This window comes from Enterococcus sp., from assembly GCF_032555305.1.
Lineage (GTDB): Bacteria > Bacillota > Bacilli > Lactobacillales > Enterococcaceae > Enterococcus_A.
Window position 1 is genome coordinate 115,344 of record NZ_JAWGOQ010000005.1, and the last position, 57,671, is coordinate 173,014.

The window sequence follows — 57,671 nt, forward strand, 5'->3', positions numbered from 1 at the left end:
GTTTGGCGGCGGGAGCGTCTGCGGTTCATGTGACTGTCAACGGAATAGGCGAAAGAGCTGGATCAGCACAATTAGAACAGGTTGCTCTTTCATTAGAGGCTTTGTATGGGCAAGATACAGGCATTGATTTACCCAAGTTGAAGGATTTGTCAGATACTGTCGCACGTTTAGCTCGGGAACCAATCAATCCTACGGCGCCTGTTGTTGGTGATGCAATCTTTGGTTGGGAAACCGGAATGCCTTCCAGCTTGTGGGAAAATGCCCGTAAATCTGATCCGTTAGTTATGCTGCCATATCGTTGGGATTTAGTTGGAAATCGCGAACCAATTTTAGACTTAGGGAAAAAATCTGGGAAAGACAACCTACGTGTTTGGCTTGAACGCTACGATCTTTCTGTCGAGGAAGACAAGAAGATGGACCTATTGATGGCGGTGAAATCAAAAGGAATCGAATTGCATCGCACGTTAAATGAGGACGAGTTCAGAGAATTGGTTGCGAAATTTCAATAAGTAGAGAAAGTAGGTTGCTGGAAGTGAAAGCATTGGTTTTGAATTTAGGAGGAACTTCTACAAAGGTCGCTTTGTGTGAAAATGAAAAAATAGTCTTAAGAGAAACTATTCGACATTCGTCTGAAGAAATTGAACAATTCAAAAAAATCTGGGATCAATATGATTACCGAAGAGAGAGTATTCTCGATTTTTTAAAAAGTAATCAGCTTACGGTCAGTGATTTGGATTTATTCATTTCTCGCGGCCCTTCTGTAAAACCTTTAGAATCAGGTGTCTATGAGATCAATGAGACGATGGTAGCTGATGCGAAATCCGGTAAATATGGCCAACATGTCTGTAATTTAGGTTGTTCGATTGCATTGTCCTTCGCACAGAAAAGCGGAAAAAAAGCATTGATTGCTGATCCTCCTTGTGTGGATGAAATGATTGCTATTGCGAGATATACCGGGCTTCCACAAATAACCAGACACAGCTATTTCCAAGCGCTGAGTCACAAAGCCTTCGGCAGATTTATCGCTGAAAATTTAGGCAAGCCCTATGAAGAAAGTGCGATCGTTATCACTCACTTAGGGTCAGGGATCTCGTGCGGAACGCATAAGAATGGAAAAGTAATCGATATTACGAATGGCTTAGACGGTGATGCGCCATTTGGGATGGATCGCAGCGGCACGCTTCCAGCAGCTGATTGGAAAAAGCTGATTCAGTCAGGCGACTATTCTAATGAAGAATTAGATTATATGTTGAATGGCGGTGGTGGTTTGATGGCCCACCTAGGCACAAATAATGGCGAAGAAATCGAAAGACGGATAGCAGAGGGGGATCAAAAAGCTTCAGAGATCTTTAACGCGATGGCCTTTCAAGTGAGCAAAGCAATTGGTGCAGCTGCAGGCGCGATGGGTGGCAAACTTGACGCAATTGGCATCACAGGCGGATTGGCTCACTCAAAACATTTTGTCGATTTTATTAAGCAGCATGTTTGGTGGATCGCTCCGATTTATGTCAAACCTGATATTGATGAGCTGGAGGCCTTGAGTTCAATTTGCATTTCGGCTTATAAAGGAAAAGTCGAAATAAAAGACTATTAATGAAGCGAGAAAAATTATGCAAACTACAAACTTTCAAGATTTGCGTGAAAAGGTAAAGAAGGGACCTAATACCAAGATTGTCATTGCGATGGCGGATGAAGAAGAGGTTTTGTTGGCTGATAAGGCTGCAAAGGAGGGGCTTGCCGAGTTTATTTTAATAGGAGACAAGCAGCGAATTCGAGAACTATGCACAAAACACAGTTTATTATTCGATGACCTTGAAGTGATTCATGAGACAAATCACCAAAAGGCTGCTGCGGCTGCGATGAAGATGATCAAAAATCAGCAGGCGGATATTCCAATGAAGGGATTGCTTCATACTTCCGAATTCATGAGGGCTGTTTTGGATAAGGAAGATGGCTTTGAACGAATCAGCAGAATCAGTCAAGTGACGATTTTTCAGGACCACTCAAATCGGTTGAGATTCTTGACTGATTGCGCGATCAATATCGATCAGCCGCTTGCTGTTAAAAAAGACATTGTTGAGAATGCTGTGTTACTGAGTCATTTATTGGGAAATCCTTGTCCTAAAGTTGCTTTGCTTAGCGCAGTGGAGACGGTCAATGAGAAGATGCCGGATACAACACTTGGAGCAATCATGACCCAAATGAATCAGCGTGGGCAAATAAAGGATTGTATCGTTGATGGACCGCTTTCTTTAGACAATGCGATTTCAAAAGAAGCAGCAGATATCAAAGGAATTCGCAGTTCAGTGGCTGGGGCGGCGGATATCCTAGTTGGTTCCTCGTTGCAGGAAGCAAATACTCTCAGCAAGTCATTGAATTTCTATGCGAATTTTGAGACGGCATCGGTCCTTTTAGGAACGAAAAGACCATTTATTATGACGTCAAGAACCGATACGCTTCAGAATAAGGTGAATTCAATCGCAGCAACCTGCTGGATTTTTAATCAGCAAACCGATTTTTTATAGATAAACCAATTCTATGTTTAGGCGATAATCAACTGTCCGGTTTGATTGTCGTCTTTTCTATTAAATTGGCAAAAACTGAGGAATAAGAATAAAGTAAAGGTGTAATTTATTCTAACAGGAGCTAAAATAGATCATAGAGACATAAAGATCATATAGTGGAGGATAGAGATGAAAACAATTACTTACAGTGAACATGAGCAGTGCTTTATTAAGGTTGTTGAACCCGATCAGATTACACAAAACGTTGTAGTGATCTTGATTCATGGCGGATACTGGCGGATGGAAAAAACGTTGGAAACAGTGGCGGATGCTCAATCCTTTTTTGTCGAGGCTGGCTATATCGTTTGTAATGTGGAATATCGTAGAGGGCCGGAAAATCCATGGCCGATTCCCTCAAATGATGTAAAAGAGGCAATCAAAAAAATAAAAGTCTGCTTTCCAAACTATCACTATGCCCTCATAGGCCATTCTGTCGGTGGCCAATTAGCTCTTCTAAACGCTGAATCATCTGATTATGTGATTGCTTTAGCACCAGTAACTGATTTGATTTATACCAGAGACATGCGGTTAGGAGACGAAGCAGTTCAGGAATATTTTGCAGAAGAAATTAATGACTCAGTGTTAGTATCCGCATCGCCAATTAGCCAGCTACCCTTGAAGGCTGATGCTGCCCTGATTATTCACGGAGCCAATGATGTCAGAGTCGATATCAAAACGACCATTGATTATTTTCAAGAAAATTTGAAGAATAAAAACAATATTGAGCTGTTGATCCTGCCTGAAATGGCTCATCAAGATATTATTCATCCTGATGAGACTCATTTTTCTTATCTTTTAAATTGGCTTGACACAATCGTCTAAGGGAATGGTAAAATCCGCTAAATGCGAGCACCTAAGCTGGCTTTAGCGGATTTTTTCGATTGAATAGTTAGCCACCCAAAAGCTAAGTTTATTTATACAACTATGTCAACAGCCAAAACCTGCAATCGATTTTTTTTGAGTAGTGTGCTTGTCAGTGATCTGTCCGTTTAGCCTTCAGTCCTCGATTTAACAAGATATAAAAGCTAATAAGTCCCAGTATCAAGCTTATTACAACGGCGATCTTACCGACATTACTAGTTAAAAAAGTTTGAGAAAAGGGGATTCTATAGAGAATACCAATCACTGCACTAATTAGTAAGATTGGAACAAAGGGGAAAAGCTCTTGTTTTTCTTTTTGTCGCAGAAAGAAAATCCCACAAATAAGGACGAGCACACCGATCATCGTGATTCCAACGATTCCCTCTGTATGGATGATGAGGTTAGTATCAATCACCACTGATAGAACGATTCCAAAAATTGCCATGAGCAGGGTTAACGCGATCGCCAGATATTTTTTGAAGTTTTGTTTCGTAGTATAGGCATCGTTTCCGATTTGCCACACAACAAGTACTGCGAGTGCTGTCCAGTAAAGACCGCCAATCAGCAGCTTTCCTACATCGAAGAAGGCATTGGGAGAGGCAAGCGCCGGGAGCATAGATATAAGTGAATAGACAAACAAAACTGCTGCGACCAGTTTAAGACTATCCAGAAAATTGGTAGGCGTTTCTTTGAGCAGTTCATCGGCGATTTCCTTCGGTTGTTTGCCAAAATACTCTTCGGCGGTTTCGCCATTTTCTTGTGCATCAAGGATATCCTGCAGAATCTCGAAAAGCGCTCCTTCCAATGATTTTTCATCCTTGAAAAAGGACTTTCCTCGAATATAAACTAACAAACTGCCGTAATATTCCTCATTGATCGGATTCAAAAACTCCTGTAATTTCGCGTTTTCTTTCGTAAAAGATGGACTTTTCATTTTTTATTCACTCTCCTTCAATAGTTTTTCAACATTACCAGATAAGAACAACCACTGTTTGATAAAGCTTTCCTTTTCGTTCAGACCACTTTCTGTTAATTGATAGTATTTTCGCTGCGGCCCTTCATCAGAAGCGCGCATCTCACCAATGATCAATCCCTTTTTATCCATGTTCATCAGTAGGGGATAGATCGTTCCTTTAGGGATACTGTCGAAGCCGAAGTGCTGCAGCTCTTCACTGATTTTATACCCGTACAATTCTTTTTTTGACAAAATAATCAAGATACAGCCCATCAAAATCCCTTTAAGCATCTGAGATGAAACTTGTTGATTCACGAGCAAGTCTCCTTTCTACTAGTTTGCTTAACAATATAGTAAAGCATTACCAACTATATTGCAATGCAAACTAGTAGAAAAATTTAATCGCTCGTAACTATTTCTTAAAAAAATTACGACTTTCAGGACAGAAAAATGATCGTTTGGGATAGATTTCACCTATAGAGAGCAAAATAATTTATAGTTTTAGATAGAGGAGTATGTGGATTTTGACGGATAACGAAGGAAAGGATGGGATCTTTTTGGAAAAGAATACAGGTGGAAGATCTCCGCGTGGCATGGTATCGTATCGATCATCAAAACGTATGATAAGGCGTATCCTCCTTTGTCTAATGATCCTTTGTGCATTCTGGTTGTTTAACTTTATCAATGCTTATGCGGTCAACAATCCGACTTGGCTAGAGGGAACCTGGTCTTATCGAACTGAGCAGTATTCAATCGAGGCGAAAAATGAAGACCTTAAAAAATGGGACATCAAACAAAACGGGTTTATTTTAATGGAAAACGCGAAGATTGCAGCGAACTCTTCAAAAGGAAATATCATTTTGACTAGGGAAGGCAGCCAAACGGAGTATCACATCAACAAAATTGATAAGGAACATATGAGACTACATATTTATAACAACAAAAAGAAAATCAAAACAATGAATTTACAACGCGTGAAATAATTTTACAAGGTTAATTCATTTTTTTAATACCCTGTTAGGAACCTGGGATGAAAACTATTTTTTTATATCTTTCCTTTACCTTATTTTTGATTACAATTAAGAATGTAAGAAATAAAACTGCCAAGTAACATCTAGTCTCTCTTTCTAACACGTAGCGGTAGTTTTATTTGATACTCATTTTTATGGGGGATATGAGAAAAGTGATGGAAAAGCTGATTCTCATTTGTGCTTTGCTTGTACAACAAAATTGCTGATTATTAAAAGCACGCCCCCAAACAAAATGATTTGAATACTAATATAGACACCTGCGTTCATATGATCGCAGGTGTCTTTTTGTCGTCAAGCTTAGACAAAGAAATTTGGGTATTCCTCTTTCAAATAGCTGCTTAGCTGTTGGAAAGTGATTCCCAAAAGTAAAAGTAGGTACTTAAAACAAGTGAAATCTCTTAAGTTTTGATTGAAATCGGAAATAGAAGCGCTTTCTTTTCGATGGTAGACTATGCATGTAAACAAGGAGGCGGAATTGGTTGATAAAAAAGAATCAGATATTTAAGGCGGAATTTGCAGAGGATGGGCATCTATCGGAGTTAAAAATGATCAATGATGTGCATCAGATGAATTGGGTCATTAGTCAGGCATATTTGGACGAATTGGGCTATCCGGGAAAAGAAAAGTTGTTTGGACACTTTGCTCTTCGAGTAGGAAAAAAAGAATTTAAAAGCTGTGAGGTGCTGCCAAGAATTGTTGAAAGCGCAGACACTGCAAGGGTGATCTATGATTTTGAGCAATTCCAAGTGGCGGTGTGCTACGATTTCGGCGAAGGTGATCAACTGGATTGGGGAATCGAGCTGTTCAATCATTCAGAGGAGGCGTTGGTGGTTGACGATTTTGGGGTGTGGCTCTCTTTGGCTTATGTGATGTTTCGCGACAAGAATGTGTTGCGTAATATCCATGAATCAGCGGCGATCTTCTCTTCTATTTCAACGAATTACACCAAGCTAAACGCTGTTCGGCGAGACAATCAAGGCAGCAACTTGGGGCTCTATCAGACAAGCGGCGAAACTTTGTCAATCGGGACTTATTGCGAATATGAAAATCTCTTTTTTGAAAATGTCTCGCCTTCACTGGATGGCGTATTGTTTCATAAATTGATTTTAGCTGGCGGATATCCAGAGGGCTATGAAAATCGCGACTGGATTTATTCAAAGAAGCAGCTGATTTTGCCGGCCCATAGTCGGAAAAAATGGCGCTATGTATTCAAAACTAACGCAGATCAGACGGAGTTTTATCAGCAAGCTTTTGATTTAGGGCATCCAATTATTCAGTTTGAGCCACTGAATATTTTAGGACAAAAAAGCCATGTGACGATAAAGAATCCAGCAAATAAGCAAATCAAGAATGTTTCAATCCTGTATAAGGATCAGGAAGTACGAGCTTCGGACCAGACGGCTTCTCTGAAGCAAACAGCGGCAGGATGGCAATTGAGCTTTACGCCGCAGCATCTAGGAGAGCATAAACTGGTGGTTCAGTTCATGGATGGCAGTGAAGATTTTGTAGTTTTAAATGTGATGGATGGTTTGGCGCAGGTTATTGAAGAACGGGCAGATTATATTTGTTCGAGCCTTTATAATGGAGCTGAAGGTAGTACACCTTATGCATTTGAACCGATCTCCAATCAGGGGGAATCACTAGGCAAGCTGAATTTAGTTTTGAAGAAGAATCTATTAGGCGCGCTAGTTACGAGCCAAGTTCAAAAGGTTGAGGAGAGTGCAGTGCGATACGTTCGTCAGAAATGGTTTATTGATGGTGATTTCACGCGACCACGTAAATTATATGGAGAGTTTTATCGACCGATGGATTTTGAATATATTGGACATTTATTCTTCCTGCTATCAGAGTTTGATGATGAAGTGTTAAGTCTGAATGACGCCACGACGTATTTAAAATGGGCGGCGGATGTATTTAATCTTAGAGTAAATCCGGCGCTTCACGAAGACGAACGTGGGAAAGAAGAGGCCCAGATGCTGGGAGTATATTTCTTATATATCCAAGACTTGTTAGCAAAATTAAAAGAGTCAGAATTACAGGACACCTATCAAACAATCAAAGCTTTATGGGAACAAGTGACAGAACGAGTTAATCAGACAAGTGAGACGTATGCTTCGGCGATCACGGAACACTTCTATGATAATGCGGGCTTTGGCCCAACAGCCGGTGCATTGAGTGAGATGGGGATGGTTGAAGGAGCGCAGCGCTATGGACAGCTTCTGCTAGCAAATATCGGCTATTCCAATGACTTCCGGGCACAAAATCCTGATCGCTGGTGGGAGGCCCTGACATATATGATTCATTCACTATGGGGCGGCGTCACGGCCGCATCCGCCTACAAAGTCTATGAGTATCTTAAAGATCCAGCTTATTTGGAAGCAAGCTATCGGGCGACTGCTGGTATTTTATATTGTTATGATACGCATTCCACAACGACATTACCGTTAGAAAAGGGAATGGCTGCTTCAACCTATGCGGTAGCTGGTCCGCACCTCAATCGCTGTGATCTGTCGAGAGAGCGTTTTGGTCAGGCGACATTTTTTAAAGACGGCGGGATCTTTGCTCGGCTGTTTGAAAATGATACGCAGACACCAGACTGGGATATGGGCGAAGAATTAGTCGCTTATTTAGACAGTTTTGGGCAAAAAACCTTCATTTTAAAAGAAGGAGCACAGTATCGTGTGATCAACGGCAGCTTGGAAGAGGCTGAGGATCAGATACATGTAACAAGTTTTGCGCCGTATTGTAAGGAATTCGTCCTTATTGAAGGTGATCAACAAACGATATTGAAAGCAGAAGGCCAGCGTACAATCACCGTAAGCAAAAGTGCTTGTCTAGTATAGAAAAGTAACTATTCGCAAAACAGTTTTGAAATGAAAGGAGCAAGGCGACGATGACTGATCAAGTAATTTCTATCTCTGTACCGCCATTTCCTGACTTTATCGAAGGAAATGTCCGTGTTTTTAAGAAAAACCACAATCACCCTGACCGGACCAATTTAGGTTATTTTGATTTGATTTTTGTTAAAAGCGGTCATTTATTCTTAGCTGAAGAGGAGGAGCAGTATGAAGTAGGACCCAATGAAATGTTTATTCTATTACCGGATAAGCATCATTATTCCTGGAAGCCCTGCGAAGAGGAGACCGAGTTTTACTGGATTCACTTCTATACAACGGCACCATGGAAGCAAAGTGATCGTCCAAGCCGTTTTACTTCATTGTTACCGATTCCAGATTTGCACTACCATCAACGGTCTTACACACTGCACTTGCGGAAAAAGGCCACAATCAAAGAACCGGAGATGCTCTTCATGCTGATCCAAGAAATTTTGGACAGTACAACCAATGAGCTTGTAGAGGATATCTGGCGAACGGAAGAACTGTTTTTGCGCTTTTTAAAATTTATTGAGAATCAAGGGGTCTTTAAGGATCGTTTAGCAGTGATTGCAGAACAAGTTCAGCTTTTTCTGGAGAACAGCTACGGGAAAAAAATCACGAATCAAGGATTAGAGGAACGCTTCCATCTTCATAGTAACTATTTATCCAAAGCGACCAAGTCGGTTTATGGAAAAACGCCGCTTGAGATGCTGGAGGAGATTCGAGTGGATCATGCCAAGAAGTATTTGCTGACGACTGATTTAGCTATCACTGAGATCGCACAGCTCGTCGGCTTCAATACAGAGATTTATTTTTCTAGTCGTTTTCGTAAAAGTGAAGGTGTTCCCCCGCAGAAATACCGCAAACAGCACAAAAATGTTTAAATCAGCAACTAACAAAGGAGAATCAGATAATGGATATGGATCAGACAAAGGCAGAGCACGTTCCGAATGTTCAAAAAAAGGAATTAACGTTGAAAAATCGTTTAGCCTATGCGGGAACAGATGCTGCTGGGAATTTACTATATTGTACATTGACGAGCTTTATCAACTTTTTTCACACAGATGTTTTTGGTTTGTCGATCGGAGTTGCGGCAACGATTGCTTTGACAGTACGGATTATTAATACGTTGACAGTGCCGCTTTGGGGCTTGGCCATCGATAAAACCAAGTCCAAGTACGGAAAAGCACGTCCATGGTTTGCGCGGCTGGCCATCCCGTTTGGGACATTCATGGCATTAACTTTTCTTACCCCAAACTTAGGCGGAGGCGCAAAGGTTGCTTACGCGGCGTTTACGTATTTAACAGCCAGCATTTTGTACACCGGAATTTCCACGCCGATTACGGCTATTTTGCCAAATCTGAGTAACAACTCGTTTGAACGGACAAAATTAAATTCTTACCGAATGATCGGCGGGAATGTCGGCTACTTTATCACAGCGACCTTTACCTTAACGTTGGTCTCAGTTCTCGGAGGAGCGAATCGGCAGCTTGGGTTCTTTTTCACGGTACTAATCTATGCGCTTGTTTCGATCTTTATGTTTTTCTTTGCATTCAAAAATACGAAAGAAGTAAATTCTGAGACTGTCGGAAAAAGTCTTCCGGTAAGAGAAAGCTTCAAAGCATTAAAAGCAAATTGGCCGTGGGTCATCATCGTTCTAGGGAGTATGTGCTACTGGTTGGGCAATTCTACGCGAACTTCTTCGCTGATCTATTATGCACGGTATAATCTGGAAAATCAAAATTATGTCTCTATTCTAAATGGTCTTGTGTTGACACAAATGCTTGGTGTTATTAGTATTCCTTTTCTAGTAAAACACTTCTCAAAAACAACAACGATGATTATCGGCTTTTTAATGGCAGCGGTAGGTCAGGTAATGTTAGGCGCGGCAGGCGGCAATTTTCCAATGCTTGCAGCGATGTGGGTCTTAACCAGCATTGGCACAGGAATTACTGTTTCGATGCCGTTTGCGATGCTTTCCGATACAGTCGATTATGGAGAATTCAAAACAGGTATTCGTGCCAGTGGCTTTTTAACCGCGGTGGGTAGTGCGGTTGGATTGCAGGTGGGGACAGGATTTGGCGACTTTATCCCGTTAAAGCTGATGCAGCATTTTGGCTATGTCGCGAACCAAGCTCAAACCTCTGAAGCCCTGAAGGCGATCAAATTCGGCTTTGCTTATTTACCAGCGATCTTTTTTGTGATCGGCGCACTGGTCATGCTGCTCTACGTTCGCTTTGAAAAACAAGAAGCTCATATTTTGACGGAGCTAGAAAGAAGACGGCTAAGTGAATAATCCATTGATAAAAGAGGGCGACAGACGATCGCGCTCTTTTATTATTGTCGTGGTTCAAGTAGAGTAGCCTTATTAGTAAATCTATTCAAAGAAAATCAGCAAATAAGAATTAAAGGAATTTGTTCGGACAAATATAGCTACTTTCGCTTTTTTCTGTTAATCTGTATACAAAGACAAACAGAAAGAAAGGGTTACCTATGAATCAATCAAAATATCAAATGATCGCTGATGAATTGAAGTCAAAAATTTTGTCGGGCGAATATGCAGAAAATACAACAATCCCACCGGAACTCCAATTACAAAAAGATTATCAAGTTAGCCGTCATACTATTCGCCAGGCGATTGCGTTGCTAGCCAATGAAGGGTTTCTGAGGAAAGAGAAGGGTTCGGGAACTTATGTAGATGGGAAGTATAAACGTGCTGAGAGTAATCATTCGACACACAAAACCATCGGTGTGGTCACCACCTATCTGTCTGACTATATTTTTCCATCGATCATTCGCGGCATCGAAAAAACATTGCGGGAAAAAGGCTACTCGCTTCTTTTAGCCAGCACTAACAACGATTTTCAACAGGAAAAGGAGTGCATTGAAAAGATGATCACTCAGGGAGTAGAAGGGCTGATCGTAGAACCGACTAAGAGTAATCAGTACAATCCCAACCTGGCTCTTTACGTACGATTGAAGGAGCAGGGGATTCCGATGGTGATGATCAACGCTGTTTATGAAGAGATCAGAGCCCCATATATTTGTGTTGACGATGTTGAGAGCGGCTTTTTGGCGACGGAGCATTTGATCAAAAAGAATCATAAGAAGCTGCTACTGATCACGAAGATCGATGATTTGCAAGGAAAATACCGGATGAAAGGCTTTATCAAGGCTTGTGAGGAGTTCGGTATTCAATTTTCTCCTGAGGATATTATTACTTATGAAACAGAAACAAGAAAGCAGATAGTTAATCAGGTTCTAGCACGACTGGAAGACGAGCCACAAATTACTGGGATCGTGTGCTATAACGATCAGATCGCCAGCAGCTTAGTGGATCAGTTAAGCGATGCAGGGTTCAAGATTCCTAAGGAGCTTTCGATCATCGGAAATGATAATTCCGCCTTAAGCAAAATTGGCAATGTTAAATTAACTACATTGAACCATCCCAAAGAACAGATGGGGGAAGATTCAGCGAATTGGATCATTGAAGCAATTGAAGAGGGGCATGAGCCTGACAATATTTTATACGAACCAACGCTGGTTGAACGTGATTCAGTAAGAACAATCGAATAATCAAGGGGACAGCTCATTTCGGTGGGCTGTTTTTTTATGGGTTCCATTAGTTGCAGCAGTTATTGTTGGATGATTTATCGTAAATATGTACGAACAAAATATAATTTTTAGATTGACATGTACGTACATAAATTGTATGATAACGGTAACAAAAGAAGGACGAAGGAGGAGATTCCTATCAAAACGCAGGAAATGGTCGCAAAAACGAAGCTGGATATTATGGATGGTCGGACAGCATTAGGGATCGAGTTTGGATCAACACGGATCAAATCAGTTCTGATCGGATCAGATTTATCACCGATCGCCGCAGGCAGCTTTGAGTGGGAGAATACACTTGAGAATGGTATTTGGACGTATTCGTTAGAGGATATTTGGAAGGGCTTGCGGGTGAGCTACCGTAAAATGGCGACGGAAGTATTTGAAAAATACGGCGAATCATTGACGACAATCGGTTCGATTGGCTTTAGCGCGATGATGCACGGCTATATGGCTTTTGACGAGAAGGACGAGCTGCTGGTGCCCTTCAGAACATGGCGGAACTCGATCACAGCAGAGGCTGAGCAAAAATTGACAGAGGTTTTTCAATACAACATCCCTCAACGCTGGAGCATCGCACATTTGTATCAGGCAATTTTGAATCAAGAAGATCATATCAGCGATGTTCGCTTTTTGACGACGTTAGCGGGGTACATTCACTGGCAGATGACCGGACAAAAAGTCTTAGGCGTCGGTGATGCATCAGGCATGTTTCCGATCGATACAGATACGAAGGACTATGACCAGGAGATGATGGAGAAATTTTCCGAGCTGGCATCGGGCCCCGGGTTCGCACAGAAGCTTGATCAGATTCTCCCGAAGGTCTTGTTGGCTGGAGAAGTGGCTGGAAGCCTGACGAAAGAAGGCGCGTATCTGCTTGACCCGACAGGCACTCTGCAAGCTGGTATTCCGCTTTGTCCGCCAGAAGGCGATGCGGGCACCGGAATGGTGGCAACAAACAGTGTTCGGCAAAGAAGTGGGAACGTTTCAGCGGGAACATCTGCATTCGCCATGATTGTTCTGGAGGAAAAACTGAAGCAGGTGCATCCGGAAATTGATTTGGTGACTACACCGGTTGGCGACTTAGTAGCGATGGTTCACACGAATAATTGCTCTTCTGAGATCAATGCTTGGATCAGTCTATTCAAAGAATTTTCAGAGTCATTGGGGTTAGAGATTAGTACAGAAAAGCTGTATACAACATTGTTTGAGAAGGCATTAGAAGGTTCGCCTGATTGTGGTGGGATGCTTTCGTATGGCTATTACTCTGGTGAAAACATTACTGGTATGAATGAAGGACGTCCCTTATTTGTCCGGACGCCTGATAGTAAATTTGATCTGGCAAACTTCATGCGCCTGCATTTGTCTAGTGCATTTGGAGCAATGCGGATCGGAATGGAGATTTTGAGGGAAGAAAACATTAAGATCGATAAGCTGGTCGGGCACGGCGGAATTTTTAAAACCCCAGAAGTCGGACAAAGAATTTTAGCTGCCGCAATGGAAGCTCCGGTCACAGTGATGGAGACAGCAGGCGAAGGTGGAGCATGGGGAATCGCTTTATTAGCAGCTTATCAAAAGGAAAAATCAGGAATGTCATTAGCGAAATTCTTGGAGGAAAAAGTATTCGCGACAAGCGAGGGAGTGACCATCGAGCCGCAGGTAGAAGATTTGCAGGGGTATAGTCAATTTATCGAACGTTATGAAGAAGGATTGCCGATCGAAGCAACAGCGATTAACGTGTTGAAGTAAGGATTTCAGTAGTACGAATAAGGAGCGAGTTTGTAATGTTAGAGCAACTTAAAGAAAAAGTTTTTCAAGCAAATTTGGAACTGCCAAAGCAAGGCTTGATCAAATACACATGGGGAAACGTTAGTGCTTTGGATCGGGAAACAGGCTACTTTGTGATCAAGCCAAGCGGAGTGAGCTATGAAGAGATGCAGGCGTCCGACATGGTGGTCGTCGATTTGGACAACAATGTGATCGAGGGAGAAATGAATCCATCTTCGGATACGCCGACTCATGCGGTGCTGTACAAAGCGTTTCCTGAAATCGGCGGCATTTGTCACACTCATTCTACTTGGGCGACCATCTGGGCACAGGCTGGATTGGATTTGCCGGCGATGGGGACGACTCATGCGGATACGTTCTACGGCAAAGTTCCTTGTGCGCGTTTCTTAACCCAGAAGGAAATTGATGATGGCTATGAGCATGAGACAGGCAATGTCATTATCGAGACGTTTAATGAGCGTGAGATCGATGTGATGGAAGTTCCGGGCGTGTTATTACACGGGCATGGACCATTTACATGGGGGAAAGACGCAGATAGTGCAGTGATGAATGCTGTAGTGTTGGACGAAGTGGCAAAAATGAACTTATTCGCTCGACAATTGAACAGCTTTGCAGAAGAACTGCCACAACGTATTTTAGATAAGCATTACTTAAGAAAGCATGGAAAAAATGCCTATTACGGGCAAGGAAAATAGAAAAAAGGAGCGAACAGCATGTTAGAAGTTAGTAAAAAAGAATTTTGGTTTGTCGTAGGCTCGCAGCATTTATACGGAGAAGAAGCGTTGAAAAGCGTGAAGGCTGACGCGGAGGCAATCGTCAAAGGGTTGAATGACAGTGGTGAATTGAGCTATCCGATTGTTTTGAAGGAATTGGCCGTAACACCGGATACCATTACTAAAATCATGAAGGAAGTCAATTATCGCGATGAAGTAGCGGGCGTTATCACTTGGATGCACACTTTCTCACCAGCAAAAATGTGGATTCGCGGCACGAAGTTATTACAAAAACCATTACTGCATTTAGCAACACAATTCAATGAAAGTATTCCGTGGGATACGATCGACATGGACTTCATGAACTTGAACCAATCGGCTCATGGGGATCGTGAATATGGCTTCATCAATGCCCGCTTGAAAAAACAAAATCAAATCGTCGTTGGCTATTGGCAATCGGAAGGCGTTCAAAAACAGATCGCTGACTGGATGGACGTAGCGGTGGCCTTTAACGAAAGCTTTAATATCAAAGTGGCTCGTTTTGGCGACAATATGCGGAATGTCGCAGTAACCGAAGGGGATAAGGTCGAAGCGCAAATTCAATTTGGCTGGGTTGTAGATTACTTTGGAATTGGTGATCTGGTGCAATATGTTGATGCAGTTAAGGATGAAGAAGTCGATGCGTTATTTGCTGAATACAAAGAATTGTATGATTTTGACTATGGCGACTACGATCATGAAACATGGGAAGCTCATGTCAAAGTCCAAGCCAAGCAAGAAATCGGAATCCGTCGTTTCTTAGAGGCAGGGGATTACAATGCCTTCACGTCGAACTTTGAAGATTTGTATGGCATGCAGCAGCTGCCAGGATTAGCAGTACAACGATTGATGGCAGAAGGCTACGGATTTGCCGGCGAAGGTGATTGGAAAACAGCAGCGTTGGATCGTTTGATGAAGGTCATGGCTCACAACCAAAATACCGGCTTCATGGAAGATTATACTTATGAGTTAGCAGCTGGCAAAGAGGCGATTCTACAATCTCACATGATGGAGGTTGATCCGACATTAGCGGTGAATAAACCGAAAATTGTTGTTTCACCATTATCAATGGGTGACCGCGAAGATCCTGCTCGTTTAGTATTTGACGGAAAAGCTGGCGATGGTGTGGTGGTTTCAATGGCTGACTTCGGTACACACTACAAGCTGCTGATCAACGAAGTGGAAGCTTTTGAACCAACTGAAGCAGCACCGAACTTGCCAGTGGCACGGGTGCTTTGGAAAGTAAAACCTAATTTCCATGAGGGTGTTGGTAAATGGATCGAAACAGGCGGCGGACATCATACCGTAGTATCCTTGAATCTTACTACTGAACAGATTGTCACTTGGGCAAAACTAGTTGATTTAGAGTATGTAACAATCAAATAAAAGATAAAATATTGGTTTGGGCTAACCAGACCAATATTTTCTTGAACTAATAAAAGTAAAAAATACCGATAATTTGAGCTTAAGGGTTTACTTCTGGATCAATTAAAGGTATATTGTACTAAAATAATAAAAGTAAAAACAACTATAAAGGAGTTTCTTAGTTATGAAAACCAATTTTGACTCAAAAGAGTATCTTGAAAAGGTAGATGCATGGTGGCGTGCAGCGAACTATATTTCAGTTGCGCAAATGTACTTGAAAGATAATCCATTATTGAGAAAACCACTAGAAAAAGACGATGTGAAGACACATCCGATCGGTCACTGGGGAACCATTGCAGGACAAAACTTCCTGTACGCGCATCTAAACCGCGCAATCAATAAATATGACTTGAACATGTTCTACATTGAAGGCCCTGGTCATGGTGGTCAAGTAATGGTTTCAAACTCATATATCGATGGCAGTTATAGTGAAATCTATCCAGAAATCACGGAAGACGAAGCCGGTTTGAAGAAACTGTTCAAAATGTTCTCATTCCCAGGCGGGATCGCTTCACATGCCGCACCAGAAACACCCGGCTCAATCCATGAAGGCGGCGAGCTTGGCTACTCATTATCACATGCGACAGGTGCGATCTTAGATAATCCAGATGTGATTGCAGCGACTGTTGTAGGTGACGGCGAAGCAGAAACAGGTCCGTTAGCTGGCGGCTGGTTCTCAAATGTGTTTATCAATCCAGTCAATGATGGCGCAGTATTGCCAATCGTTTACCTAAACGGCGGAAAAATTTCAAATCCGACAATCCTTTCTCGTAAGAGTGATGAAGATTTGAAGAAATATTTTGAAGGATTAGGCTGGAAACCTTACTTTGTTGAAGGTACAGATCCTGAAAAAGTTCACCCAATTATGGCTGACACCTTAGACAAAGTAATCACAGAAATCAAAGACATCCAAGCAGAAGCCCGTAAAGGCAAAGCGGAAGATGCTGTAATGCCAAAATGGCCAGTAATTTTATTCCGTACACCAAAAGGCTGGACAGGCCCGCAAACATGGGACGGCGAACAATTAGAAGGAACCTTCCGTGCCCACCAAGTGCCAATTCCAGTAAGCTCAGAAGATATGGAACATGCGGATAAATTAGTGGATTGGTTAAAATCATACCGTCCAGAAGAATTGTTTGATGAAAATGGAAAAATCGTTGAAGAACTGAAAGAAATTTCTCCAAAAGGTGATCATCGGATGTCTACGAACCCAATCACGAACGGCGGGATCGATCCACAACCAATGAAGATGCCAAACTGGAAAGAATATGCGATCGATACAACTACACCAGGCGCAGTGATGGCGCAAGATATGATCGTCTTTGGTCAACAAGCTCGTGATATGATTACTGAAAATCCAACGAACTTCCGTATTTTTGGACCAGATGAAACAAAATCAAATCGTTTGAACAAAGTGTTTGATGTAACAAATCGTCAATGGATGGAACCAAAAAACAGTACCGATGAATGGCAATCATCTGTCGGTCGTGTAATCGATGGTCAATTATCTGAACACCAAGCGGAAGGTTTCTTGGAAGGTTATGTATTGACTGGTCGTCATGGATTCTTCGCCAGCTACGAATCCTTCTTGCGGGTAGTAGACTCTATGTTGACGCAGCATTTCAAATGGATGCGCAAAGCCAGCGCTCATGCTTGGCGTAAAGAATACCCAGCGTTGAATTTGATTGCAACGTCTACGGTATTCCAACAAGACCATAATGGCTATACTCACCAAGACCCAGGTGTATTAACACATTTAGCTGAGAAAAAACCAGAATTTATTCGTGAATACTTGCCAGCAGATGCCAACAGCTTGATGGCAGTCATGGATAAAACAATGCAGGATAAACAAGTCATCAACTTGATCGTTTCAAGTAAACATCCGCGTCCGCAATTCTATTCTGCCGACGAAGCGGAAGAATTAGTTGAAAAAGGCTTGAAGGTTATCGACTGGGCAAGTACTGACAACGGTGAAGAACCTGATGTTGTCATCGCAGCAGCTGGTACAGAACCAAACTTGGAAGCTTTAGCCGCTGTGTCAATTTTGAACAAAGAGTTTCCTGAGCTGAAGATCCGTTTTGTCAACGTGGTGGATATCTTGAAATTACGTCATCCAGATATCGATCCTCGTGGATTAACCGATGAAGAATTCGATGCGATCTTCACAGCTGACAAACCAATCGTCTTTGCTTTCCATGGATACGAAGGCATGGTTCGTGACATCTTCTTTGATCGTCACAATCATAATCTGCACATCCACGGCTACCGTGAAAACGGGGACATCACGACACCATTTGATATGCGTGTCTTCAGTGAAATGGACCGTTTCCACTTAGCACAAGACGCTGCTAACGCAGTACTTGCAGATGATGCGAAAGATTTCTCTGCACAAATGGATCAGACTTTGGCTAAACACCATGACTTCATTCGGACAGAAGGAAAAGATATTCCAGAGGTCGAAGATTGGAAATGGGAAGCCTTGAAGCGTAAAGAATATCATTTTAGTTAAAAACTATGAATAAAAAGAAGAACTGCAGACAACGTCATTAGACTGACGTGTTTGCAGTTCTTTTGCTTACTGTCGATTTTTCTTCCGATATTCTTTAGGAGAAAGGCCTTCTTTTCGTTTAAAGATATAGCTGAAATAATTGGGATCATTATACCCAATCTCGGTGGCAATCACCGAGAGCTTCCAGTCTGTGTTTGCAAGCAGCCGTTTGGCTTCCTTCAAACGCTGCTCAGTCAAATATTCGACAAAGGTTTTCCCCAGAGCCTGAGAGAAGATCGTGCTGAAATGGGAGCTGCTGAGGTTTATGTGATCGGCGACACTGCCTAATGATAATTCCGTATCGGAAAAATTTTGTTTAATATAGACAATCGCCTGATCTAGCAGCTCGCGATATTGTCTCATGCGCTCATCAATGACCGTCTTTTTCAAAAAGTCCAAGATTTGCTCCAAGTATTGTCGAAATAGGACAGGGTCTGAAAGAATAGTAGAAATTTTTGTTGGTGAAGGAATCGGAAATTTATCCTTCATTTGAGCATTCTTTTCTGCTGCTAATTGGTTCAGTTCATTCACCATGATCAAGCGAAACAACAAAGGATTTTCACTTTTATCGCTCATTTCGATGAATTCGGCTATGAGCAAGTGTCGATTTTGATTGGTCATTTCATCGATTTGTTCCTTCAAATGCAGCTCCTTCTGATACTGATTTAGTTTTTGATCGAAATCTTGATAGTGTAGAATCGGCTGCTTCGTTTGGACAAGGGAATAGTCCAACAGGCTTTTCGCGGTTTCATAGCTTTTTTGAATTTCGCTGATCCGTTCAACGGGGTTTCCAATCGCAACCACTAGATTTGAATCATCGCTGTTCAACTTTGTATAAAGAGTGAGTGCGACTTGATCGGCTTTCTGTAAAAGGACATCTTCATCTGGATGGAACAGCAGAATTTTGATAAAGCGTGAAGAAAGACAGGAGAAGAGCAAGCTGTCATCTTCATCGAAAAGCCTCGTCATTTTTTCTCTGAAACGTTCATAGTCCGCGAAGTTCTTATTGATGGGATTCGTTATCAAGAGTACGATAAATTTTTTGCCGGCGATTTGCCGCTTCAGCTGTCGTGCGCCTTCAAGTGCTTCTGACAAGGTCGATTGATTGCCGAAAAGAGCGTTCAGAAATAGATTTTTTTTCACATCGAAAGAATAAGAATCATCGACTGTCGGCTGTTTGCTTTGCTCCATGCGTGAAACGACTTTTTCCAGGCTTTCCTGCAACTCATTGAACTTGATGGGCTTCAATAAGTATTCCGCGACCTGTAAATGGATCGCCGCCTTGGCATAAGTGAATTCATCAAAGCCGCTGATAAAAATGATCTGGATATTTGGAATATTCTGTTTAACCTCCTGAGAGAGTTCGATCCCGTCCATAAAGGGCATGCGGATATCTGTCACGAGGATGTCCGGTTGAAGCTCTAGAATCATAGAAAGAGCCACTTCACCATCGCTCGCTTCACCAACCACTTCGATCGGCAGTTTTTCAGCCAATTGGTTGATGTTTCGTTTAAGAGATTCGCGAATGAGATGCTCGTCCTCGGCAATAAAAATTTTATACATCTTCTGAGCCTCCTTTTTTTCGTGTTGGGATGATCACATGAACCGTGGTGCCACTATCTACGATACTGGTGATCTCGATTTTTGCTTCCTTGCCATAATACAACAGCAAGCGCTTGTTCACATTGAACAAACCATAGCCCTCTTGAAACTCAGTGTCTAAGCCATCCTTTAGTTCAGCGTTGATTTCCTTCAACCTCTTCTCTGTAATGCCTTTTCCATTATCTATAATATAAAAATGAATAAAATCCTGATCGTCTAAAAAGGCTTGAACTACGATTTTTCCGGTTCGTCGTACCAGCTTTGTTCCATGATAGACCGCGTTTTCGATCAAAGGCTGGAGAATCATTTTCAGCATCGAATAGTTTTTGATCTGTTCCTCGATCTCAATCGAATAGGTTAGAGCATCGCCATAGCGAATCTGTAAAATAATCAGGTAATCGTTGATGTGCTTGATTTCTTTTTCCACTGGTATCCAATCCTGACCTTGGCTCAAAGAAATTCGAAAGAAGTCAGAGAGCGCATAGGTCATTTCTTTGACCTTTTCACTTTCTCCCATTTCCTCCAAGACTAAAATCGCATCCAAACTATTGTAGATGAAATGTGGGGTGATCTGAGCTTGAAGTACCCGCACTTCACTCTGTGCGAGATTATATTGCTTCAACGCATTTTCTTCTAAGAGTACCACTAAATTATCCGCCATTTCATTCATACTAGTGCTTAGTTTTTGCAGCTCGTTGCCTGGGAGCGAGTTGATTCGATAATTGAGTTTGCCGTCAGAGAGAGCATCCGCCATCTTAATCATCTCTTCCATCGGCTGTTGGACCTGCCTCATCAACCGGGTATTGGTTTTGCGGGAAAAGAAGATGATGGTAGCGATAATCGCGGCCTCGATTACTGACAAAAGGAGGATGGCTTGCCGAACCTGCTGACTATGATTGGCGGCCAGCTTAATCTCGATAGTGACAAAGTCTTGAAGAATCTCATGGACTAAATTTGTCGCAGATTCCACATGGACCATTAATTCTTGATTCTCTTTAAAGGGAGCATCGGCTTCGATATTTGCTACGATTTTCTCCAGATAGCTATCCACATTATCTAAAGAGCGGTTCACGATATTCAAGTTAGCACGTTCTTGGGTGGTCTGGGTATTTTTTTTGATTTCAGTGATTTCTCTTTTGATTCGGTTGACACTGTTGCTTTGCGAAAATTCTGCAGTGGTCATTTGCCCATAGGTCAAGCTCCATGCCTCTTCCATGATCTTTTCCTCTACATCGTTTGCGATTCGGTTGGCTTCCGAGATGTTTCCAACACTGCGCTCATATGCAAACAGATAGCGGGTGTAGATCAAAACACTGATGATCAGCGGGACGATTGATAAAACCAGCATCAGCCAGCTGATTCGCTGCAGGAGTGATTTGATAGTTGTTTGTTTTTTCATCAGCGGCCTCCTAGTAGTTTCTTGGCGGAATTGTTGAAAGTGAGTTTTGGTCAGAAAAAACCGTATCGGAAACATAGATGTCCTCTGAGATAGTCTTATTGTCAAAGTAGCGTTTAACGGTATTCGCAACAAGTTCACCCATGAATGGATTGCATTCCACTACACAATTGACCTTTCCTTGTTTTAAGAGCTCGATCATTTCTTTTTGAGCGTCGATGGATACGATCACGAATTTATTCTCTAGCTGGTGATCTTCAAGTGCATCTAGAGCACCGAGCGTCATTTCATCATTATGGGAGTAGATGACATCAATGTTGTTTAGCTTGTTGGCTTTGATGGCTTCAGAGAATTCCTCTTTGGCCTTCAGACGGATAAAATCACCTGTGATCGTTTCTTTGATCTTGATTCTTGGATCGCGTCCGACCGTTTCAGTAAAACCATCGTGGCGCAGTCGAGTAGGGGAGGAATTTTCGGTCCCCTTGATCTCAAAAACATTTATGGTTTCCTTTTCGATCTTTTGGTAGTGGTTCGTCACATAGAGACCGGCTCTCCCGCCTTGAGCTTTGAAGCTGGAGCCGATGTGGGTCAAAAAGAGATCCGTGCGATTGGTGGCGATATTTCGATCAACGATAATCACAGGAATCTTGGCTTTTTTTGCTTCTTCTAGGATGGGTTCCCAGCCGATTTCCTGGATCGGAGAAAGGATGATCAAATCAACTTGATAGGCGATAAAGGTCATCACATCTTGGTATTGCTGTTTGGGATCGGAGAAGCTGTTACGGGACATCACTTGGTACTTCTGCTTTTCAAGCTCTTCTTTGATCGATTGACTTTGAACCTTGCGCCAGTTGCTTTCAGTCCCCGCTTGGGCAAAGCCGATCGTGATTTCTTTGGTGTTTTCTTTTACGTCTTCCTTTTGACAGCCTGTTAATAGGAGACAAAAGCCGATTAGTAGAAAAATTTTGATTTTTCTCACGGGATACTCCCCCTTTCCTTACTAGTATATAGCGCTTCCACAATTAATTCTAACATGCCCGTGGATTTCGAAAGAATGTCAAGAATCCGCAAAAGAAATCCAAGAAATCTAACGAAGTAATAAAAACTTCCGTATTTTTCCAAGAAAGTAAAAAAGAATCTCAATGAAAGCGGTTGCTGCAAAACGTACACTTAGTTTATCAAATAAGTTTTGGAGGGAAAGTTATGAAACGAGGGTTCAAAAAAATGTTAGTGGCGACTGTTTCACTGATCGCGCTAACCGCATTAACTGCTTGTGGAAAAGGAAATGCTTCAGGGGATGAAAAGGGCTTTGTCGGTGTATCCATGCCAACCAAGTCGGCAGAACGCTGGATCGCTGACGGAGATAATATCGTCAAGCAATTGAAAAAGAAAGGGTACAAAACAGACTTACAGTACGGCGAGGATAAAGTCGAAAACCAAGTAGCTCAGATCGAAAATATGATCACTAAAGGAGTAGATACCTTAGTTATCGCTTCAATTGACGGTTCTGCACTGACGGATGTATTAGAGAAGGCACATCAGGCTGATATCAAGGTAATCGCTTATGACCGTTTATTGATGAATTCTAAGTATGTTGATTATTATGCGACCTTTGATAACTTCGGCGTAGGTGTCTTGCAGGCTTCATATATTGAAGAAAAATTAGGACTGAAAGATGGTGAAGGACCTTTCAATATTGAATTATTTGGCGGATCACCGGATGACAACAATGCACTAATCAATTATAACGGCGTCATGTCCGTCTTTAAACCTTATTTTGACAGCAAACAGTTGATCGTTCCTTCTGGTCAAACGAAGTTCAATCAAATCGCAACCTTGCGTTGGGACGGCTCGACGGCACAATCACGGATGGACAATTTATTAAGCGCCAATTACACCGACAAGAAATTAGACGCAGTTCTATCGCCTTATGATCCAATCAGCTTAGGAATTATCTCTTCATTGAAGGGTGTCGGCTACGGCTCAGGAGACAAACCATTACCAGTCATTACTGGACAAGATGCAACAATTGCTGGGGTAAAATCGATCATTTCAGGTGAACAGACAGAAACGATCTTTAAAGATACCCGAATTTTAGCGGATAACACAGTTGAGATGATCGAAGCGATTCATGACGACAAGAAGGTGCCGGTTAACGATGAAGAAACCTACGACAATGGAGAAAAAGTCGTACCAACTTATTTGGCAAAACCAGTATCTGTTGACAAAGAAAACTACGAACAAGAACTGATTGACACAAAATATTATACCGAAAAAGATTTAAGCGAGTAAAAAAGGAAGAGAAAAGTACGAATGCCTCGTGCTTTTCTCAATCCTCTTGAAAAGGAAGTGGAAAAATGGCCGATTACATTTTAGAAATGAAGAATATCATCAAAGAGTTCTCCGGTGTTCGTGCCTTGGATGATGTCAATCTGAGCATCAAACGCGGCGAGATCCATGCCCTTTGCGGGGAGAACGGAGCAGGAAAATCGACTTTGATGAATGTACTTAGCGGATTATTTTCTTATGGCAATTATTCAGGCGATATTATTTATGACGGCGAGACGTGTCAGTTCAAAGGGCTACGAGACAGTGAAGAAAAAGGGATCGTCATCATTCATCAAGAGTTGGCGTTAAGCCCGTATCTATCCATCAAGGAAAACATTTTTCTTGGCAATGAACAGACCAATCACGGGATCATCGATTGGAATTTAACGGAGAGAAAAACGGAGAACTTATTGAAAACAGTGGGATTAAAAATCAATCCCAATACCTTGGTTTCCCAAATCGGGGTAGGTCATCAGCAGTTAGTCGAGATTGCCAAAGCCTTCTCAAAAAATGTGCGGTTGCTGATCTTGGATGAACCAACTGCGGCACTAAACGAAGAGGAAAGTGCAAATCTGCTAGAACTAATCAAGGAATTTCGCAATCAAGGGATTACCTCAATCATCATTTCTCATAAATTGAACGAGATCGTTGATGTGGCGGATCGCATTACCATTTTGCGTGATGGTCAAACAATTGAGACGTTGGAAAATGAAGACATCAATGAAGAACGAATCATCAAAGGGATGGTGGGAAGAGACCTCACCAATCGCTACCCCGATCGTTATCCGAATATTGGTGAAGTCTTTTTCGAAGTCAAAGACTGGACTGTTCACCATCCGATCGATACAGCTAGAGTGATGAACAATCACATTAATTTCAACATTCGTCGGGGAGAAATAGTTGGGATTGCTGGCTTGATGGGGGCTGGTCGTACAGAATTTGCGATGAGCATCTTTGGTAAGTCCTACGGCAGCAACATTAGCGGTAAGATTTTTAAGGAAGGCAAGGAAATAAAAATCAATGATGTTCCACAAGCGATTCAAAATGGCTTAGCCTATGTATCCGAAGATCGAAAAGCGGTGGGACTTAATTTATTGATGGACATTCGAGAAAATACCACCATAGCTAGTCTTGGGAAAATCAGTAAAAGCGGCATTTTGGACAAGGAAAAGGAAGTCACCGAAGCTGAAAATTATCGAAAAAAAATGCGAACCAAAGCCAATAATGTTTTTCAAAATGTTGGCAGTCTGAGCGGTGGGAATCAACAGAAGGTCGTCCTAGCGAAATGGTTGATGACCGAACCCGATGTTCTTTTCTTAGATGAACCGACTCGTGGGATCGATGTTGGAGCGAAGTATGAGATTTATACGATTATTGAAGAAATGGCCGCACAAGGTAAGTGTGTCTGCATTATCTCGTCTGAATTGCCAGAAATTATCGGAATGTGTGATCGCATTTATACGATGAACGAAGGAACGATGACCGGCGAAGTCATGCGGGAAGATGCCAACCAAGAAACCTTGATGAACTTGATGACGATGGAAGAGGAGGCAGTATCCTAATGGAGAATGCAACGAAAGAAAGCAAAGAAAAAAGCACCATTAATATAAAAGAAAAACTATTAGATATTTTTAGTAAATACAGCATGGTTATTATTTTGATCGCCTTATTGATCGCCTTTCAATTAATGACTGGAGGAATCTTCCTCCGGCCGTTGAATATTACCAATATCGTTTTGCAAAATAGCCATATTTTAGTTTTAGCGGCAGGGATGCTGCTGGTTGTATTGTTAGGCTTTGTTGATTTGTCTGTCGGCTCAGTGATGGCTTTTGTTGGGGCGATTGCCGGCATGATGATGGTGAACAATCACATGAGTCCATGGATTGCTGTTCCTGTTTGTTTAGCAATCGGAGCTTTGATCGGCGCATGGCAGGGATTCTGGGTAGCTTATGTGGGCATTCCAGCCTTTATCGTTACTTTAGCCGGATTATTGATGTTCCGCGGGTTGACACAGGTAGTGCTTGGCGGACAATCACTTGCGCCGTTCCCAAGAGCTTTCCAAAAAATCTCAACAGGTTATCTGCCAGAAATCTTGGTTTCTTCTTCTGGAATGCATGTGTTGACCTTGCTGTTAGGAGCGATCTTAGCGCTAGCTTTGGTTTTCTTCCAATGGAAAGCTCGGGAAAAACGGAAAAAGAATTTATTTGAAGTCCCTTCAATGAACGCCTTTATCTTCAAATCCATTTTGACAGTTGGAATCGTTTTGGGCATGAGCTATATCTTTGCAGCATATCAAGGATTTCCAATTATCCTGATTATTCTCGGTGTGATTGTTGGCGTTTATGGCTTCTTGACTAATAGCACTGTCGCTGGTCGGCAAATCTATGCTACAGGCGGCAATCTGAAAGCCGCTCAGCTTTCAGGGATCAAAACCAAAAAAATCACCTTTTGGGTCTTCGTCAATATGGGAATGATGGCTGCTTTGGCAGGCCTGATTTTAGCGGCACGATTAAATGCGGCAACCCCACAAGCTGGAACTTCTTTAGAGTTAGATGCGATGGCTTCTGTATACTTTGGTGGGGCTTCGACCTCCGGTGGGATCGGAACGATTACCGGTGCGATCGTCGGAGGTTTGGTTATGGGTGTCTTGAACAACGGGATGTCAATTTTAGGTGTCGGAGTCGATTGGCAACAAGCCATCAAAGGCTTGATCCTGCTTCTTGCAGTTGTACTTGATATCTACAATAAGAAACGTAAAATCTCGTAAGGCGGTAGAAAACATGACCAAGGAAAAAAGAATTCTATTAATTTGCACTGCCGGAATCACTTCTGGGCTGTTAGTAAAGAATATTCAAACAGCCGCGGACGAACAGGGCGTTCCCATTCGCGTCTATTCCGCACCAGCTATCATCGCCGAGCAAGCCATTCAGAACCAGCAAATCGATGGCTTGATGATCGGACCCCAATCTGAATATGAAGTGAATCGCTTGAAGGATTTTCTGAACTACAAGGCGGTGAGCTATAAGATGATCAAAAAGGAGGATTATGAGACGTTAGATGGAGAAGCAGTGTTGCAGGATATACTTGGGAGTTTCATCTAATTAAGAAAATGGTTGTTTCACTCAATAGTTTATGAAGGGAAGTTTTCGATTTTGAAAGCTTCCCTTTTTATTGATATTAGTGATTCGATCATTATAGGGTATCTTCTTTTCTTTCCGTATGCGCAAAAAAATCTTTTCGATAGTTTTTAGGGGAGGAATGATATTCTCTTTTGAATAGCTTACTAAAATAAGCTGCGTCATAGAAGCCCAGCTCTTCAGCAATCTCCTGAATACTCATAGTCGTCTTTAAAAGTAAGTTTCGACTTTTTTCTAAACGGAATTGATTGTGCAATTGTGCCGGAGTAGTCCCAAAATGCTTTTTAGTCAATTGAATAATATAAGACTTATGATAAGAGAACTTTTCAGTAAGAGTGTCTAAAGAGAACGATTGGTTAGAATGGGACTCGATATAAGAATAAATCTGTGATGCAATATCAAAATCTGTAGAAAAATATTCTTGAGTTCGAATACTATCCAAAACGGATAAAAACAAACGTTGGGCTTCAAATTCATCCACTTTTGGTTTGAAAAAAATTTTTTCGTGTGCCGGGTTATCAATTTTAACTTCCTCTAAGCGATCAATAATCGATAAAATAAAACTTGTTTGTTGAGTATTTAAGTGTGCTTGGTTGCTGATAAAAAAAGAAAAATCATCCTTTTTATAATACTTTCGGTGATTCATTCGTTTACGTTTTTGCTGCTTACTAGAAAATTCTAGACCAAATGAGCCAGTAGTTGAGAAATGGAGCCAAGAAAAATGTGTCTCTTCAAGACAGGGACGAAATCCTTTATGTCTTTTATTTGGTACAAGAATTAAGTAATCACCGGCGTTCAATGTATATTGATAACCATCTTCTTCCATGTAAAGAGTTCCTTTTTCTACTACAATCAAATCGAAAATATCTGTTAAAACACGCCGTTCGTGAATATCGCCAGGTCTGAAAATGGAACGTCCAGCAACAATTAAGTGAGGCATTGGTGGACAAATATACTCTAAATACATGTCGAACATCCTTTCGAATAAAATCATACTATTGAAATGTCTGAAAATCCTATTTAATGGTAATTTATTTGTTTAACTCATCATATAAAAAACTAATATACTAATATTATACAATTTTATAGTAGGATAATATACAATTTTTTTATTGTTTCCTGCATTCAACGAATGATTTGTATGCGCTAACATTAAGCTATCAAATGAAGGAGGAATTCTGATGAAAAAAGTTTTAAGCAATTATCGATTTTCCATTATTTTACTTGCGGGAGTAGTCGTGGGAGCGGTGGCAGGCCTTTTGCTGGGGGAACAGGCTACTATAGTAAAGCCAGTCGCTGATGTTTTTCTTAATTTAGTTTTTTGCCTGATTGTTCCGATTGTCTTTTTTTCAATCTCAAGTTCGATCGCAAACATGGAAAACGTTGGTAAGTTGAAAAAAATCTTATTAATATTCTTAGCTGTTGTCATCGTATCTGGAATCATCACTTGTTTGTTAGCATTACTAACGACTACGATCTTTCCTACAACGAATGGACAACCGATTAAGCTACCTGGAAGCTCAGAGGATTTGAAAGCTGAATTGAATTTAGTCAATATGTTTACGGTATCTGATTTTTCTATGCTGCTCTCTAAAGACAATATGCTAGCATTGATCATTTTCTCTATTATGTTTGGGATCGGTACAAGTCTCTTGAACGAAAAAGGTTTGATGATTAAAAACTTTTTAAATGGAATGACCGATGTATTTAGCGGCATGGTAGCTATGGTTATGAAGTTAGCACCAATCGGAATCGCCTGCTACTTTGCTTCAATGATCGGTCAAATGGGAGGACAGGTCGTTTCATCCATTGCTCGTTTGTCAGTTATCTATGTTGTTTTCTGTATTCTGTTCTTCATTATCACTTCCTCTGCTTACACTTATTGGGGCGGCGGAAAAGAAGGCTTAAAGGCTTATTGGAAAAATATTACGTTACCAATGACAACAGCGATGGGAACGTGTAGTTCGACAGCGTGTATCCCAGTAAATCTTATTGCTAGTGAGAAGATGGGGATTCCTAGAGACATTTGCGATATTGTGATTCCTTTGGGAGGCAGTACTCATAAGAATGGTGTGGTAAGTGTCCAAATTATGAAAATTGCGTTTCTATTCGCGATTTATCAGCGAAATTTTGGTATTCAAGAAATGGGGATGGCAATCTTTGTTGGTGTGATTAGCGGAATTATCGTAGGTACGATCCCAAGCGGCGGTTTTATCGGAGAATTGTTCATTTGTACCGCGTTTGGGTTTCCAACGGAAGCAGTGCCCTTAATCGTGATTATGGGAACTTTGACTGATCCATTCTGCACGATGATCAATGTAACCTCAGATCCGGCTATCTCGATGGTGATTGCTCGTTTAGTAGAAGGAAAGAACTGGATAAAAGAGCAACGTTTCGAGAAAAACGAATTTGATATCGTAGAGAGTCATGTGGAGGAGAGCGTGTAAATGACGATAAATACAACGATAAATGAAACATTAGAAGCCGATTTAAAAGAAATCTATTTGGGGAATTTAGCAACTGTTGATTGTGACTTAGAATTACCAGAAACAGGAAAACGAGGGACCACATTTTCTTGGTCATCTAATGAAATTCTCTTTATTTCACATAATGGAAAAGTAACTCGACCTACTTTTGGTGTGGGCAATCGTGAAGTTGAATTGACTGTTACAGCGAAGCTTGGTGATGATATTCAGCAGAAAAAATATACTGCGACCGTTTTAGAAGAGGTCCCAAAAACAAAAATTATTAAAACAGAAAATATGGTAATCAGCTTAAAAGAAGCAGAAAAACACTTGCCGACAGTTTGTGCTGTATTTTTGGATAATGGGAACTACTCAACAGCAGAAGTCGAGTGGCTGAATAAACTTGATAAATCAAAAAGTGAGCAGGTTCTTAGAGGGAAGGTAAAGGAAACGGGGCAAACGGTTCTTCTTAAAATTATTGCCTCTTCTAAAAAAGGCAAAGCACCAAAAAAAGTTACAAAGCCATTGTCCACGCAATTGACAGAGAATTCAAGCTTCAAGCAGGCCTCGCTCAATATGCTTGAACATTTGAAGGGACTTTCATTGGACCAATTATTGTATAGTTTCCGTGAGGTGGCACAGTTGCCTACAGAAGGTGCTGGTCCAATGACAGGCTGGGATGCACCCGAATGTAATTTAAAAGGGCATACAACAGGACATTATCTTTCTGCATTGTCACTGGCAGCGTATTCTACTCAAGAGGAATCTTTCTTCAAACAGGTTGATTACTTAATCTCCAATCTGTCTGAATGTCAAAATGCGCTTGAAAGACTAGGGATGCATCGAGGATTTTTGAGTGCATATTCAGAAAAGCAATTTGATTTATTGGAAGTCTATACGACTTATCCAACTATATGGGCGCCTTACTACACATTGGATAAATTATTTCAAGGGTGCTTAGATAGTTATGAATTTGCTGAATCGGAACAAGCTCTGGAAATTGCTAAAAAAATCGGAGATTGGACCTATGAGCGTTTGTCAAAACTAGATTCGCAACAATTGAATCAAATGTGGTCAATCTATATCGCAGGTGAATTTGGCGGAATGATCTCAGCATTGATGCGTCTTTATCATTTCACAGACGATAAAAGGTATTTAAGCGCTGGGCTGTTGTTTGAGAATGATAAACTATTTATACCGATGAAAGAGAATTTTGACACTCTTGATGGTGTTCATGCCAATCAACATATCCCACAAATTATTGGTGCTTTAGATATCTATGAGGAGACAGGAGACGAAAGGTACTTATTGATTGCTCAAAATTTTTGGGAAATGGTAACGCAACACCATTCTTATTCCATCGGTGGTGTTGGGGAAACAGAAATGTTTAAACCATCTGACGCAATCGCTCATTTTTTGACTACCAAATCTGCGGAAAGCTGTGCCAGTTACAATCTTTTGAAATTGACTAGAAAGCTTTTTGACCTTTCGCCACAAGCTAGATATTTCGATTATTATGACAATGTTCTGCATAATCACTTATTATCTGCGGCAAGCCATGAGTGTGATGGTGGAACGACCTATTTCATGCCGAGTTCGCCAGGAGCGCAAAAACAATTTGATACGGATGAAAACACTTGTTGCCATGGAACAGGGCTGGAAAGCTTGCTAAGATTCCAAAAAGATATTTTCGCCTTTTCAGCGACTACTGCCTATGTAAATCTTTTTTACCCAAGCGAAGTAAGGTGGCCTGAAAAAGAGATTACAATTTATCAGACTGTTTCAGAAAATGAAATTGTTTTAGCTTGGAAAGGAAGACGAGCATTTAATCTAAAAGTTCGAGTACCAGAATGGGCCGTTTTTGACCAAATTACTATCAATGGAATAGTCTCCTTTCCAGCAATAACTACTGGCTACCTTGAGTTTGAACTTACAGAGCTAGATGAAGAAATTCGTATTACCTATCAACCAAAACTAAGATTTATTGTAGCCAACGACGAACCAAGCTTAGGGTCAATCGCCTATGGTAAGGATATCTTAGCAATCAAATCAGCAGAGAAAGAGTTTATTTCTATTGATTCATCCGATCTAGAAAAGTTAACAAAGACAGCGGATGGTTATCAATTGAAGGAGCTTCAATTACTGCCGCTAAATCAAATCAATCATGAACCCTATCATCTGTATGTAAAAATAAATTAGTCAAAAAAAGAAGCCGAGTGCTTCTTTTTTTGAGGATTCAATTCTACTCATGATTATCTTTCATTATTTCAAAAAGCAATTGTTTTAATGCTTCGTTGCCTAATTGCTTTGGCAGCGGAGAAGAGGGATCCATCATACTGGAGTTCAAATTGGTGTGGGAGTTTTCTTCACGATATTGTGAAGGCGTCACACCATTTTTTTGTTTGAATAAACGCATAAAATGTTTTGAATCATAAAAAAATGATTGCTCCGAGATTTCATTGATAGATAGGGTCGTTGTTGTGAGGAGTCTCTTGGCGTAGTCGAGTTTGATTTTCAAAATATATTCTTTTACTCCTAGACCCTGTTCCTTTTTAAAAAGTCGGCTGAGATAGTTTGGATTCAGTCCAAAATGGTCGGCAATTGTGAGCAGGTTCAGTTCACTGGAGATGTTTACTCGGATCCATTCGGCGATCAGGGCGGTTTTCTTTACTTTGTTTTTTGCGTTTTGTGATAAGTATTTTAAGTAATCATCGCAGATTGCTATCAGCAAAAGGGTTAAGTAGAAATCATTGCTTCTTTGAGTATATTGATAGATTTTTTCATTATTTAGCAGCTGGTTGATCAGGACTGTGATTCTCTCAGGATAAGTTAGTGAAAAATTCCTTGGCAGGAGCACGGAATTATTTAAGTTAGTCGGTGATTTTAAAGAGGCGATATCCTGTATGCCTGTTTGTAATTTTTCATCATCATGAGTGATCAATTTATAAGAAGCCATAAAGTGAAACCAGTAAAAACTCAGCTCGTAATCGATCGTTAAAGCAGGTTTGATTGTTGCGTTTGGCGGGACGAGAAAAAAATCATTTTCTTTTATTAAATGATCCTCGCCATTGATATTTAGTGTCAAATTATTTTTGACCGCTATGATTACTTCAAAATTTTCGGAGTGTTCGGTTATCTTATGTCGCCATAGATGATCTTGGTTATTAGCAAAAAGCCCGCCCCATAAGAAAAAAATCGGTTTGTTTAGATCAATCTCAAAAATCATTTTTTCTCCTTTTCAAAAGGTAACATTCTGACACTAATTATATCGTTTCGTCAGTTACTATTCAATGGTGATACTAATAGAATAGACTTGTAAGCGCAAACTGAATATGAATGATTGAAACCGAGGTAGTAAAAGTTGCGCTTTTTCAATATGCTTTGAGATTTTCAGTAGAGGAATAGGGAGCTGACCAATGGAACAAGAAAGAAAAAGATTTGATATAACCGATTTTGGAGCAATTTCAGATACTAAAAAGATTCAAACCAAGCTGATCCAAAACTGTATTGATGCCTGTCGAATATCTGGCGGGGGAGAAGTGATCATACCTGCTGGGACATTTGTGATTGGCTCCTTGCGGTTGTACTCTGACATCACACTGCGTCTGCAAGCAGGGGCAATTTTGTTAGGCAGTAAATGTCTGGATGATTACAGTGATTTTAAAGTTCCATCTACAATTCAGTACTTGGCTGATCCTTATTATCGAGAAATTTGGAATTTACCGGAGTACTATTTTTACGCATTGATTACTGCTTTTGAAGCGGAGAACATCAAAATTATCGGTGAACCGGGTTCGGTAATTAATGGACAAGATACCTTTGATGAAAATGGTGAGGAGAAATTTCGCGGTCCGATGGGGATCATTATGTCAAAAGTGGATCACCTGCATTTGGAAGGCTATTGTTTTGAAAATAGCGCGAACTGGAGCCACACGTTAGATGGATGTCGCAATGTAGTGATTAATAATGTAGTAATTAAGGCTGGGCATGATGGATTTAACCTGCACCACTCAGAAGAAATAAGTGTCACTGATTGCCGATTGGAATGTGGGGACGATTGTTTTGCTGGATATGATATTAGAAATCTGATGGTCGATCATTGCTATTTGAACACAGCGTGCAATGGCATGCGGATCGGCGGCGAGCATTTGCTCTTCAAGAATTGTATTTTTAGTGGACCGGGAAGATATCCGCATTTATCTGAGGACACCTACTATACCCATGCAATTTTCAAATATTACGCCATCAGACCAGACACTATTCGCAACGATGCCCATGATATTAAACTTATGGACTGTATGATCAAGGATGCAGACAGACTTTTGGCCTACGATCATGGAAAAGTAGAAATGATTCAAAACAACCGACCGCTAAGAGATTTGACCTTAGAAAATGTTTCTATTGCAGGAATTAGACATACATCATTGTTTAAAGGAAATGGTGAAAAGGCCACACTGGCTTTGAAAAATGTGGCAATCGATTTTGAATCAAAAGAGGCTTTCCTGCAAATTGATAAAGGAATTCATTTGGATTTTGAGCAGGTAGATTTCAGAAGACCGACACGGATTAAAATTGGTTCTGACCAAACGATCGAGCTTGAGGGAATGACTACCATGAAGTTTTCTGGGGAAAAGCAAGAATAAACCTGATTAAAGGAGGAGTTGGAGAATGTTAGGAATTATTTTAGTCAGTCACGGCACTATGGCACAGGGAATGAAGGAATCTTGTGAAATGATCACTGGTAAACAAGAAAAAGTCCGTGCCTTGGCGCTGACTGAGGAGGGAATTGTTCCCTTTGAAAGAGAACTAAGTCTGCTTATAAACAAGATGAAAGATGACTATGAAGATATTCTGATACTTGCAGATCTAGTCAATGCTACACCATTCCTACAAGCTTATCGTTTAATTTCGACCGAGCAGAATATTAAATTAGTTTCTGGTATGAATTTACCTACGTTATTGGCTTTTGTTCTAGCACCTGAAAATTATGACGATTTCGAGACACTTGTCAGGGAGACGGTTAACGAACAGGTTCATTCGGTGGCGTTATTTGAACCTGTAGATTCAGCGGAAGAGGATAGTGAATTATAGGAGGAATAATTATGAGTTTTACTTTAGTACGTGTGGATGATCGGCTGATTCATGGTCAAGTTGTTTTGTATTGGTCAAAAGTACGCCAAGGGGACGGTATCATATTGGTGGTTGATGATCAGCTTGGTCAGGATAATTTCATCAAATCAGTTTTTAAAGACGCAGGCAAGAAGATGGGAAAAAATGTGTTCATTTTTACAGTTGAACAGGCTAAGAAAAAAATTCCTGAAGCAGCAGCGAGTGATAAAAAGTATTATCTAATTGCAAAATCAATTTCTTTTCTGGCGGAGTTAAAGAAAGCGGAGGTTGATTTTGGCGAAGAAGTAATTATTGGGAATGTCAGCAATCGCCCTGAAACCAAGAAAATGTATAACAACATTTACTTCAGCGAGCAGGAAATCAAAGCGGCTGATTATTTAAAAGAAAAGCAATTGAAATTGAAATTTCAATTAACACCAAATGATGCGGGCGCTGAGTATTAGAAAGGAAGATGAAGAATGGATGTTTCGGTTTTTCAAGCAATAATGATTGGTATTGCCTGTTGGTTAGGAAGTATAGAGAATCCTCAGCCTTTAGGATTGGCACTTTCGGATATGCTGGCTCGCCCCATTGTTGGTGGAGCGATTATTGGACTTATTCTTGGTGATTTGGGTACAGGTGTAGCAATAGGTGCAGCGATTCAAGCCATGTATTTAGGAAATGTAGTGGCTGGTGGAGTTGCGGCAGCAGATATGTCTTTTGTTTCGTATCCTTCCATAGCTTTGGCAATGATCGCCGGGGCAGATACGACGGTTGCGGTGACATTGGCGACAACGATCGGGGTGCTAGGTGCGGCTTTGTTTACTGCATATGAAACGTTTATGTCTGTTTTTAACGCAATGGCCGATCGTCAACTAGCGAAAGGAAATATCGAAGGCATGAGACGTGTCTATATTTTTGGTCCGATGCTGACTTCCTTTACTATGCGATTTGGAATCACACTAGTGACGGTCCTGTTAGGCGCGACCTTCGCCCAAAATTTCTTAAATAGCATTCCAGAAATTATTCTTCATATCATGTCTGTACTGGGTGGGGTTCTGCCAGCAGTCGGGATCGCAATCTTATTATCAAATACAGTGAAGGATAAGAAAATGTTCGCCTTCTTTTTATTAGGCATCATTATGATCTCGTCAAAAATGAACATGGTGACGGTAGCAGTTGTGGCAGGGTGTCTAGCGGTAATCTTCTATATGTTATCTAACAATAATGGAAATACATCAAGTAATTCTAACTCTTCAGATACCTTTGACGATATGAATGATGAGGAGGCTGTACTTTAATGGAGAATTCTATAAAAGATATTCAAGTGTCAAAAAAAACATTGGATAAAACTTGGTGGACGTGGTTTAAATACTGTTTGGGAGTTTTTGGTTTTGAACGTTTAGAAGCACCGGGTTTTGCGATGAGTATGATTCCGCTGTTCAAAGAATTATATAAGGATGATAAGGAAAAGCAAGTAGCCAGTATAAAACGTCACACGACTTTTTTTAACACACATCCTTATCTAGGCGGATTAATTAATGGAATCGTCGCTTCGATGGAAATTGAAAAGGCCAATGGAGGAGATATCTCGGACGAAATGATCGAGAATTTGAAGGTAGGAATGATGGGGCCAGTAGCAGGAATCGGCGACTCATTATTTCAAGCAACCCTTTATCCCATCGTTTTCAGTGTTGCTATCGGTCTATCAACAGGCGGCAGTCCTTTGGGTGCGATCTTCGTAGTTTTGACCGTTTTCACATTGCAATTATTCGTCACCCGTTTTACCTTTTACCAAGGGTTGAAGCTTGGTAAAGAAGCCTTTCAATCAGTTTTAGGAGATACGATGGAAAAAATCCAATCGGCGATGGCGGTTTTGGGATTAACAGTCATGGGAGCTGTCACTGCGCAATTTGTCAACTTCAACTTGACCCTTTCCTATAAATCCAAAATGAATGAAGTCAATTTTCAAGAGATACTCGATGGAATCTTTCCAAATATCCTTCCGATTTGCTTAGTCCTTCTGGGATATTATTTGCTGCGAAAGAAGAATATTTCTGCGATCAAATTGATTTTAGTCTATGTTGTCATCGTGGCAGGGTGCGCGGTATTAGGCATCGTATAATTTTAAAAAGCTGCTTCAAAGGATGTTCTTCTTTGAAGCAGCTTTTTTCGACAGATTCTGGTATGGAACTTGCTTACATAAAAGTGAATGGAGGGAATACTAAAATGAAAAAAATCAGCACGTTCACTTTTGGCGATATGGTCATTGAATACTATCAAACACCGGAATCGGTGGAATGGATCTTGGTACCTGAAGCTCTGCAAAAAGAGGTCACTTTACCCAAAAAAATCAAATATGATTCTCTCGTCCAAGTAAAACTTCTTGGTGACGACTATCCTAAGGGCTTTTGCACAGGAAAAACGATGCGCAACAATCAGACGGTTAAAAAACTTGAACTTTTGGATCAAGAAGTCCATACGAACAAGTTCGAAAAAGAGATTCAAACTCGTTTGATTGATGATAAAGGAAATCATTATATCCATCATGTTGTCTGGCAGGATGGCGCTTCTGTGATCGAAACCTTTGTTACTTTCGAGAATCGTTCAGGAAAAACGCAAACGCTTGAAATGCTGGCTAGTTTTTCCTTGAGTAATTTGAGTCCATTTCATGAGGAAAATCCGATCGGAAATTTGAGTCTAACGAGGTATCAGAGTAAATGGAGTTTTGAAGGTCGCCAAATGACAAAGCTGATTGAAGAGCTGCAGCTGGAGCCATCTTGGAAACCGTCTGGTGTCGGTTTAGAGAAGTTCGGACAAGTGGGATCAATGCCAGTGAGCGGCTGGTTCCCGTACGTAGCTGTCCATGATCAGCAAAAAAATGTGACCTGGTCGGCCTGCATCGCTCAGCCTGGTTCGTGGCAGATCGAAGCTTATCGTTTAGATGAAGATCTGTGTCTGGCAGGGGGCTTGGCGGATCGGGATTATGGCCATTGGCTCAAACGGGTTCAGCCGGGCGCATCATTTAGCTCACCGAAGGCTTATCTTACAGTTACTCAAGGAGATGAAGAATCAGCTTCTCAGTGATTAACAGAAAGACTGGAGGCAGCAGTTGACGGAAAACAACATCCAAGTGAGGCTGAGCTTGCGGTTCAATTTAATGAATTTTGTACGACGTGGGGCCATCCGACTGAAGCTTCTATACTAGAAAACTTAAATGCTTTAAAAGATAAAAATATCCAATATTACGTTATTGATGCGGGCTGGTATACAAATGAGCACGGATGGGAGAAGAGTCATGGCGATTGGCAAGTCAATCAGGAGCAGTTTCCTAATGGTCTGAAGTCTGTTGTTGATACGATCAAGAAAAATCAGATGATCCCCGGAATCTGGTTTGAAATCGAAACAGTCGGTAGTGAATCAATCGCCAGCAGCTTCTTGGAGCATCTGTTGGAAAAAGATGGGTATCCACTAACGGTTGGCAGCCGGCGTTTTTGGGATATGCGCGACCCCTGGGTGAAAAATTATCTAGGAGAAAAGGTCATTCGCTTTCTCAAAGAAAATGAGATCGGCTATTTGAAGATCGATTACAATGAAAACTTTGGGATCGGATTTGATGGAGAAGAATCCCTAGGTGAAGCCTGTCGGCAGCAAGTCGAAGCAAGTCAAGACTTTATTCGCGAGATTCAAAGCCAGCTGCCTGATTTAATCATCGAAAACTGTTCTTCTGGCGGACATCGTCTGGAGCACTCCATGATGGAACTGACGGATCTCTCCAGTTTTTCGGATGCCCATGAAGCAGTCTGTATTCCGATCGTTGCGGCGAACCTGCACCATTTGATGTCTCCAAGACAAAGCCTGATCTGGGCGGTATTCAGAAAACAAGATTCGCTGCAGCGGCTTTATTATTCAATGACCGGTACTTTTCTGGGACGGATGTGTCTGTCGGGTGATATCAATGAGCTGTCTTCTACTCAATGGCAGGTGATCGATGACTGCATGACCTTTTACGAGGAAGCGAAGCCGTTGATTAAGCAGGGGAAAACAAAGATTTTTCGAGATGAGGTTCTTTCCTATGGTGAACCAAACGGCTGTCAGATCGTGCTGCGTTTTCATCAGAAAAAGGCCTTGATCGTCATTCATAATTTTGATCAAGATGAGATTGAATTGCCTTTTGAACTTAAGAAGATTACAAAGACCTGCGGAATTGAGACGCAAAACATTTTATTAAAGGAAACATCTGGCAAGTGTCGAATAGCTTTTTCAAACGGCTTCATGGGATGTTCCTTACTAGTGGATTTAGTTTAATTCGACAGATTGTGGCATGAATCTTGCTTCATATAAAGTGAACGAATAAAGAAGGAGTGTTGTAAGGATGCAAAATATGGAAACACGCTATACCCATAGCCCTGAGGATATCAGAAACTATTCGACAGAAGACTTGCGTCGTGAATTTTTAGTAGAGAAAGTTTTTGTGTAGGGTGAAATAGCTTTGACCTATACCCACAATGACCGGATGATTTTTGGTGGAGTCACACCGACGAATGAAGCTTTGGAGATCATTTTAAGCACGGAATTAGGTGTAGATTACTTTTTAGAACGTCGTGAGCTGGGTGTGATCAATATTGGTGGTTCAGGAACGATTGAAATCGACGGACAAAAAGAACTGATGAAAAAACAGGATGGCTACTATATCGGAAAAGAGACGAAGCGGGTCGTGTTTTCTTCTGATGATCCGGCCAATCCTGCGAAGTTCTATGTTAGCTCTGTCCCTGCTCACAAGAAGTACCCAAATGTGAAAATCAGCATTGATCAGATCCAGCCGATGGAAACAGGCGACGGCGAAACGTTGAATGAACGAAAAATATATCAGTATATCCATCCAAATGTTTGTGAAAGCTGTCAGCTGCAAATGGGTTATACGATCTTAGAACCTGGCAGTGCATGGAATACGATGCCATGTCACACTCATGAACGCCGGATGGAGGCATATGTTTATTTTGATTACGCCAACGAAGATACGCGCGTCTTTCATATGATGGGCAAGCCTGATGAAACGAAGCATTTAGTAGTAGATCAAGAACAAGCGGTCATCTCACCAAGCTGGTCGATTCACTCTGGTATCGGAACCAGTAATTATTCCTTTATCTGGGCGATGTGCGGAGAAAATATTACTTATACAGACATGGATATGGTCGCAATGGATGAATTGAAATAAAAATAGAAATGAGGAACGAAGATGGAATTTAACATGGATATGTTTCGTTTAGATGGCAAGATTGCACTAGTGACAGGAGCGGTTTATGGCATTGGTTTCGAAATCGCCAGATCGCTGGCGGCTGCAGGAGCAACGATCGTGTTTAATAATTTAGATCAAGCATCAGTAGACAAAGGGTTGGCGAATTATCAAAAAGAAGGAATCACGGCTCATGGCTATGTCTGTGACGTAACAAATGAAGAAGCCGTTGCAGCGATGGTCAAACAGATTGAAGAAGAAGTCGGTGTGATTGATATTTTAGTCAATAATGCCGGCATCATCAAACGGATCCCGATGCTAGATATGTCCGCAGAAGATTTTCGTCAAGTCGTCGACGTGGATTTGAACGCTCCATTTATCGTTTCTAAGGCAGTGCTACCATCCATGATCAAGAAGGGGCAGGGGAAGATCATCAATATTTGCTCAATGATGAGTGAGCTGGGACGGGAAACCGTAGCTGGCTACGCAGCTGCTAAAGGCGGCTTGAAAATGCTAACGAAAAATATCTGCTCTGAGTTTGGCGAGGCCAATATCCAGTGTAACGGAATCGGTCCAGGCTATATCGCAACACCACAAACCGCACCCTTGAGAGAACGCCAAGCCGATGGTTCTCGCCATCCATTCGATCAATTTATCGTATCAAAAACACCAGCAGCGCGCTGGGGCGAAACCAGTGATTTAGCCGGTCCAGCAGTCTTTCTTGCTTCGGCGGCATCAGATTTCGTAAATGGTCACATTCTTTATGTCGACGGCGGCATCTTAGCATACATCGGGAAACAGCCGGAATAAAATGTGGAGAGCAGCCTCGATACTATGAGTGCTGCTCATTTTATATTTTTTATTTCGTAGAAAGACGAGATGGTTTCGACACAAACTTGATAATTGGTAGAAGTGTCGAAAAAATTTTACTATACTAGTATATGAAGTTATATTCTTTTTCACAAGAAAGGATGTGAATGAAATGTCGAAAAACAAAGTTTTAGCAATTTTAGCAGCGAATACTGAGGCTGTTGAAAAAATCGCGCCAGAGGAGTATCTAACAGCAGAGGGAATTTCTGAAATGGTTGGTATTCAGCGCAATACGACCAGCCAGTATTTGAATGAATTTATTAAGGAAGGTCTGGCGATCAAAGTAAAAAGCCGACCTGCTTTGTTCTATCATAAAGCAACGTTTGAAGAACGATTTTTTGAACCGCAGCAGGCTGTCTATGATGGGTTCAGTCAGTTATTAGATGAGAAGCGGAATAATGACAGTAAAAACAGCGAAGTTTTTTCCTCGGTGATTGGGGCGCATTCCAGTCTGCAAATGGTGGTCGACCAAATAAAAGCCTCTGTCTATTATCCGGGAACAGGCCTGCCAATCATGTTTCATGGCGATACCGGAGTCGGAAAAAGTCTCTTGGCGCGGAAAACCTATGAATTTTGTGTCGAACAGGGATTAGTGGAGCCGGAAGCGCCTTTTTTAGAACTAAATTGCGCACAGTATTATCATAACGAGGAATTGTTGAGCAGTATTCTATTTGGCTATAAAAAAGGAGCTTTTACTGGGGCGGAGGAAAATCAGGTTGGTCTGCTTGAAGCCGCTGATCAAGGCGTTTTGTTTTTAGATGAATGCCATCGACTATCGCCTGAAAGTCAGGAAAAACTTTTCACCTTTATTGATAATCAGCATTTTTCTCGGATGGGGGAAAACAACAAACTCCGTAAATCAAAGGTCCGGCTGATTTTTGCTACGACCGAGGATATTCAGGATAATTTTTTGCGAACCTTCGTCCGGCGCATCCCCATCACGATCAATATTCCTTCGCTGCAGGAACGAACAAGTCAAGAAATTTCAGAGTACATTTATACCTTTTTGATTCAGGAGAGTCGCAAGTTCAACAAGGAGATTATTGTCACTCCTTGGATCATGAATCGTTTAATGTCTCTCAACTACAGAGATAATGTGGGGGAGCTTAAAAATCTGATTAAGATTATTTGCGCTGGCGCATACGGTCGACAGAACAATCAGAAACAGGTGATTATCAGCGCGGAGTCTCTAGAAGAGAGTTTGATGTCGCGTTTCTTATCACTGAAGGAGATCGACAATATTGAAGATACGGATCTTTTGGTCTCACCTGAAAGTCAGATTACGGATTTTATCCATACTGATACTGCGGAGAGTCTGATGATCAATGGCATTTTCAAGGTATTTGAAAAGCTGTTCCAGCAATATCAGATAGAGGAAGTGACTGAGGAATACTTGGTTCAACAGTTATCCAGAGAAGCAACGACGGTCGTTGAGATGCTGGTCTATGAGGATAATGAAGAAAAAAACACATTGAAGCTTTTGAGAAATACGGTAAAAGAGCTGGTAAACTTCCTTGAATCCAGCTTTTTCATCAAGATGCGGGGGAATTCGATTGTCGCATTGACCAGCTATTTGTACAAGCGCAGCAGTTTTATTTTTGATATTCCCAAATTGTCTCAGAAGCAGCTAGAAGAGATCAAAGAGTTCATTTCGATCAATTTGCTGATGGAATCAAAATTATTGAATGCATTATTAGAACTGTTGGAATCAAAACTGGACGTTACCTTGACGGATTCAGAAAAAGTTTTATTAACCTTCTACTTAAAGGGATTAGACCTCGAGGTGAAAAAGCCAGAAGTTCGCGGCGTGATTCTTGCCCATGGTTTCTCGACTGCCAGCAGCATCGCGGATGTGGTCAACCGCTTTATGGATGAACACCTTTTTGATTCTTTCGACATGCCCTTCAATGTTTCTTTAGAAAAAGTCAAAGAGTATATGAATCATTACATTAAAAGCAACGATTGCTCAAAAGGACTGGTGATCTTAGCGGATATGGGCTCTTTGATGTTTTTAGCGGATAGTATGGAGCAATTATCCGGTCCGCTCTTGATCATGAACAATGTGACGACGCAGCAAGCCTTATTTGTCGGCGAAATGCTGAAGAAAAAAACGGATTTAGAAATCATCGCAGAAAAGATCGCCGATCATATGCCGTTTGAATACAAAATGACGTATCCGGCAAAAGAGCAAGAGTTAATGATCGTTACCGTCTGTCAAACGGGATTGGGCGCCGCCCAGCAATTGAAGGAATTTTTACAATCTAGTATTCCTGAAGAGACGGGCTTCCATGTGGAGGCGGTTGATTATCACTATTTAAAGAAATACGGACGAGAGAATTCACTCTTTAAGATGTATGAAGTGCAGGGGATCGTTGGTACCGCCGATCCAGGAGTGGCCGATATCCCGTATGTCGCTCTAGAAGACTTGATTTCTGGACACGGACAGGAAATGATCGACAGAATTTTTTCGGAGGTCAAGGATGAGCAGATCAGAAAGACGATCAATAATAACTTGGTACGGAATCTATCGATCGAACGTTTGATTTCAGCAGTAACGATCTTAGATGTGAAGCGCGTCATCTCCTACATTGATGAGGTGATGGATCGCTTTGAACGCCATGCAAAATTTACGCTGACCAACAGTAAAAAGGCCATCTTGTATGTCCACATCGCAGGCTTGGTTGAACGCCTGATCCGAAATCAAGAGGTGACTCATTACAGCGGGGAGACCCGACCTCAGGATCGTAAATTAATGATTCTGTCTGAATCGTTGGAGATTTTGGAGTCAGCCTACAATATTGAGATTAGTGAATATGAGTTGAATTATTTGTATGACATCATTTTTGATTGCTAGATTTGGAGGCCTTAGATGAAATTAGCAGCTATTGATTTAGATGGAACATTGTTGAACAGTCAGCATCAACTACTAGAGGAAAATACACGAATTTTACGACGAGCTCAGCAGCAAGGAATGAAGCTTGTCCTAGCGACGGGGCGAAGTGTTGTTTCAGCTGTCGAAATGCTTGATGAGATGCAGCTGGAGGGTTATATCTTAGCTTTGAATGGCACGTTTATTGCTCAAAAAACAAAAGAAGAATTGAAAATCCTTCGTAGTTCGCAGCTAAAAAAGTCAAATGTGCAGAAGGCTTTTGAGATCGCACAAGAAGAGAAAGTCACGTTTGTTGCCAGTAACCAAACGGGCAGTGACCGTGTTGTTGCAGAAGATCAGGCAGAGCTTGTGCAAGAATTCTTGATTAAACGAGCAGATCTTAGACGTCTGACGGCGGAAGAAATGCAGGGAAAAATCGCGGATGCTGCTGTTCACTATTTGAAGTTAGCTTTTACGAATCAGGATCGTGGCAGGTTGCTGCGGCTAAAGAAGCGGCTAGAAGCAGCGGGCCTGCCTACGATTTTTTCGGACACACACTATATTGAATATGTTCCAGAAGGTGTCAACAAAGGCACGGCGCTTCAATTTTTATGTGACAACTTGGGAATACCTTTATCGGACACACTTGCGATCGGGGATCAGGAAAATGACATCGAGTTATTACAATTGAGCGGGATCGGCATCGCGATGGGAAATGCGCAGGAACATGTGAAAGCGGTGGCTGATCAGGTAACGGCTACGAACGATCAGACCGGTGTGGCAAAAGCGCTCATCAGATATTTATAAAGTGAACTGAACTCAAAGCTAGCGATTGAGTTCAGTTTTTTTCTAAAAACGCTCCGCCACAAAAGTAGTTATCGACCGACAGAAAGAAAAGAAGATAAATGAGTCAATCAGCGAAGGTTCTTATTAAAATAAGCGCGAATGTCATAGTCATAATAAAATTTTTTTAACCTTGTCACACTAGGAAAACGCTTAATTAAGATGAACCAAAATGATCTTGGAAACAGGAAAAAAATTAAATCGACTGAATTTGGCACGGGAATTGCTGATAGTAAAGTGAAATGCAAAAAAAGAAATGGAGGAATAAAAATGATTTCTATGATTCGAATCGATGATCGGCTCGTCCATGGTCAAGTGGCCGTGAAATGGTCAAAACAATTAGGGGTAAATAGAATCGTTGTAGTGAGTGACTCGATCGCAAAAAATGAGATTCAAATTAGTGCATTGAAAATGGCTGGACCAGCTGGCGTAAAGGTAGCCGTACTGTCATTGGAAAAAGCAGTAACAATCTTGAACGATCCCCGCTCGGAGAAATTGAAAATTCTGGTTGTGACAAATGAACCGAAGTATGTGCTAGAGCTTCTGCCAAAGCTCAATGAGAAGCCAATATTAAATATGGCGAACTATGGTAGAATTGGCGGTTCATTGTCAGATAAAGAGAAAATTACTGAGACCGTGTATCTGTCACTAGAAGATAAAGATCAAGTGAAGCAAGTGTTTGATCTCGGCTACGATTTTAATTATCAGCCATTACCGGATGACACTCCTCAATCACTTAAATCATTAATAGGAGGGTAATTTTATGTTAGCAAATGCTTTGATTGTCGGTTTCGTAGTAGCTTTAGCAAAATTTGTAGACTGGTGGGGCTCGACTCAGCTGTCTCGTCCAATTTTCATTGTGGCTTTATTAGGTGTTTTATTGGGACATCCCACCGAAGGAATCATTATGGGTGCGCAACTTGAACTTATCTTTTTAGGAAATGTCAGTCTTGGAGGCGTGATGCCTTCAGATATCACTTTAGGTTCGATTTTCGGAGCCGCCTTCGCGATGATCGTCGGGTCAGATTTAAATGTGGCGATTGCTTTAGCCGTTCCTATCTCCATGTTGGGCACACTCTTGTATTCGGTGATGAAGATGGTTATTACATCGCTGGTTCCACGCTTCGAAAAACATATTCGTGAGCACAATTACAAATCATTCAGCCGTTTGTGGCAAGTTCAATTCTGGGGCTTTGAATTATGTTACTTCTTGTTAGGCTTCATCGTTATCTTAGTTGGTGCTGATGCCGTTAAAGCATTTGTCGAATGGCTGCCAACTTGGGTACAAAGCTCTATGACCGTTGCTTCAACTATGCTGCCAGCAATTGGTTTAGCCCTACTGCTAAAAATGTTATGGCAAAAATCTTTAGCACCATACTATTTCCTAGGCTTTGCGATGGGTGCCTTTTTCTTCTATCAAAAAACAATGGAAGTTAAGGATGGCGTGGTTACTTCGCAACCTACGAATATCCTTTCACTGGTACAAATTGCTTTTGTAGGATTTATCATTGCTGCTCTTGTCGTAATGTCTGAATTGAAGGCCAATAAGAAGCCCGCAAATACAGCGGTAAGCGGTTCTGCGGTTGCTGAAGATGAAAGCGAGGATTTTTTCGATGACTAAAAATAGTATGTTGACACTGAATAAAGAAGAACGAAAAAAAGTTTCCAAGATGTTTTGGCGTAATCAGTTCTTAATGTTCTGTACCAGTTATACGAAGCAACAAGGAATTACTTACGGTTGGTTGATGGCGCCATTCTTGCAGAAGATCTACGGAAAAGATACGGATGAATTTTATGAAGCCATGGGTCGGCATTTAGATTTCTTCAATACTGCTCCTGCGATGAACGGCTTCATTGGAGCTTTGAACCTGTCGATGGAAGAAGAAAACAAAGAAATGATGGACCGCGGAGAAGAATTTGACACGACCGCGATCTCGGCATTAAAGACTTCGTTGATGGGACCACTTGCAGGTATCGGTGATGCGGTTTATCTATCTGTCCTGCGGGTCGTGGCAACTGGTGTCGCACTTGGCTTGAGTCAAGAAGGCAGTATGTTAGGACCGATTCTATTTCTATTGATCATGAATGTACCCAATATGCTGATCCGCTGGTTCACGACTGTAGTTGGTTATAAGGCCGGAGGCAACTTTATTTCTGAAGCAATGCGTTCAGGAACTTTTGCGGCGATTACCAAAGGCTCCGCAGTACTTGGGTTAATCATGACTGGAGCGATGACGGCACAATTCGTTACTTTTAAAACAACTTTTGAAACGAAATTATCAGGCACAGTTTTCAATTTGCAGAATGTCTTTGACTCTATCATGCCTGGATTGTTACCGCTTGGGATTACAATGATTTGCTTTGCCTACTTGCGCAAACACAATAAGCCCGTTCGAGCACTGATTGCGGTCTTTGTTTTAGCCTTTGCGTTGACGATTTTAGGTATTGCAGGTTAGGAAAAAAGTGGTGCACCTTGGCAACTCCATAATAAGTTTGAATATTGCAGGGAAAAGTGGGTAGTGAGCTACTCACTTTTCCCTGCTTTTTTGATAAATGTATAGGATCAGCTCGAAAATTGTCCATACTAAATAAACCTAGTCTTCACAGCTTTTTTGATATTAGACAAGTCGACGCACATCAGGAAGCGTCACTTTTTCTTTCTGTTTTTCCAGCTCAAGACCCGTTCGAATCTCTTTTTCTTTTTCCTTGCCTCACGATTTTCCTGAATCTGTTCCTCTGTTTTGCCATAGCGCAGGGTAGGAGTATCCAGTGGTTCAGGCTGCTTGACTGTTTTTGTGACAGGTGGTTTCTCTGTTGTAGTTGGATTTGGTGCGGCGGAGCAGCTTTTTAGCTTAGTAGGCGGAGCCTCCTCTGGCAGCGAGAGCAGCGTGTCCGAATTTGTGGCGAGTGCTTTTTTCGTGCTGACATTGGCTGATCCTGAACTTGGGGCTTTTTCAGGTGCGTTGTTTCTATTATTAATAGAAGCTTGCGATTGTTTGGTTGTTGCAGGCTTAGCAGAAATTTGGGCAGAACTCGCCGCTTTTGGTTGAGCTGCGGTTACTTCATACTCGACATCGGTACGAACTCGTTTGCTTTTATAGGTCATGCATTCCGTAAAGCGACGAACGCCAGCGGGGGTCTCGAAGATCGTTAAGGTCGTCATTATTTTCAATAATTCAGCGACCTCAGCCTGGTCTTTTTCTGAATCTTTCGGGATTTCTTTTGTGTTAGACAGAGTCCAAGTGTGCTTTTTCCCGGAGCCATCCTTAAACACGGATACGATTTTGAACTGTTCTTCGGATTCTTCTGCTTTCATCTGACTTCTTTTGATTAATAGTTCGTTATATAAACAAGTTTCCTTAGTAGCTTTGTGAAAATTGGCTTCGTTTTGAAAAAGGCGTGCGATGACGGTCTGCCACTGCTCTTCGCTGAAAAATTTCTGGAAGTAAACGGCGTGCTGGCGCAAAGTATCATTGGGTTCTGAGGTAAGGAAGATCTGATGGATCAGGTTCACGAGCAGATCAAGTGAGTGGTCTCCGACACAAAGAGCACCGCGCAAAAGAATCGAAACAAGGTACTCCACAACTTCTGTCGCATTGCCTGTTTGTTCATAATACGTACGAATTCTTTTTGCGAGATTATCTTTCTTTACTCCAAAAAGGGTTCGCTGTCCAATCTTAACTAAAGCCATCATCTAATCTATCCTCCAATTATCAATTTACCGCCAAGCGGTTATATTTTTTGTCTACAGCGATAGGATAACACGGATATTTTGATAATTGAATAGCAAAACGGATATACCTTTATTGCTTATTGTTTATAAAAGTTGTGGGTAATGACCTTTATGACAAGATCGATAGAATAAATAAGGTTTGGTCTTTAAAATATAAATAACGATAATTTGAATTATTCTTATAGAAAAAAAGTAGGAAGAGGATTATTCGGTTTTTTCAAATATTTATGTCGGATTGGTAAGGCGAGCTGTCATAATTTTAACAAAAAAATGTTGGCGTTATCAATCGAAAAAAATTAATTTTTTGGCTATAACAGAGCTTAATCAGGTCTCAAGTTTGGTTGGGCTTTTTTTTATACGAATAAAGCTGCTAAATTTCGACAGATAATTGGCACACCAATTGCTTATATATAAATGAACAGACTATTGAAGGAGTGACTAAATTTGAAGAAAAAATTTTTCTTAATATCTCATAATGAATTTGCCCACGGCTTAAAAAAGGCGCTCGAAATGATCATTGGTCCACAGGAGAACTTGTTTTCCTACGGCCTGATGCCTGGAGAGCATCCAGATGAGATTGCTCAAAAAATCGATTCCCTGATCACAGAGGATACGGAGGCAGTAATTCTCGGTGATATCGCAGGCGGAAGTGTATGCAATTCAGCGATGCGGCTAACAACCAAGAAGAACGTTGTCCTAGTTACCGGAACCAACTTGCCGCTTGCAATGGAGATTATCGTCGGTCAAACGACTTCACCGGAAGCAATCGAACAGATCATTTCTGGTGTCAAAGAAGGCATGAAAATACTGACACTCATTCCCGCTTGCCAAGAGAGCACTGAGGAGTTTTTCTAAAAATGGTCTTTACGAAAAGCGATTTGTTTGAATACATGGTGGAGCTGCTTCCAAAGGACGATGAATATCTCAGACAAAGCGGCGGCTCTTATTTGCAGGAAATTCGTCAGTTGGAAAGCATTTTGCGGCCTTTTTGGGGAATAATCCCCGCATGCAACGGTTCGATAGATAAGCTGAAAAGTTTCGACGCTATCAAGAAATTTCAAAAATGTGTCGAAGAAAGGACATTGCCCCGTGTTTCGACTGAAAATCGTCAAATTGCGGTAGAAGCTGGAGTGCTTGGGTACGCGATTGGTCAATTCGGGGAAGCTTTTTTACAGTTGTTCAGTAAGGCGGGGCGTACCTATTTGATTGAATGGCTGAATCAGCTGAACCAGATCGAGTTTCCGACTGGCAATTGGTATTTCTTTTTGATTCTTATCAACGGTGCCTTGAAGGAGCAGGATCTGCCATACTCTGAGGAACGTTTGGCTGTTGCAAAGGAAGGCATCGAATCGTTTTATTTAGGAGATGGCTGGTATTCCGATGGAGAAAATCAGCAAAGAGATTATTATGTGGCCTTTGCATTTCATTTTTACGGCCTGCTTTACAGTCGTTTCTCAAGTGATCCTCAAGGGCAAGTATATGTAAAGCGCGCGGTTATTTTCGCAAATGATTTTAAGCATTGGTTTGATCCTCAAGGGCGTTCGTTGCCTTTTGGCCGCAGCTTAACGTATCGTTTTGCACATATCAGTTTTTGGAGTGCTTTGGTCGTTAGCGGAGCCTATCAAAAGACGGATCTGAGTTTGGGCGAGATCAAAGGAATCATCGGTCGAAACTTACGGTTTTGGCGGCAGCAGCCTATTCAGCTGCCGAAAGGAAAAAATCTTTCAATCGGGTATGGCTACAACCATCTGATCCTATCCGAGGACTACAATGCGCCTGCTTCACCCATGTGGGCCTTCAAGGCGTTCCTTCTATTAGAATTGCCTTCTGACGACTTATTTTGGTCTGTTTTTGAAGAAAATCTGCCTATAAAAACTCAGACTGTTCAGCCTCACGCTGGCTTTCACATTACTCAAAGTGCTGAACAAACGATTGCTCTGAGTAATCTGCAATATTGCAAGAATCAAAAAATGTATCACCAAAACGAAAAGTATACGAAGTTTGCTTATTCGACTTATTTTGGCTTCAACTTGACTCGTGACAGTCAAAATATTGAATCCTTTGCGATTGATTCTACCTTGGCTTTTTCAATGAAGGGGCACGACCAATACCAATCAAGGCAGACTATTTCGGCGTCAAAGATTTTCCCGACCTATAGCTGGAGTCGGTGGTTCGTTTGGAACGAGCTGCAGGTGGAAACTTACCTTGTTCCCATCGATGGGGCTACTCATTTGAGAATCCATGTCATTGACACTCCATACACTGTTGAAGCAATCGAAGGCGGATTTCCTCTTTTTGAATGGAATCCCAAGTATGATCAACCAAAGATCTATACCTTCAGCAGCTATTTAGAGAATCGCTTCGGCTTTAGTTTGATCAGGGATTTAAACGAAAGCCGCCAGCCGGATGTCGTAAATCAGGGTCCAAATACCAATATTTATTCGCCTGAGAAAAATGGCATCCCAATTTTAAAAACTGAACTATCAAGAGGCAAACACACCATCGTCACACTAGTGGCAGGAAGCTCGAAGAAAAAAGCGCCTGTCGAGGTTCAATTCATTGAGGCAGCAAACACTTATCATGTTAAAACGAAAGATCAAGAACTCATAATCAAGAAGGAGCGATTTAGATGATCAAGGAAGAAACAACACAATGGGCAAAAGAAATATTTGAAAAGATTGACCAAAAATTGACTGTCGAAGCGACACGTCAAGGAGGAAAGATTCCTTATATCCCAGAGGAAGCAACGGGACGTTATGAAGAGGATCTGGGGACTTCCGATCCGGTTTGGTGGACCAATGGTTTTTGGTCAGGCATGATGTGGCAAATGTATCATGCAACGGAAAAGGATATCTACAAACAAACAGCAGAATTAAATGAAGCCGCTTTAGACAAGGCATTTGAAGTCTATACTGGACTGCATCATGATGTTGGTTTTATGTGGCTCCACACAGCCGTGGCAAATTTTCGCTTGACGGGCAACGAACGTTCCAAGGCTCGCGGCTTACATGCGGCACATCTTTTGGCAGGACGCTATAACCCGCGAGGGAAATTCATTCGTTCATGGAACCGTGATCGGGCTGGCTGGGTAATTATTGATTCCATGCTGAATATCCCGTTGCTCTATTGGGCGGAGGAAGTAGTGGGTGATCCACGCTTTCGTTTTATCGCGGAAGATCATGCCAACAAAGTGATGAATCAGATCGTCAGACCCGATGGTTCAGTCAATCATATCGGTGTTTTCGATTCCACCAATGGGGAACTAGTGGAAACACCTGCTGGACAGGGTTATGCTTCCGGTTCATCTTGGTCCCGTGGACAGGCCTGGGCAATCTATGGGTTTGCTTTGAGCTATCTCCATACTGGGAAAAAGGACTATCTGGAAACGGCAAAAAAAGTCGCGCATTATTTCATTTCTGAAGTGGCAAAGACAGAATGGATTCCGTTGGTAGATTTTAGAGCGCCACAAGAACCGGTGATGATTGATACTTCCGCTGGTATGTGTGCCGCCTGTGGTTTTTTGGAAATCGCCAAGCATGTCGATGAATATGAAAAAGCATTGTATATCGATGCCGCAGTTAAAATTTTACATGCAACAGAAGAAAAATATGCCATCTGGGATATGGAAAAGGATGGGCTGATCGATTTTTCTACTGGCAGTTATCATGAAGAAAAATGGACAGAAGTACCGATCATTTATGCTGATTACTATTTTGTTGAAGCTATTTTGCGACTTTTGGACACAGATTTTCTGATTTGGTAAAAAATAGGCTTAAGGGCAACCTTAAGCCTTTTTCCACAATATATGAGGAAGAAAGAGAACTGGAGGAAGAAAATGCTGACACTGAAATTGATTGATAATGAAGGAAATATCGTAGAGGAGCGTTCTCATGCAGAAGAGACCTATTTAGCCTATAAAACGCGCGCGTATTCGAATGGAGAAGAAATCGTCTTAGAATCTAGCGAAGTGAATTGCTTCGTTTGGGTGCAAGTCGACGAAGCGCTTCCGGCAAGCTTGATTTATTTGACCGAGAATCAGTGGGTATTTCCCATTATCACAGATCCCGAATTGCGCAGAGCCTATTCGCCAAAGATTTTTAGTGGTGAGCGACATTATATCCGCGCGTTTAAGCCAAAGTCTTATGAACTAGAGAACCATCGCAATTTGGCATTAAATGCCCACGATCAGAAGGCGGATTCCGGGGCATACCCGCATGCTTTTGCCAATGTCGAGACCCGCAATGATTCGACTTTTTTCGCACGAAATGCGATTGACGGCATGCTCGCAAACGAAGATCATGGCTCATTTCCGTACCAGTCTTGGGGGATTAATCAGCAGGAGGATGCCCAGATAACCATTGATTTTGGCCGTGAAATCTTGACTGATAAAATCGCCCTCGTATTGCGGGGAGACTATCCTCATGACAGCTATTGGGAGAAGGTTACGTTAGAATTCTCCGATGGTGAGCAGCTGCTATTGGAAACGAGCAATGTGCATGACCGTCAATATTTCTCTTACAAGCCTAAAAGAACGAGGACGGTTACGTTGAAGCAATTGATTAAACATACAGATGACTCGCCCTTTCCAGCGTTGACAGAATTTGAAGTTTACGGACAAGAGATTCAATTAGAGGGAGGCAGCTAATTATGAATAAGGTGATCAATCCGATCCTGCGAGGCTTTCATCCTGATGCTAGTGTAGTGAAAGTTGGTAAAGACTATTATCTGGCTACGTCTACTTTTGAATGGATGCCCGGAGTTGAAATCTATCATTCGACCGATCTAGTCAACTGGCGGCTTATCGCTAATCCACTTCAAAAAAGTGATCAAGCCAATCTGATCGGAAACTATAACTCCGGCAGTATTTGGGCGCCGCATATTAGTTATTCAGACGGTCGTTTTTGGCTGCTAATCACGGATGTTAAAACAGGGAATGCGTTTAAAGATACACTAAATTATGTTTTATCTGCTGAGGAGGTCACAGGTGATTGGGGGGCTCCGACTTTTGTGACGGCCAGCGGCTTTGACCCAGCCTTTTTCCATGACGACGATGGTCGGCACTATATTATGAGTATGCTCTTTGATCATCGTTTGGAGCAGCCGAATTTTACCGGTTTAGTAATTCAGGAATTTGATATCAAACAACTGAAGCTGATTGGTGAGCGGCAGCATTTTTACACTGGTACTGATTTAGGAGTATGCGAAGGACCACAGCTATTGAAAAAGGATGGGTGGTACTATTTGCTCTGTGCCGCCGGCGGAACGGGGTATAGTCATGCCGCAACGGTTTGTCGCGCGAAAAACCTTCTGGGACCGTACGAGCTGTCACCTTATCATCCATTTTTGACGACTAAACCCATGCCGGAAAATCCGCTTCAAAAGAGCGGGCATGCGTCATTTATCGAGGTTACACCAGATGAATGGTATATTGCTCATATTTGTTCTCGACCACTAGGTGAACGAGGAAACTGTACGCTAGGTCGAGAAACGGCACTCCAGAAAATCGATTGGATCGATGGCTGGCCAAGACTTAGTAACGGGACCATGTTTCCTGATTTGGAGGTTGATGCTCCCAGTATCGCAAAGAATGTAGAACAGCAGCTTGATTTCAGTTCCCAATGTGATTTTTCTGAAGGAAAGCTGCCGAACTACTTTAAAACATTAAGACAGCCGCTGGCGGAAATATCCGAAAAAATCACGCTATCTGAACGTCCCGCTTATTTACGTTTATACGGGGAGCAAAGTATTACAAGCTTGCACCGGCAAACACTAGTCGCTCGGCGTTGGCAGCATTTTTGTTTCAACGTGGAAACAGAAATGGAATTTGAACCGCGCAATTTTCAGCAGATGGCTGGTCTGGTGTTGTTTTATGATACGGATAATTGGCATTATCTCCAGGTTTCTTACGACGAAGGGTTACAGTCGAAAGTCATTCAAGTGGAAAGTGATGCGATCAATCATTTTTCATATCGCTCAGAAAGAGTGGCTATTCCATCAGATCAACCAATTCGTCTGGCAGTAAGAGTCGATCGCGATCGAGCGCAATTTTCTTACGGAATCGGTGCGGAAGAATTACACCCCATCGGTGAAGCCGTCGAAGCGGATCGTTTGAGTGACGATTATATCAAAGCTAACGGAAAACTGGCATTCACTGGTGCGATGGTAGGCATCTGTGCCCAAGATTTTGATGCGCACAATTCTTTTGCTGATTTCAATTATTTCAACTATTTAGAAGACCATACAAAAGAGGCGAGAAAATGAAAAAAATTGATAGCTTATTTAGTTAGAACAAGCGAGTGTAATTGTAGTGGTTCGCGGCGGTTTTGCTTGACAAGGAAAGTAAGCATGCGGAGCCTTACTAAGGGTGGAATAAAAGGACTTGAAATCACATTCACCTTATCTTAAGTTGATCAATTGATAGCTGAATTGACCGTAGAAAACAAGGATGACACTTCGATTATCGGTACCGGTACGGGCGAATCTACTTTTTGGCGACAAACGGGATTAAGAACCTACTATTTTGAGCAAGGAGTAGGTTTGCGAGTGTTGAGAGTGATCTATGATGCGAAAGCATTCTACTTTGATGGTACAATTAGTTAGAGAAGCTAAGAAATTTGGAGTACGCAGCAGCTTGGAGATAATTATCGGGACAAGCTCTGGTCAGTTGAAGAGTGTGGAGCGTTTATCCGTGAAATCGCTCCTAATGGTGATTATTGTTCGGCTGCTGCGGCCCTTGAAACACGCGATTACTGAAGATTTTAATCCATTCACAGTGAAAGAGGTGGAGGGATTGTTAACCGCCGGCGGAGAAATCAAACGCTAAAAATCTTTGTCAGGAAGGAGTGGTGAAGGATGTCGGTTCAAAATGATTTGTTAGACTATATCAAAGAATCTTTCGTAAACGAACCTGTGACAGCCTCGCTGATTGCCGAGAATAAAGGGCTCAGCCGAAATACAGTGAGTCACTATCTGAATCGGTTAGCTGAAGAAGGACATCTGCGCAAGATAAAAAGCAAACCAACCACCTTTATTTATGAAACAGCGCCGCAGGAATCAGATCCTTTTGATGTATTAATCGGTCATGACGGTTCATTGCGTTCCATGGTCCGTCAGTTTAAGGCGACGGTCATGTATCCAAATGGCTTGCCATTGATTTTGAATGGCGCTAGCGGAACGGGGAAAAGCTTTATTGCTCGAATGATTTATGAATACGCGAAGGAAAAGGGACAAATTGAACAAGCTGCGCCCTTTGTTGTTTTGAATTGTGCAGATTATGGGAATAATCCCGAGCTGCTTTCATCGGTATTGTTTGGCTATGTTTCGGGTGCTTTTACCGGAGCCAATCAAGAGAAAAAAGGGCTGTTGGATGAAGCCGATGGTGGCTATCTTTTTCTAGATGAAGTCCATAATCTGACCGCGGAAAACCAAGAAAAGCTGTTTCTTTTGATTGATTCTGGTCAATTTCGACGCTTAGGAGAGAATGAGAAATGGCGAAAGACCCGCGTCCGCTTGATCATGGCAACGACTGAAAATACACATTCAACCTTGCTGACGACTTTTCGCCGCAGAATTCCTTATGAAGTCGTCCTGCCACAATTCTCTTCACGGCCATTAAATGAACGGCTGCAATTAGTCCGCTTGTTTTTCCAGCAGGAGTCGACGGAAATCAATCGGGAAGTGAGTGTTTCGCAAAATCTCATAGACGAGTTGGCAAAATCCGGATTTGAAGGCAATATTGGTCAATTAAAGAACCGAATCAAAGTTTTAGTCGCCAACGAATTACCTGAGCAATCAACTGCTGTTATCACACTTCCGCGAAATAATTATGCAGGAGAACTGGTGCATTATGTAAGCTTTAAATCTGCCGAGACGGAGAATAATTCATCAGATCAAAGTGATTCTTTGAGATTGCTGAAGAGTGAAATTGATCGGATTTCTCGTTTTGATCAGCTTCTTGAAAGTCATAATAATCTGCTGTTTTTGCTGGAAAACGTCTTGGTGGAAGAAGACATGCAATTAGAAAAACATATGAAGGATTATTTTACCTTATTCGGGTATCGTGAAATTGAAAAAATAATCGCTGAGCAACTGAACCAGTATGGTTTTCTGTCTTCTGAGGTGCAGCAACAAAAGATAGCTAAAATGCTCTACTTCTTCAATCAGCACGGTTATCTGCTGGAAGCGAGTATCGTCCTTGAAAATGAAGAACGAACCGTTTTTCGTAAGTATTTTGAAGTAGCAGACTCACTAGTAGAGCTGTATCAAGAACATCCATTGTCCACGCAGTTTTCGATATTTCTGGCAGCGTACCTTGCTAATCAATTCCCAATTCTATCTAAAGTAAATGGAATCGTCGTGATGCATGGTCAGAACAATGCGAAGACACTGGCGGCTACAGCGAATGAAATGATTGGCGATTATGTCTTCGATTATTTCGGAATGCCATCACTAGTCAGTACTCAGGAAATCATCAAAGAAATCGTGCATTACACTAAAAAAGTCGACACGAGTCAAGGTCTCGTAATTTTGGTCGACATGGGCTCCTTGGAGCAAATCTATAGTAGCATTAAAGGAAATGTCAGTGGCGATCTGATCGTCATGAACAATGTTTCGACCGCTTTAGCAATTGAAGTGGGGATGAAACTGCATCAAGGAATCACGACCCGTCAGCTAGAGCAGCTAAATTTAGCGGATTTTAAAGTAGAACGTCAGTATTTTGAAGGCGTTTCTCAGAAGCCGAATATTTTGATTGCCTGTTTATCCGGTCAGGGTATAGCAGATAAAATCAGAGATATTTTTACAAACTACCTGTCAGAGGAAGTGGAAGTACTGACCTTTGATTATCAGCAATTGGCTGAAAAGTGTCAAAACTTTGATGAGACCTTTTTCAAAAATACGATCGCGGTCATCACTACACCCAAAATCGAAGACAGTAAGCAGTCGATTGTTTCTGTAGAGGAAATTGTTAACGATACTCAAACCTTAGCTGGTCTGCAGCCCTATATGAGCCAGCAGGCAATCAAGGAATGCGGAAATGAAATCCTTAAATTATTTACCATAGAGGGTGCTTCAGCACGTTTAAATTTCTTGAATCCAGAACGAATCATCAACGAGGTCGAGGAAGTAATTGCGGCTTATGAAGCCTATTACCGCATCAGCTTTCCCAACTTTGTACGGATCAATCTCTTTTTACACATGTCATTGATGATCGAACGAATCCTGACTGGGGGAGAGGATGAGAGTGCTGAATTTGTCGTAGAAGATTCTGATGAATTCAAGAAATTCTGCGAGTTCTCTGATGTGGTATTTGAAAAAATTTGTAAAAAGTATAACCTCACTATTCCTCAAGCCGAATATGGCATGGTCTATCAATTAGTCAAACAAATGATGGGATAACCTAAAGAAGTGTCGGAATTCAATCCGACACTTCTTCCTTTATCAAACGCTGAAATGACAAGGTTTGTAATAATAAAAATTGGCACAGTACTTGCTTTTAATAAAATGAACAAGTAATCCATTAAAACGAATAAGGATGTCAGTTCAACTTTTCGCAGTTCACTTAAGAAGGGAGTCAGCTTCAAAAGCTAAGTAAATCACAAGTGTGAGTAGTTTAGTTGAATGATATACGGCATTCGAATCAGACTAATTTTTCAATGAAAAATTAATCCATT

The 57,671-nt window shown here is 41.5% G+C and carries 47 protein-coding genes and 1 pseudogene (1 of these 48 only partly in view); 40 read left to right on the forward strand and 8 right to left on the reverse strand.

The annotated features are described in order from the left end of the window. The 4 genes from E6139_RS05875 to E6139_RS05890 form a co-directional block, all read left to right on the forward strand. Positions 1 to 509, forward strand: the final stretch of a protein-coding gene (locus E6139_RS05875) for a hypothetical protein (RefSeq protein ID WP_316402120.1). 709 nt of this gene lie to the left of the window's left edge; the window shows 509 of its 1,218 coding nt (coding positions 710–1,218); its start codon lies off the left edge, out of view; the stop codon is at positions 507 to 509. Positions 510 to 532: 23 nt separating this feature from the next. After that, positions 533 to 1,594 (forward strand): butyrate kinase, encoded by a 1,062-nt coding sequence (buk, locus tag E6139_RS05880; protein ID WP_316402121.1) that lies wholly within the window; start codon positions 533 to 535, stop codon positions 1,592 to 1,594. Between the two features lie 16 nt (positions 1,595 to 1,610). Further along, on the forward strand, positions 1,611 to 2,525 hold the full coding sequence (locus tag E6139_RS05885; protein ID WP_316402122.1) for a phosphate acyltransferase: 915 nt from the start codon (positions 1,611 to 1,613) through the stop codon (positions 2,523 to 2,525). Positions 2,526 to 2,693: 168 nt separating this feature from the next. Continuing rightward, positions 2,694 to 3,386 (forward strand): alpha/beta hydrolase, encoded by a 693-nt coding sequence (locus E6139_RS05890; protein ID WP_316402123.1) that lies wholly within the window; start codon positions 2,694 to 2,696, stop codon positions 3,384 to 3,386. Between the two features lie 151 nt (positions 3,387 to 3,537). On the opposite strand, the gene E6139_RS05895 is transcribed toward E6139_RS05890, so the two are convergent. Then, entirely contained in the window at positions 3,538 to 4,359 is an 822-nt protein-coding gene (locus tag E6139_RS05895; protein WP_316402124.1) for a hypothetical protein, read from the reverse strand. Positions 4,360 to 4,362: 3 nt separating this feature from the next. Continuing rightward, positions 4,363 to 4,695 (reverse strand): PadR family transcriptional regulator, encoded by a 333-nt coding sequence (locus E6139_RS05900; protein WP_316402126.1) that lies wholly within the window; start codon positions 4,693 to 4,695, stop codon positions 4,363 to 4,365. Between the two features lie 242 nt (positions 4,696 to 4,937). Here E6139_RS05900 and E6139_RS05905 point away from each other — a divergent pair, with 242 nt between their 5' ends. The 9 genes from E6139_RS05905 to E6139_RS05945 all read left to right on the forward strand — a co-directional run bounded on the left by E6139_RS05905 (position 4,938) and on the right by E6139_RS05945 (position 18,373). Beyond that, complete coding sequence (locus tag E6139_RS05905; RefSeq protein WP_316402127.1) at positions 4,938 to 5,363, forward strand: hypothetical protein; 426 nt, start codon at positions 4,938 to 4,940, stop codon at positions 5,361 to 5,363. A gap of 527 nt (positions 5,364 to 5,890) precedes the next feature. Continuing rightward, positions 5,891 to 8,254 (forward strand): hypothetical protein, encoded by a 2,364-nt coding sequence (locus tag E6139_RS05910; protein ID WP_316402129.1) that lies wholly within the window; start codon positions 5,891 to 5,893, stop codon positions 8,252 to 8,254. A gap of 50 nt (positions 8,255 to 8,304) precedes the next feature. Further along, the gene (locus tag E6139_RS05915; RefSeq protein ID WP_316402130.1) at positions 8,305 to 9,171 is read left to right on the forward strand and encodes an AraC family transcriptional regulator; all 867 of its coding nucleotides are present in this window, start codon (positions 8,305 to 8,307) and stop codon (positions 9,169 to 9,171) included. A 29-nt stretch (positions 9,172 to 9,200) separates the two neighbouring features. After that, positions 9,201 to 10,583 (forward strand): MFS transporter, encoded by a 1,383-nt coding sequence (locus tag E6139_RS05920; protein WP_316402132.1) that lies wholly within the window; start codon positions 9,201 to 9,203, stop codon positions 10,581 to 10,583. 197 nt (positions 10,584 to 10,780) lie between these two features. After that, the gene (locus E6139_RS05925; protein ID WP_316402133.1) at positions 10,781 to 11,863 is read left to right on the forward strand and encodes a GntR family transcriptional regulator; all 1,083 of its coding nucleotides are present in this window, start codon (positions 10,781 to 10,783) and stop codon (positions 11,861 to 11,863) included. A gap of 192 nt (positions 11,864 to 12,055) precedes the next feature. Beyond that, positions 12,056 to 13,648: an FGGY-family carbohydrate kinase gene (locus E6139_RS05930; RefSeq protein ID WP_316402188.1), complete on the forward strand. Its 1,593-nt coding sequence runs from the start codon at positions 12,056 to 12,058 to the stop codon at positions 13,646 to 13,648. 35 nt (positions 13,649 to 13,683) lie between these two features. Continuing rightward, on the forward strand, positions 13,684 to 14,382 hold the full coding sequence (locus E6139_RS05935) for an L-ribulose-5-phosphate 4-epimerase (protein WP_316402134.1): 699 nt from the start codon (positions 13,684 to 13,686) through the stop codon (positions 14,380 to 14,382). Positions 14,383 to 14,400: 18 nt separating this feature from the next. After that, positions 14,401 to 15,825: an L-arabinose isomerase gene (gene araA / locus E6139_RS05940; RefSeq protein ID WP_316402136.1), complete on the forward strand. Its 1,425-nt coding sequence runs from the start codon at positions 14,401 to 14,403 to the stop codon at positions 15,823 to 15,825. A gap of 163 nt (positions 15,826 to 15,988) precedes the next feature. Beyond that, positions 15,989 to 18,373 carry a phosphoketolase family protein gene (locus E6139_RS05945; RefSeq protein WP_316402138.1) on the forward strand — a complete coding sequence of 795 codons (2,385 nt, stop codon included), beginning with the start codon at positions 15,989 to 15,991 and terminating at the stop codon, positions 18,371 to 18,373. 66 nt (positions 18,374 to 18,439) lie between these two features. On the opposite strand, the gene E6139_RS05950 is transcribed toward E6139_RS05945, so the two are convergent. From E6139_RS05950 to E6139_RS05960, 3 genes are read right to left on the reverse strand one after another with little or no spacing between them, the layout of a single operon-like run. Further along, positions 18,440 to 19,975 carry a response regulator gene (locus E6139_RS05950; RefSeq protein ID WP_316402139.1) on the reverse strand — a complete coding sequence of 512 codons (1,536 nt, stop codon included), beginning with the start codon at positions 19,973 to 19,975 and terminating at the stop codon, positions 18,440 to 18,442. Further along, the gene (locus tag E6139_RS05955; RefSeq protein WP_316402140.1) at positions 19,968 to 21,413 is read right to left on the reverse strand and encodes a sensor histidine kinase; all 1,446 of its coding nucleotides are present in this window, start codon (positions 21,411 to 21,413) and stop codon (positions 19,968 to 19,970) included. Before E6139_RS05955 ends, E6139_RS05950 begins: the two co-directional genes overlap by 8 nt. A gap of 10 nt (positions 21,414 to 21,423) precedes the next feature. Continuing rightward, positions 21,424 to 22,389: an ABC transporter substrate-binding protein gene (locus E6139_RS05960; protein ID WP_316402142.1), complete on the reverse strand. Its 966-nt coding sequence runs from the start codon at positions 22,387 to 22,389 to the stop codon at positions 21,424 to 21,426. Positions 22,390 to 22,613: 224 nt separating this feature from the next. Here E6139_RS05960 and chvE point away from each other — a divergent pair, with 224 nt between their 5' ends. The 4 genes from chvE to E6139_RS05980 all read left to right on the forward strand — a co-directional run bounded on the left by chvE (position 22,614) and on the right by E6139_RS05980 (position 26,839). Then, positions 22,614 to 23,702 carry a multiple monosaccharide ABC transporter substrate-binding protein gene (gene chvE / locus E6139_RS05965; RefSeq protein ID WP_316402143.1) on the forward strand — a complete coding sequence of 363 codons (1,089 nt, stop codon included), beginning with the start codon at positions 22,614 to 22,616 and terminating at the stop codon, positions 23,700 to 23,702. 65 nt (positions 23,703 to 23,767) lie between these two features. Then, positions 23,768 to 25,300 carry a multiple monosaccharide ABC transporter ATP-binding protein gene (mmsA, locus tag E6139_RS05970; RefSeq protein ID WP_316402144.1) on the forward strand — a complete coding sequence of 511 codons (1,533 nt, stop codon included), beginning with the start codon at positions 23,768 to 23,770 and terminating at the stop codon, positions 25,298 to 25,300. Then, positions 25,300 to 26,505: a multiple monosaccharide ABC transporter permease gene (gene mmsB, locus E6139_RS05975; RefSeq protein WP_316402145.1), complete on the forward strand. Its 1,206-nt coding sequence runs from the start codon at positions 25,300 to 25,302 to the stop codon at positions 26,503 to 26,505. The genes mmsA and mmsB overlap by 1 nt, the downstream gene beginning before the upstream one ends. A 13-nt stretch (positions 26,506 to 26,518) precedes the next feature. Then, positions 26,519 to 26,839 carry a PTS sugar transporter subunit IIB gene (locus E6139_RS05980; protein WP_316402146.1) on the forward strand — a complete coding sequence of 107 codons (321 nt, stop codon included), beginning with the start codon at positions 26,519 to 26,521 and terminating at the stop codon, positions 26,837 to 26,839. 91 nt (positions 26,840 to 26,930) lie between these two features. Here E6139_RS05980 and E6139_RS05985 read toward each other — a convergent pair whose 3' ends face one another. Then, the gene (locus E6139_RS05985) at positions 26,931 to 27,842 is read right to left on the reverse strand and encodes an AraC family transcriptional regulator (RefSeq protein WP_316402147.1); all 912 of its coding nucleotides are present in this window, start codon (positions 27,840 to 27,842) and stop codon (positions 26,931 to 26,933) included. Positions 27,843 to 28,056: 214 nt separating this feature from the next. Here E6139_RS05985 and E6139_RS05990 point away from each other — a divergent pair, with 214 nt between their 5' ends. After that, positions 28,057 to 29,322 (forward strand): dicarboxylate/amino acid:cation symporter, encoded by a 1,266-nt coding sequence (locus E6139_RS05990; protein ID WP_316402148.1) that lies wholly within the window; start codon positions 28,057 to 28,059, stop codon positions 29,320 to 29,322. Further along, a complete protein-coding gene (locus E6139_RS05995; RefSeq protein ID WP_316402149.1) occupies positions 29,323 to 31,539 on the forward strand; it encodes a beta-L-arabinofuranosidase domain-containing protein in 2,217 nt (738 codons plus the stop codon). 43 nt (positions 31,540 to 31,582) lie between these two features. On the opposite strand, the gene E6139_RS06000 is transcribed toward E6139_RS05995, so the two are convergent. Continuing rightward, a complete protein-coding gene (locus E6139_RS06000) occupies positions 31,583 to 32,566 on the reverse strand; it encodes an AraC family transcriptional regulator (protein WP_316402150.1) in 984 nt (327 codons plus the stop codon). Positions 32,567 to 32,756: 190 nt separating this feature from the next. Between E6139_RS06000 and E6139_RS06005 the strand changes: the two genes are divergently transcribed. The 14 genes and pseudogenes from E6139_RS06005 to E6139_RS06070 all read left to right on the forward strand — a co-directional run bounded on the left by E6139_RS06005 (position 32,757) and on the right by E6139_RS06070 (position 46,723). Then, the gene (locus E6139_RS06005) at positions 32,757 to 33,983 is read left to right on the forward strand and encodes a glycoside hydrolase family 28 protein (RefSeq protein WP_316402151.1); all 1,227 of its coding nucleotides are present in this window, start codon (positions 32,757 to 32,759) and stop codon (positions 33,981 to 33,983) included. A gap of 25 nt (positions 33,984 to 34,008) precedes the next feature. Beyond that, positions 34,009 to 34,431 (forward strand): hypothetical protein, encoded by a 423-nt coding sequence (locus tag E6139_RS06010; RefSeq protein ID WP_316402152.1) that lies wholly within the window; start codon positions 34,009 to 34,011, stop codon positions 34,429 to 34,431. An 11-nt stretch (positions 34,432 to 34,442) separates the two neighbouring features. Then, positions 34,443 to 34,913: a PTS sugar transporter subunit IIB gene (locus E6139_RS06015; protein ID WP_316402153.1), complete on the forward strand. Its 471-nt coding sequence runs from the start codon at positions 34,443 to 34,445 to the stop codon at positions 34,911 to 34,913. A gap of 15 nt (positions 34,914 to 34,928) precedes the next feature. Further along, positions 34,929 to 35,750, forward strand: a complete 822-nt coding sequence (locus tag E6139_RS06020; RefSeq protein WP_316402155.1) for a PTS sugar transporter subunit IIC — start codon at positions 34,929 to 34,931, stop codon at positions 35,748 to 35,750. Then, positions 35,750 to 36,574 (forward strand): PTS system mannose/fructose/sorbose family transporter subunit IID, encoded by an 825-nt coding sequence (locus tag E6139_RS06025; protein ID WP_316402157.1) that lies wholly within the window; start codon positions 35,750 to 35,752, stop codon positions 36,572 to 36,574. The genes E6139_RS06020 and E6139_RS06025 overlap by 1 nt, the downstream gene beginning before the upstream one ends. 104 nt (positions 36,575 to 36,678) lie before the next feature. Beyond that, complete coding sequence (locus tag E6139_RS06030; protein WP_316402158.1) at positions 36,679 to 37,536, forward strand: hypothetical protein; 858 nt, start codon at positions 36,679 to 36,681, stop codon at positions 37,534 to 37,536. 12 nt (positions 37,537 to 37,548) lie between these two features. Continuing rightward, entirely contained in the window at positions 37,549 to 38,757 is a 1,209-nt protein-coding gene (locus E6139_RS06035; RefSeq protein ID WP_316402189.1) for an alpha-galactosidase, read from the forward strand. A gap of 67 nt (positions 38,758 to 38,824) precedes the next feature. Continuing rightward, positions 38,825 to 39,667, forward strand: a pseudogene (gene kduI / locus E6139_RS06040) (5-dehydro-4-deoxy-D-glucuronate isomerase). 21 nt (positions 39,668 to 39,688) lie between these two features. Then, positions 39,689 to 40,495, forward strand: a complete 807-nt coding sequence (locus E6139_RS06045) for a gluconate 5-dehydrogenase (RefSeq protein WP_316402159.1) — start codon at positions 39,689 to 39,691, stop codon at positions 40,493 to 40,495. 172 nt (positions 40,496 to 40,667) lie between these two features. Further along, complete coding sequence (locus tag E6139_RS06050) at positions 40,668 to 43,409, forward strand: sigma 54-interacting transcriptional regulator (RefSeq protein WP_316402161.1); 2,742 nt, start codon at positions 40,668 to 40,670, stop codon at positions 43,407 to 43,409. Between the two features lie 15 nt (positions 43,410 to 43,424). Beyond that, positions 43,425 to 44,231: an HAD family hydrolase gene (locus E6139_RS06055; RefSeq protein ID WP_316402162.1), complete on the forward strand. Its 807-nt coding sequence runs from the start codon at positions 43,425 to 43,427 to the stop codon at positions 44,229 to 44,231. A gap of 306 nt (positions 44,232 to 44,537) precedes the next feature. Next, a complete protein-coding gene (locus tag E6139_RS06060) occupies positions 44,538 to 45,026 on the forward strand; it encodes a PTS sugar transporter subunit IIB (RefSeq protein WP_316402163.1) in 489 nt (162 codons plus the stop codon). Between the two features lie 4 nt (positions 45,027 to 45,030). Further along, positions 45,031 to 45,888: a PTS sugar transporter subunit IIC gene (locus E6139_RS06065; RefSeq protein WP_316402164.1), complete on the forward strand. Its 858-nt coding sequence runs from the start codon at positions 45,031 to 45,033 to the stop codon at positions 45,886 to 45,888. Beyond that, positions 45,881 to 46,723 (forward strand): PTS system mannose/fructose/sorbose family transporter subunit IID, encoded by an 843-nt coding sequence (locus E6139_RS06070; protein ID WP_316402165.1) that lies wholly within the window; start codon positions 45,881 to 45,883, stop codon positions 46,721 to 46,723. The genes E6139_RS06065 and E6139_RS06070 overlap by 8 nt, the downstream gene beginning before the upstream one ends. A gap of 191 nt (positions 46,724 to 46,914) precedes the next feature. Here E6139_RS06070 and E6139_RS06075 read toward each other — a convergent pair whose 3' ends face one another. Then, positions 46,915 to 47,961, reverse strand: a complete 1,047-nt coding sequence (locus E6139_RS06075; RefSeq protein ID WP_316402166.1) for a hypothetical protein — start codon at positions 47,959 to 47,961, stop codon at positions 46,915 to 46,917. A 483-nt stretch (positions 47,962 to 48,444) separates the two neighbouring features. Between E6139_RS06075 and E6139_RS06080 the strand changes: the two genes are divergently transcribed. The 7 genes from E6139_RS06080 to E6139_RS06110 all read left to right on the forward strand — a co-directional run bounded on the left by E6139_RS06080 (position 48,445) and on the right by E6139_RS06110 (position 57,396). Then, entirely contained in the window at positions 48,445 to 48,855 is a 411-nt protein-coding gene (locus E6139_RS06080; RefSeq protein ID WP_316402167.1) for a PTS mannose transporter subunit IIA, read from the forward strand. 2 nt (positions 48,856 to 48,857) lie between these two features. Continuing rightward, positions 48,858 to 50,633 (forward strand): DUF2264 domain-containing protein, encoded by a 1,776-nt coding sequence (locus E6139_RS06085; RefSeq protein WP_316402168.1) that lies wholly within the window; start codon positions 48,858 to 48,860, stop codon positions 50,631 to 50,633. Then, positions 50,630 to 51,763, forward strand: a complete 1,134-nt coding sequence (locus E6139_RS06090; RefSeq protein ID WP_316402169.1) for a glycoside hydrolase family 88 protein — start codon at positions 50,630 to 50,632, stop codon at positions 51,761 to 51,763. Before E6139_RS06085 ends, E6139_RS06090 begins: the two co-directional genes overlap by 4 nt. A gap of 72 nt (positions 51,764 to 51,835) precedes the next feature. Continuing rightward, positions 51,836 to 52,645 (forward strand): hypothetical protein, encoded by an 810-nt coding sequence (locus E6139_RS06095; protein WP_316402170.1) that lies wholly within the window; start codon positions 51,836 to 51,838, stop codon positions 52,643 to 52,645. 2 nt (positions 52,646 to 52,647) lie between these two features. Beyond that, entirely contained in the window at positions 52,648 to 54,261 is a 1,614-nt protein-coding gene (locus E6139_RS06100) for a glycoside hydrolase family 43 protein (RefSeq protein WP_316402171.1), read from the forward strand. A gap of 298 nt (positions 54,262 to 54,559) precedes the next feature. Beyond that, a complete protein-coding gene (locus E6139_RS06105) occupies positions 54,560 to 54,823 on the forward strand; it encodes a hypothetical protein (protein WP_316402172.1) in 264 nt (87 codons plus the stop codon). Between the two features lie 29 nt (positions 54,824 to 54,852). Further along, positions 54,853 to 57,396 (forward strand): sigma 54-interacting transcriptional regulator, encoded by a 2,544-nt coding sequence (locus E6139_RS06110; protein ID WP_316402173.1) that lies wholly within the window; start codon positions 54,853 to 54,855, stop codon positions 57,394 to 57,396. The last annotated feature ends 275 nt before the right edge of the window (positions 57,397 to 57,671 follow it).

What these genes read in the sequence shown, in the direction of transcription:
- E6139_RS05885 (WP_316402122.1), top strand. Translation starts at nt 1,611, where the DNA reads ATGCAAACTACAAACTTTCAAGATTTGCGTGAAAAGGTAAAGAAGGGA.
- E6139_RS05890 (WP_316402123.1), top strand. Translation starts at nt 2,694, where the DNA reads ATGAAAACAATTACTTACAGTGAACATGAGCAGTGCTTTATTAAGGTT.
- E6139_RS05895 (WP_316402124.1), bottom strand. Translation starts at nt 4,359, where the DNA reads ATGAAAAGTCCATCTTTTACGAAAGAAAACGCGAAATTACAGGAGTTT.
- E6139_RS05915 (WP_316402130.1), top strand. Translation starts at nt 8,305, where the DNA reads ATGACTGATCAAGTAATTTCTATCTCTGTACCGCCATTTCCTGACTTT.
- E6139_RS05920 (WP_316402132.1), top strand. Translation starts at nt 9,201, where the DNA reads ATGGATATGGATCAGACAAAGGCAGAGCACGTTCCGAATGTTCAAAAA.
- E6139_RS05925 (WP_316402133.1), top strand. Translation starts at nt 10,781, where the DNA reads ATGAATCAATCAAAATATCAAATGATCGCTGATGAATTGAAGTCAAAA.
- E6139_RS05930 (WP_316402188.1), top strand. Translation starts at nt 12,056, where the DNA reads ATGGTCGCAAAAACGAAGCTGGATATTATGGATGGTCGGACAGCATTA.
- E6139_RS05935 (WP_316402134.1), top strand. Translation starts at nt 13,684, where the DNA reads ATGTTAGAGCAACTTAAAGAAAAAGTTTTTCAAGCAAATTTGGAACTG.
- araA (WP_316402136.1), top strand. Translation starts at nt 14,401, where the DNA reads ATGTTAGAAGTTAGTAAAAAAGAATTTTGGTTTGTCGTAGGCTCGCAG.
- E6139_RS05945 (WP_316402138.1), top strand. Translation starts at nt 15,989, where the DNA reads ATGAAAACCAATTTTGACTCAAAAGAGTATCTTGAAAAGGTAGATGCA.
- E6139_RS05950 (WP_316402139.1), bottom strand. Translation starts at nt 19,975, where the DNA reads ATGTATAAAATTTTTATTGCCGAGGACGAGCATCTCATTCGCGAATCT.
- E6139_RS05955 (WP_316402140.1), bottom strand. Translation starts at nt 21,413, where the DNA reads ATGAAAAAACAAACAACTATCAAATCACTCCTGCAGCGAATCAGCTGG.
- chvE (WP_316402143.1), top strand. Translation starts at nt 22,614, where the DNA reads ATGAAACGAGGGTTCAAAAAAATGTTAGTGGCGACTGTTTCACTGATC.
- mmsA (WP_316402144.1), top strand. Translation starts at nt 23,768, where the DNA reads ATGGCCGATTACATTTTAGAAATGAAGAATATCATCAAAGAGTTCTCC.
- mmsB (WP_316402145.1), top strand. Translation starts at nt 25,300, where the DNA reads ATGGAGAATGCAACGAAAGAAAGCAAAGAAAAAAGCACCATTAATATA.
- E6139_RS05980 (WP_316402146.1), top strand. Translation starts at nt 26,519, where the DNA reads ATGACCAAGGAAAAAAGAATTCTATTAATTTGCACTGCCGGAATCACT.
- E6139_RS05985 (WP_316402147.1), bottom strand. Translation starts at nt 27,842, where the DNA reads ATGTATTTAGAGTATATTTGTCCACCAATGCCTCACTTAATTGTTGCT.
- E6139_RS05990 (WP_316402148.1), top strand. Translation starts at nt 28,057, where the DNA reads ATGAAAAAAGTTTTAAGCAATTATCGATTTTCCATTATTTTACTTGCG.
- E6139_RS05995 (WP_316402149.1), top strand. Translation starts at nt 29,323, where the DNA reads ATGACGATAAATACAACGATAAATGAAACATTAGAAGCCGATTTAAAA.
- E6139_RS06000 (WP_316402150.1), bottom strand. Translation starts at nt 32,566, where the DNA reads ATGATTTTTGAGATTGATCTAAACAAACCGATTTTTTTCTTATGGGGC.
- E6139_RS06005 (WP_316402151.1), top strand. Translation starts at nt 32,757, where the DNA reads ATGGAACAAGAAAGAAAAAGATTTGATATAACCGATTTTGGAGCAATT.
- E6139_RS06010 (WP_316402152.1), top strand. Translation starts at nt 34,009, where the DNA reads ATGTTAGGAATTATTTTAGTCAGTCACGGCACTATGGCACAGGGAATG.
- E6139_RS06015 (WP_316402153.1), top strand. Translation starts at nt 34,443, where the DNA reads ATGAGTTTTACTTTAGTACGTGTGGATGATCGGCTGATTCATGGTCAA.
- E6139_RS06020 (WP_316402155.1), top strand. Translation starts at nt 34,929, where the DNA reads ATGGATGTTTCGGTTTTTCAAGCAATAATGATTGGTATTGCCTGTTGG.
- E6139_RS06025 (WP_316402157.1), top strand. Translation starts at nt 35,750, where the DNA reads ATGGAGAATTCTATAAAAGATATTCAAGTGTCAAAAAAAACATTGGAT.
- E6139_RS06030 (WP_316402158.1), top strand. Translation starts at nt 36,679, where the DNA reads ATGAAAAAAATCAGCACGTTCACTTTTGGCGATATGGTCATTGAATAC.
- E6139_RS06045 (WP_316402159.1), top strand. Translation starts at nt 39,689, where the DNA reads ATGGAATTTAACATGGATATGTTTCGTTTAGATGGCAAGATTGCACTA.
- E6139_RS06050 (WP_316402161.1), top strand. Translation starts at nt 40,668, where the DNA reads ATGTCGAAAAACAAAGTTTTAGCAATTTTAGCAGCGAATACTGAGGCT.
- E6139_RS06055 (WP_316402162.1), top strand. Translation starts at nt 43,425, where the DNA reads ATGAAATTAGCAGCTATTGATTTAGATGGAACATTGTTGAACAGTCAG.
- E6139_RS06060 (WP_316402163.1), top strand. Translation starts at nt 44,538, where the DNA reads ATGATTTCTATGATTCGAATCGATGATCGGCTCGTCCATGGTCAAGTG.
- E6139_RS06065 (WP_316402164.1), top strand. Translation starts at nt 45,031, where the DNA reads ATGTTAGCAAATGCTTTGATTGTCGGTTTCGTAGTAGCTTTAGCAAAA.
- E6139_RS06070 (WP_316402165.1), top strand. Translation starts at nt 45,881, where the DNA reads ATGACTAAAAATAGTATGTTGACACTGAATAAAGAAGAACGAAAAAAA.
- E6139_RS06075 (WP_316402166.1), bottom strand. Translation starts at nt 47,961, where the DNA reads ATGATGGCTTTAGTTAAGATTGGACAGCGAACCCTTTTTGGAGTAAAG.
- E6139_RS06085 (WP_316402168.1), top strand. Translation starts at nt 48,858, where the DNA reads ATGGTCTTTACGAAAAGCGATTTGTTTGAATACATGGTGGAGCTGCTT.
- E6139_RS06090 (WP_316402169.1), top strand. Translation starts at nt 50,630, where the DNA reads ATGATCAAGGAAGAAACAACACAATGGGCAAAAGAAATATTTGAAAAG.
- E6139_RS06095 (WP_316402170.1), top strand. Translation starts at nt 51,836, where the DNA reads ATGCTGACACTGAAATTGATTGATAATGAAGGAAATATCGTAGAGGAG.
- E6139_RS06100 (WP_316402171.1), top strand. Translation starts at nt 52,648, where the DNA reads ATGAATAAGGTGATCAATCCGATCCTGCGAGGCTTTCATCCTGATGCT.
- E6139_RS06105 (WP_316402172.1), top strand. Translation starts at nt 54,560, where the DNA reads ATGATGCGAAAGCATTCTACTTTGATGGTACAATTAGTTAGAGAAGCT.
- E6139_RS06110 (WP_316402173.1), top strand. Translation starts at nt 54,853, where the DNA reads ATGTCGGTTCAAAATGATTTGTTAGACTATATCAAAGAATCTTTCGTA.